Here is a 57,671-nt window from a genome sequence, read left to right as displayed (position 1 = left end):
AAAAGTCCTAACACTTCTACAGTTTCTGTAATATTAACGAAAGCATTCGGGTCGATTTCAGAAATTGTTAGTTTCATACTTGCTAATTCTTCACGAGAAACGACGGTCATAAGTACACGCTTTTTCTCGCTTGAATAAGCACCTTCGCCATCAAGTAACGTTATTCCACGTACAACAGTTGAAAGAAGTTGTTTTTTCATTTTTTCTGCTTCATTTGTTACAATCATAAGTGTAACTTTACGATGTTTTGTATGAACAGCATCAATTACTTTACCAGTTACATAAATTGAAAGTAAGCTTGTAAGTGCAACATCCCAGGTGAAGAAGAATCCTGCGATTATTACAACGACTGCATTTAAAATAATAAGGAATCCGCCAAGTTTAATGTCTCGCTTGCGGGATAAAAGCATACCGATAATATCAAATCCACCAGTGGATCCATTACAGTTAAAAACAAGACCAATACCAGCTCCGGCGATGACACCTCCGAAGATAGAAGATAACAATGGGTCTGTTGCTACGACTTTTACTGGAACGTAGTATAATGCAACAGATAATACAACTACAGAGACAACTGTGTTAAAAATTACTTTTTTTCCAAGACCTATGTACCCTAAAATAAGGATAGGTAAGTTTAATACAAAGTTAATAATGCCTGTGTTTACAGGGGTTACAATCCCTAAAATAATAGCAATTCCGCCAATTCCACTACTTAAAATTTTGTGGGGGATAAGGAAAAGATTAAAGGCAACCGCAATAATAATAGAACCGATAATAACACCAAGGAATCTGACCATTTCTTTCCCGTCCTTCACTGAAAAATTCATATTATTTCAAGATTATATATGATATTGAAAGTTTTGGGTAAAAACAGTTTATTTAGGTAAATTAGATTAATCAAAAGAATTTGAGTATTTTATCATTTGAAAGGGGATACAGTTGTGAAGATAAAAACATATCAACAGAAAAGCCCGTTGAAGCAAGAATGTGAGGATTCTTATTTTTGTAATAAAGAAAAAAAGATTTATGGTGTATGTGACGGTGCAACACCACTTGTCCCGTTTCGTGATGAAAAGGGACATAATGGAGCATACATCGCTTCGCATTTATTTGCAAGTTATTTTACTGCATTACGAGAGAATCATAGTTTACAATTTGCAGTTGAAAAAGCAAATGAAGCATTGCAAAGCAAAATGTTAGAATATGAAGTAGACACGAGAAAAAAAGAGCATTTGTGGTGCACATGTATCGCGGCAGTCCAAATAGTTGGTGAGAAAATTGAATATGCGCAGCTTGGGGACTGTATGATTGTCGCAACTTTTCAAAATGGAACGATGCAAGTATTAACGAAAGACACAGTTGAAGGAATTAGTAAAAGAGCAAAAAAGAAGAGGGAAGAAGATCGTAAAAAAGGGTTATCTGTACCAGAAGAATATGTTTTTCAAGATGTTCGAGAACAGTTAAAATACAATCGTTATCTTGCAAATATGCCAAATGGTTATTCAGTTGCAAATGGAATGAAAGAAGCGATACATTATTTACAACATGGTGAATTACATACAGATGAAGTGAGTGGGATTTTTATTTGTTCAGACGGGTTATTTCACCCAGATTGGTCATTAGAACAAACTGTTGCATATATAAGAAAGAATAGTATAAACGAATATATAGCAATTATTGAAGAGCTAGAAGCGGAAAAGAGAATAAGGCCAGATGATAAAACGATTATTATGATTGATTTTTAAGAGGAGGCAGTTCAAATGGAAATTAAACGTGTCAATCTAACATTTCAAGATGAATTAGTTTCTTTAGAAAAAGTAAACAAACTGATTATTCACCATACAGCTGAAGATGGATGGGACGTGTATAAAACGCATGAATTTCATCAAACTGTAAGGGGGTGGAGCGGAATTGGTTACAACTATTTTATCGAAAAGGATGGAACTGTAGTGGAAGGACGAGGTTTACATATTGGAGCGCACGCGAAAGACCATAACCGCCATACAATTGGAATATGTATGACGGGAAATTTCGATAAATACGATCCAACTCCTGCACAAGTGAATGCATTATATTCTTTATGTAAACTGTTTATGAAGCAATTTGCTATAAAGAAAGAAAATATACTCGGTCATAGAGAGTTAGAAGGAGTTACAAAAAGCTGTCCTGGTAATCGTTTTTCTATGGTAGAGTTAAGGAAGATACTATCTTAAATATAGAGGAGTAACAACGATGATGAATATAAAAATACCAAATGATAAAAAAGAAGAACTTGTAGCACAAATTCAGCAATTTTTTATGGAAGAAGATTTAGATGAAATTGGACGTTTCCAAGCAGAGCGTTTAATAGAAGAAATGATTAAATTAGTTGGACCGTTTGCATATAATCAAGCAATTGGAGATGCAAGAAAGCTTGTAAGTGAGAAATTAACGAATATGGAAGAAGATTTATACGTGCTAGAAAAGAATGAAGGAAAATAAAAAAAGAGCCGATGGGCTCTTTTTTTATTTTTCTTTCTTGTGTTCTTTATATTCATGTACTTTTTCTTTTACATTACCAACTGTATCTTTAGCAGTGCCTTTCACCTTATCCCATTTTCCTTCAGCTTGTAATTTCTTATTGTCAGTTACTTTCCCAACAACTTCTTTTACTTCACCTTTTACCTTATCAATGGCACCTTCTACTTTTTCTTTTAAACCATGATCATGTTTAGTCATACATTTCTCCTCCTTGTAGTTTGATTAGAATTCTCTTTTCATATTGCAAGTTGAATGATGTATCTAGTAATATCGTAACAAATCTAGTTTGAATATTCAAATGATTAATAGGATAGAAAAGGATTTGTCATAAAATGTTTAAAAATGTAACGGAAGGAGAAATAAAGTAAATTATATGTCTTTTGCGGTCCATATTGATTTTGTATAAGCAATTTTCATGTGGGCACGTTCCATGTTATTTTGACTGCCGCTACCGAACCTTGCTTGTCCAACTATTAAAGTACAATTTGATTCAATAGCTGTCTTAATTCGTTTTTGAATTAATGCAGTATGACAGCCTTTACGCTGAAATTCTGGCAAAGTAGCAGAAGCAGCTAATGATGCGACACCCTTATTTATATACAGGACACCAATACCAGCAGGGATATTTTGAACTTCAGCTATGAAAAAATGCCATCCTGGTTCATTGTAAAGAATTTCATTATTTTGGCGCACGCTATCTTTTGTAAAGGATGGCATATTAAATCCATGTACATAAATGTTTGCAAAAATATCAAACTCATTTTCTTTTAGTTTTCGTATTGTAATATTAGAAGGAAGAAGTGATGAACCCTCTCTCGGTATACTATACAAAGCAGTATGGAAGCTAGATTGATAAAACCCTTTTTGAGATAAGTATTGAAATAATTTAGTTGTACCTTGTGCTGGGGTAATTTCAAAACGACAAGGGATTTGTAGTGATTCATAATAAGAAATGATTGCATCAATCGCATCTGCATTTGTAATACCTTTTACCGTATTAAAAGCAGGACCAGCAATTATTTTTGATGAAAAGGCAGTGGCGCTACCGAATTTTTTCATTTGCACTTGCATTGGGTTTCCGCTTATTGTTTGTAGTCTCTCTAATCTAGAAGAGAGCATATCAATTTCTGCATTTTCAATTTCTGTTGCTATATCGAGTGTCATAACAGTAGTCATAAAATTCCTCCGTTAATAAATATATTTCATAGTACATATACGATTTTTGTTTTGAGATTCCTGTTGAAATGTGAGAGAATAAGAGGCTTTTTGGAAGGGAAATGGAAGTGAGCTGTCGAAGGGAGTGGAAACAGATTAAAGGTGGTGCTCTCATGAAACAAAAAACCGTGCAGACATGCTCTAATTGTGGTTCTCAAAACATAGGAGAAGGTGAGTTTGTCGGATATGCACAAATACGGAAAAAGGAAACGATGTTCACATCTTCACCAGTAGATGCTTATATTTGTACAGATTGCGGGAATGTCCTTTTATTAAAAGTACGACATTATGAAAAGTTTAAGCAGAAGCCGTTATGATTATTGAGTAGTGACTTTATTAGAAAAGTTAATAAGAGTAATATTTTACATATATATATATGAGTATGCCTCAGATAAAGAGATGAAAACATATACTGTACATAGTTCGTTATATGACACATAAAAATATATAGAAGAAATTGTGAGGCAGTAGGAGGAAGAAAAAACAGCTCCTCTTGGAATATTTCATATTTAAAACTCCATTAAATAAAGGAGTTTTTTGTTTTTTTTTATAACAATAATTACCTTTAATTGTTATAAATGGTTATTAGGAGAGGGTGGTTTATTAACGCCATAATCATAGAAGAATAATAGCTAAATCGTATACAAAACCACTATATAACACATTCGCAACCGTAAGTTGACAAAGTGCAACCGCGGGAAGATAGAGATAAAGGCAATGTTTACATACAATTTAGGTAAGAAAACAAAGGGGGACACACATATGGGATTTGGTGAAAAGCTTTTTAAATTAAGAAAGGAAAAGGGCCTTTCTCAAGAAGCATTAGCTGAAAAATTAAACACAACAAGGCAAGCGGTTAGTAAATGGGAAAACGGTCAAGGTTTTCCTGAAACTGAAAAGTTAATAATGATTGGAAATGTATTTGAAGTATCACTCGACTATTTATTAAAAGAAACTGCAGAGCAAAGTAATGAAAATGTGGATGGCTATTACGTAAGTCAGGAAATGGCAGAAGGGTATATAGTGTATGGGCAAAAGATTTCAAAATATATAGCGTTAGGGTTTAGCTTGCTTATTTTATCTACAATACCGTATTTACTATTTAAAGAAAATGCAACAATGTCGACATTCCTTGTCATTATCATTGCTGTTCTTGGAATTGGAGCAATGATGGTGCCTGCAACGATAGAAGAGAGTCGATACAATGTATTGAAAAAAGAAGAACTACTATTTGATCAAAACTTTCTAAAAGAATTGACAAAAAGATATGCGATTATTAAGAAGAAGTATGCCGCAGTGATGATTGTTGGATTTTGTTTTATTGCCGCAGGCGCAATACCGTTTTTGTTTGAGGAAAAGCATATCACTTCAGGAGAATTAGTGCAGTATTATCCGTACTGTGTTGTACTTATTGCTATTGGAGTTTATCTTTTTGTTCGTGTTATAGGAGTGTGGGAGATGTATCGAATTTTAGTAGAAAATAAAGAATATAGCAATCGTATTATTTTCAAACTAAAAAAGAAAGTGAGAGAAAAAGTGGATAATTTTTAATAGGAGCAAACATACTTTTATGAAAAGTTAAGATAGGAGTGAAATGATGTCAAACATTCTAGAAATTAAAAATTTAAGTAAATCATTTGGAAACAAAATTGTTTTAAAAGATGTTACATTCAATGTGCCATCAGGGTCAATAGTGGGATTCATTGGTGACAATGGGGCAGGTAAATCAACAACATTTAAAACAGTACTAGAATTAATTTCTAAAGATAGTGGTACAGTGAAAATATTTGGTGAAGAAAATATAAATAAAGATGCCAAGAATAAGGGGAAGATTGGAGTCGTATTTGATGCTATGAATCTCCCGGCTCATCTTACAATAAAACAACTAAATAAGGTTTTTGAAAAGATGTTTGAATCTTGGGACAGAGAAAATTTTTACCGATTAGTTCATTCTTTCTCTTTACCTACTAATCAAAAAGTAGGTAGATTTTCCCGTGGAATGTCGATGAAACTATCTATAGCTGTTGCATTGTCGCATAATGCCAAATTATTAATCCTAGATGAAGCGACGGGAGGTCTTGATCCTTCATCTAGGGAGGAGGTATTAGAGGAATTAAAAAGTTTTGTGAATAAAAGTAACGGTGGTATATTACTTTCTTCACATATTATGAGTGATGTAGAAAAAATAGCTAGTCACCTTATTGTGATAAAAGATGGAGAAATTTTATTGAATGAAGAAAAGGATAAAGTTTTGGACAATTATGCCATTGTAGATGTTGATGAGGAACAACTAACTTTAATTAACAAAGATATAGTTGTGGTGAAAAGGAATAATGGTTCTTATTTCAATGTACTTGTATCAGATGTGCATAAACTACCAAATGGGATTGCTCATAGAACCATTTCACTAGAAGAAATAAGTGTTTTATTAACAAGGGGTGAAAAATAAATGAAAGGTTTATTATTGACAAACTACTATCTAGTGTATCGAACTTTCTTTATGTTCATGGGAATGGCGATATTAGGATCAGGATTTGTTTTTTATTTTGGTAATGCTTCAATGTACCGTTTAATTGCTACATTCATTATCTTATTTGCTGCGATTCCTGCACTTGAAGTTATTAAGTATGAGAGTAAGTCGGGTTATGAAAAATATGTACTTACTTTACCGGTTACTAGAAATAACATTGTACAAAGTCACTACCTTTTCTATTTTTTAGTTGTAATTATTGGTACTTTATTATCGTATGGCATATTTTATGTACATGGTTTAGTTTCAGATACACCAATTGATGATGATATATTTAAGAGTGTTTCTTTAGGGATGTTCATCATTCTTAATGCCGGAGCAATAGCCTATCCACTTCTCTATGTTTTTGGAGCAGAAAAATCTGATGCTATTACAATTGGAGGCGCATGCGGGGGGCTTGTTACTTATTTTGGATTACAAAGTGTTATTGGTTATCTAATAGAACAATTTCCAATATCAAATTTAAATTCATCTGTATACGTTTCAATGCTATATACAATATTTGGTGTTATCATATATATCTTTTCTTTTGTTATTTCGGTATTTATATATCGTAAGAAATAATTCAGAAAATACAGAAAAATGTCGTAATCATTTGCGGAAGTCTGTTATAATAAACGAAAAAATGAAAACGCTTTAAAGGGGGATATAACCAATATGATGATGAATGTACCGCTAACAATTAGTTCTATGATGGAAAGAGCAGAAAAGTTATTCTCAAAGAAAGAAATTGTTTCTCGCACACATGATACCATTACGACATTAACGTATAAGCAGTTAGGGGAAAGGACGAGAAGACTTTCCAGTGCGTTGAAAAAGCTTGGAATTAAAGAAGGTGAACGTGCAGGAACGTTAGCGTGGAACCATCATCGACATGTGGAAGCGTATTTTGCTATTCCAGGTATTGCTTCTGTTTTGCACACAATTAACATTCGTTTATCTCCTCAACATATTTCATACATTATTCAGCACGCAGAAGACCGAATTCTACTTATAGATGAAGATCTCGTACCGCTTGTTGAAAATATTCAATCACAATTATCAACTGTACAAGCTTACATTATTATGACTGATAAAGATAAACTCCCAAATACGACGCTGAAGCCTGTATATCATTATGAAAAGCTATTAGAAGAAGGTGATCCAAATTTCCAATTTGTAAAAGATATTGATGAAAATACACCTGCTGGTATGTGTTATACGTCAGCGACTACAGGAAATCCAAAAGGTGTTGTATATACGCATCGTAGTACTGTATTACACTGTATGGCACTCGGTTTAGCGGATACAGCTGCTTTATCGGAAAGTGATGCAGCAATGGCAATCGTCCCGATGTTTCATGTGAACGCTTGGGGACTTCCTTTTGCGGCTACTTGGTTTGGATCAAAACAAGTTCTTCCTGGACCGATGTTTACTCCAAAAATTTTATTAGAGATGATTCAATCAGAAAAAGTGACGTTAGCTGCGGGTGTGCCGACAATTTGGCTCGGCGTATTACAAGAGTTAGAAAATAATAGTTACGATTTATCTAGTATGACGAGAATACTATGCGGAGGTGCAGCGGCGCCGAAAAGTGTTATTAAAGCATTTGAACAGAAACATAATGTTCCGTTCATACATGCATATGGTATGACTGAAACGAGTCCACTCGTAACACTTGCACGTTTAAAAAGTTATGAAACGGAATTATCGTATGAAGAGCAACTAGAAATTCGCTCTAAACAAGGATATCTTGTACCTGGTGTCGAGATGAAAGTAGTCGGTACAAATGGTGAAGTGAAGTGGGATGGTACTGAGATGGGAGAATTATGTTTACGAGCACCTTGGATCGCTGAAAGCTATTATAACGATGATCGTACTGTCGAAGGTTTTCGCGATGGATGGTTATATACTGGTGATGTTGTCACAGTGGATGAGGAAGGTTGCGTGAAAATTGTTGACCGTACGAAGGATGTTATTAAAAGCGGGGGAGAATGGATTTCTTCGGTCGATCTTGAAAATGCTTTAATGGCACATGATGCTATATTTGAAGCGGCTGTCGTTGCAGTTCCTCACCCTCAGTGGCAAGAGCGACCAATTGCCTGCGTTGTTCAAAAGAAAAATAGTACGGTTACAAAAGAAGAAATATATGAGTTTTTAAAACCACAGTTTGCGAAGTGGTGGTTGCCAGACGATATTGTCTTTATGGAAGAAATACCGAAAACATCTGTTGGGAAGTTTTTAAAACAGGCGCTACGGAAAGAACTGGAGCATTTGCATAGAGAGAAATAAGTGAACTTTTATTTGTAAACTCTAATACATTAACGGTTGACAAAAGAGGAGTGGAAAGATAATATAATTTTTGTGATATGTTATCTAAAAACAATTTTAAGTTTACAAATAGGAGAAGCAAATATGAATACAAAAAATTTAGTTTTCGTCGCTTTATTTAGTTCTATTATGGGAGTGTTAGGGTTAATACCTCCGATTGCTCTTTCTATTACACCAGTTCCAATTACATTGCAATCACTCGGTGTTATGCTTGCGGGTGGGTTGTTAGGATCACGTCTAGGTGCGTTAAGTCAGCTTATTTTCTTACTTATTGTAGGAGTTGGAGCACCATTGCTTGCTGGTGGACGCGGTGGCCTTGGTGTATTTGTTGGACCAAGTGCAGGATATTTACTTGGTTACATCATTGGGGCGTTTGTTATTGGTTATTTAATTGAGCGTTTACGTGAAGTTTCTATTATAAAAGTATTATGTATTAATATAATTGGTGGTATTTTCGTAGTTTATGTATTTGGTATTACTGTACAAGCGTTCTTAATGGAAGTTTCTGTATGGGAGACAATGAAAGTGAGTGCTGTGTTTTTACCAGGGGATTGTATAAAAGCAATTATTGCGGCAGTTCTCGTAACAAAATTACATCGTTCATTGAAACATATTATTACGCCCGCTTTAAAGAATGGAAAATATACAAATGCGGGATGATAAAGGGAAGAAACACGTTAATTGCGTGTTTCTTTTTATTATTATTGTAAAGAAAGGACGTCTCATATGAGGATTACAAAAGAATATAAAAAGCATGCCTCTTTACAACCAAATAAAATAGCGATAAAGGAAAATGATAGAGTTTTAACATATAAAGAGTGGTTTGAATCAGTTTGTAAAGTAGCAAGCTGGTTAAATGAAAAAAAATCGAAGAATAAAACGATAGCAATCCTATTAGAAAATCGTATAGAGTTTTTACAACTATTTTCTGGTGCCGCTATGGCCGGGTGGGTTTGTGTTCCGTTAGATATAAAGTGGAAACAAGATGAGCTCAGAGAAAGAATTGAAATTAGTAATCCGGATATGATTGTGACAGAACGATATAAGGTGAATGATCTATTGGATGAAGAAGGAAGAGTAATTGAAATTGATGAGTGGAAAAGAATGATAGAGAAATATCTTCCTACATATTCCACTGTAGAAAGTGTACAACATGCTCCTTTTTATATGGGATTTACATCAGGATCAACAGGAACAGCAAAAGCATTTTTACGTGCACAACAATCGTGGGTTCATAGTTTTGATTGTAATGTACATGATTTTCATATGAAAAGGGAGGATTCGATTTTAATAGCTGGGACGCTCGTTCATTCTCTTTTCTTATACGGGGCAATAAGTGCATTATATGTAGGACAAACAGTGCACATTATGAGAAAGTTCTTTCCAAATCAAGTATTAGATAAGTTAGAAACTGAAAATATATCAGTTATGTATACAGTTCCGACAATGCTTGAATCTTTATATAAAGAAAGTAGATTAATAGAAAATAAAGTGAAAATTATTTCGTCAGGAGCGAAATGGGAAGCTGAAGCGAAAGAAAAAATAAAGAATATATTTCCTTATGCGAAAAGATATGAATTTTATGGTGCATCAGAGTTAAGTTTTGTAACAGCACTAGTCGATGCAGAAAGCGAAAGAAGGCCAAATTCAGTAGGAAAACCTTGTCATAATGTGCAAGTTCGAATATGTAATGAAGCAGGCGAAGAAGTACAAAAAGGTGAAATAGGAACTGTTTATGTGAAAAGTGATCAGTTTTTTATGGGATACATAATAGATGGGGTTTTAACACGGGAGTTGAATGCAGAAGGTTGGATGACAGTGCGAGATGTAGGCTATGAAGATGAAGAAGGCTTTATATATATTGTTGGTAGAGAGAAGAATATGATTTTATTTGGAGGAATCAATATTTATCCAGAAGAAATAGAAAGTGTATTACATGAACACCCAGCTGTTGATGAAATAGTTGTAATTGGTGTGAAAGATAGTTACTGGGGTGAAAAGCCCGTCGCGATCGTAAAAGGAAGTGCTACGAAACAACAATTAAAGAGTTTTTGCTTACAGAGATTATCCTCTTTTAAAATACCGAAAGAATGGCATTTTGTAGATGGAATACCTTATACAAATAGTGGGAAAATCGCTCGTATGGAAGCAAAAAGTATGATTGAAAACCGGGAGAAAATATATGAATAGAGCAGTTATTGTAGAGGCGAAAAGAACACCTATTGGTAAGAAGAATGGGATGTTAAAAGAGTATGAAGTTCAGCAATTAACAACGCCGCTTCTTACGTTTTTAAGTAAAGGGATTGAGAGGGAAATAGATGATGTCATATTAGGTAATGTTGTTGGGCCAGGAGGGAATGTTGCGAGACTATCTGCTTTAGAGGTGGGACTTGGCTATCATATTCCTGGTGTAACGATTGATCGGCAATGTGGTTCTGGTTTAGAAGCAATTCGAACTGCGTGTCATCTCATTCAAGGCGGGGCAGGTAAGTGTTATATCGCCGGGGGAGTAGAGAGTACAAGTACGTCACCTTTTCAAAAAAGAGCAAGATTTTCACCTGAAACAATTGGTGATCCTGACATGGGAGTAGCGGCTGAATATGTTGCGGAGCGTTATAATATAACGAGAGAAATGCAAGACGAGTATGCTTGTCTTAGTTATAAGCGGACACTGCAAGCGTTAGAAAAAGGATATATACATGATGAAATATTTTCTTTTAATGGATTATTAGATGAATCTATAAAGCCAGAAATGAATTATGAACGAATCATTAAAAGAACAAAGCCCGCATTTTTACAAAATGGAACAGTAACGGCAGGTAATTCGTGCGGTGTAAATGATGGGGCATGTGCTGTTCTTGTAATGGAAGAGGGACAAGCCCGAAAGTTAGGATACAAGCCTGTACTTCGTTTCGTTCGTAGTGCTGTAGTGGGAGTGGATCCCAAGCTTCCAGGGACTGGTCCGATATTTGCGGTGAACAAATTATTAAACGAAATGAATGTAAAAGTAGAGGACATCGATTATTTTGAAATAAATGAAGCATTCGCCTCAAAAGTTGTTGCTTGCGCAAAAGAGTTACAAATTCCGTACGAAAAAGTAAATGTAAATGGTGGAGCAATTGCGCTCGGTCATCCGTACGGTGCATCTGGTGCTATGCTTGTAACACGTTTGTTTTATCAGGCACAAAGAGAGTCTATGAAATATGGAATTGCTACATTAGGAATTGGAGGCGGGATAGGGATTGCGCTATTATTTGAGAAAGTAGAAGACTAGCGAGGTAACTAGTTTTCTACTTTTTGAGGAACATAAATATTGCTACCAGGCTTCGCTTTCATTTCGTTCCAAGCAGCAATCGCATCAGCTTTTGCTTTCCCTTTATTATTTGGATCTTCGAAAAAGTCACGAGTAAAGCGATTGTATTCAAATTGTGTACCGATAGTTGTTTTGTATGTAGGGTCTTTTTTTCGTTCGTTTTCTTCATGCCAAAAAGCTATCGCGTCTTCATATGTTTTTCCAACATTCTCTTTGAAAAATTTTTGAAGAGCTACTGTAAAGCGGAAGTTTGTTCCGATTTTTTCTTTGAAAAAAGCACGAACATCTTCGCTACAGCGGTGATTGTTAGTAATAATCGTTTGAAGAGAAAGGTCTTTATAGGATAGGGAAGCTTTACTCACCTTTTGAACAGAGCTGTTTTTTAATATTTTACCAGTAGTTAAATAATGTGAGATACGCTCGGTTATTTCGATCTTAGAGCCACTAGCTGGCAACCCATTCTCACGACAAAATGTTTGGAGTTCTGCTTTTAACCAATAATAGTTTTGGAAATCTTCAAGTGATATAGACTTTGTTAAAGTTGGACGCATGAATGTAACAACTACTTTCTTCCATAATTTTCTTCAATTATAAAACGTATGTTCTTTTTATGGAAGGGTTAATTTGTAAATATAATGGGAAGAGGAGATTACATATGGAAAATGTAATGCAAGTTCGTGTTACGGGAATTTTAATTGAAGGTGAAAAATTATTGCTAGTAAAGCAAAAAGTTGCTAATAGGAATTGGTCTTTACCTGGAGGAAGAGTGGAGAATGGTGAAATGTTAGAAGAGGCGATGATTAGAGAAATGAGAGAAGAAACGGGATTAGAAGTTAAAATTAAGAAGCTACTCTATGTTTGTGATAAACCGGATGCCAGTCCATCTTTATTACATATTACATTTCTACTTGAAAAGCTTACAGGGGAAATTATGTTACCCTCTAATGAATTTGATCATAATCCAATTCATGATGTGCAAATGGTGCCGATTAAAGATTTACGTCATTATGGTTTTTCGGAAACTTTTATAACTCTTATAAGTGAAGGTTTTTCAAATGCAGGGAGTTACCAAGGATTGAAACAAAATATTGGCCTGTAACTATAGAGTAAGGATAGCTATTAGCTATCCTTACTAAAAATGCTTTACACCGCCGACTGTAAAGAAGAAACAAGCTGATTTAAAAATTCATCTCCGCTCATAATTGCTTTCCCGCCACCGCGAGCACTCTTCTTATTTCCGCCACCTTTTCCTTCGATTGTAGGAAGAGCGTCTTTTAAAAGAGCATTCATATCGAGTGATACTGATTTTCCGCAAGCGAGAATACATTGTAGTTTGTCATCATTTTCGATGACGAAATACGTAATTGCATGCTCTTGTTGTTCTGTAATAATAGCGGAAAGCTTTGCGATTTCTTGCATAGAACGATTTGTAAATACTTTAGAAATAAGTATGTCAGCATGAATTTTTATAGGCTGTAGAAGTAGTTCATTTGCCTCTGCAAATAATAATTTTTCATTCATTGTTTGTATTGCTTTTTCGTTTTCTTTTTGAGAAGTAAGCAGTTGCGCCACTTTTGCTGGAATATCAGTTTCGCTACTGTTTAATTGTTTAGAAACATCTTTCATAATTTGTTGCTGTTGTCCCATTAATTTAAGTGTACGCCAACCAGCGATAAACGTTAAGCGTATACCACCTTTATTGCGCTCCCATCCTAGTACTTGAATAGGACCAACTTCACCAGTTCGTTTCGGATGCGTTCCACCACAACCGTTGTAGTCAAAGTTTTCGATAATAACAACCCGTATATTTTCTGTCATAGTCGGTTCTTTACGAAGGGGCAACGTTTTCGCTTCTTCTAAGTTCATCCACTGGATGCGGATTGGATGGTTTTCAAAAACAATTTTGTTTGCAATTTGTATTGCTTTTTCAACCGTTTCTGCATGAAGATTTTCTGTTTCTAAATCAATTGTTACTGTTTCTTTACCAAGATGGAATCCAATTGTAGGCATGTTAAAATGGTCCCAAAAAGCAGCAGATAAAATGTGCTGAGCTGCATGTTGTTGCATATGATCAAAACGGCGCTCCCAATTGATTTTACCTTCTACGTCTTCTGTATGTAATTGTTCTGCAATGTAGTGACGAATTTCTCCGTTTATCTCTTCTACATTGATTACATTGATATCATTTAATGTACCAGTATCATATGGTTGTCCGCCACCTGTCGGATAAAATGCTGTTTCATTCAAAACAACGTATAAGTTACCGTCTTTATCATAATCTTGCTTTATAATTTTAGTAGTAAAGTCTTGCTTATAAGCGTCAGTGTAATATAATTTGTGCTCCAATTTTCTTTCTCCCCTCGCATTAACTAGTTTCATTGTAATGCAATTGAAATTAGTTTCCTAATATTTCAGAAGAAAGAAACTATTTTTAGAATTTTCTTGCTATAATAAGGGAAAGAAAATGCGGGGGTGGAATAAATATGTTATATGAAAACGGCGTAGATAAACTGCTTAGTTTAAGTAGAAATATTTCCGAATTATATCGAGAATTAAACGAAATGACCCGGATTTTAACGGATTGTAATCGAGAAAGTGTGAAGTTTGATCGATTATATGTAAAAGAGTTACTTTGGAAGAAAGAAGATGTAATAGAGAAATATGACCAGCTACTTGTACAACTTTGTATTAACGAATGCTTTGATCTAAAAAGTGTCATTACAGGGGAATATAAGTATACATATGAAGAAGTAGAAAACATAGTTTTACAATTTAATGAAAAGTATAATGTCGCAATCTTAATTAAAGATGTGTGTAAAGAATTACAGTTCACATATGGAATTGATATGGACATAACGAGAACAACTCGGGTATCAACAGCTCAAGTATAGAAAAAGGAAAAGAAAGCAGATCCTTTGCTTTCTTTTTTTGTGAAAATAGAGAGAGTAGGTTTAACGATGAAGGGGAAGTTACAGCATATTCATCCGCTTGGAATGAGTATTATTTTAGGGACATTGTTTGCTAGGTTTGCAACTTCAATGAGTATCCCTTTTTTAGCGATTTATTTAACGACTGTTAAAGGTGTATCAGCTGGAATGACTGGTGCTATTATCGGAACGAGTGCACTTGTTGGTGTTTTTGCTAGTTTTATCGGAGGGAATTTATCAGATCGATTTGGCCGGAAAACGATTATGCTCTGGTCCATGATCGTTTGGGTTTTTGTGTTTATAGGTTTTTCACTTGCGGATCATGTTTTAAGTTTCTTTTTATTAAACGCTTTAAATGGATTATGTAGGTCGTTTTTTGAGCCAACATCAAGAGCATTATTATCAGATTTAACAAAGCCTGAGTATCGGTTACTCGTCTATAACTTACGATACGGTGCAATAAATGTTGGAGTTGCAATTGGACCAATTGTTGGATTACAGATTGGAAGTGCAAAATCAACAATTCCTTTTTTAGTAGCAGCTGGGGTATATATTCTATATACAGCTATATTAGCGTTCCAATTTAAGAAGTATCCAATGGAAAAAAAGAAAGTGAGTACAGAAAAAACTGTTACAATGCTAAATGCAATACGTATATTGCGAAAAGATATAGTATTTTTAGTTGCTTTAGTCGGTATTATTTTGAGTAATTGCGGTTTTTCCCATTTAACGACGACAGTATCTCAATATTTTGCAAATGCACATATATTTGAGGATGGGGTGAAGCTATTCTCATATATGCTCGCTTTAAATGCAATTGTTGTAGTGATTATCCAATACCCTGTTATTCAAATGTGCAAAAAGTATACACCGTTAACATCAATTATGGTTGGGACTTTATTTGTGAGCGGGGGATTATTTGGCTTTGGAATAGTAGAATCTATGCTAGGTGCTGCCGTTTGTACAATTATTTTTACAATTGGAGAAGTCTTAATGTTTTCGATGACGGATGTATTTATTGATGATATTGCTGTTGCGCATCTAAAAGGAACATACTTCGGTGCGATGGGCTTTTCGGGAATTGGAGTAGTAATAGGTCCGTGGTTCGGAGGAGTACTTCTCGATTACTACGGGTACCAAAATGGGTTTGCGGTATTTTCAGCACTAGCTATATTTTCAACTGTGGCATTTCCTGTGCTTTTAGTTACAAAAGGTTTATCGAAAAAAAGATATGATAGAAATTCTAATATAGAAATGCATGCGAAATAACATAAGCCCCAGTAACCAACTGGGGCTTAGTTTGAATTATATTAACTCTTAATTTGAAAAAAGAACTTTTTTTTCATGCTTATCAGCAACTTCATTTTTGGAAATATGAATGGCTAAAAATCCGTTTTCTAAGCAGGCTAGCATCTTTTTATAAATGATAGTAGTAGGTAAAGGGATTGTTCGTTGTAAGGAAATGTTTTTATGAAGTATGCATATAGCTAGGCCTGTCTCTAACTTTTTAATGAGTACATTTTGTTCCGTGACATTTTGTACATCTGTTTCCAAAATATATTCTTCTTCGGTTTCGCAAAGATCGATGTGAATTTGATTTGGAAAGCTAAAGTTACTATAAGAATCGGAACAAAATTGATCCATCCATTCTTCGAAACCATCAACATGAAAAAGACACTTCTTCTTTTTCTTGCCCATGTAAGACACCCTCCGTAAAATATCAATTCATATCATGTTATGCATGAATGAAACAGAGGTGAAGAATAAATGATGAAATACAAACATTTTATGTTGAATGTGCACGGTATGTGAATGTTTTTATTACATATCATGATGTGAATGTTTTTTTTGGCGTGAATGGTTACGGTTTTTTACTTTATGAGATCCGCTTAATGGTTCAGGTTGTCCTTGTTTTTCTTTTGATTCACGGTTGTTTTTATCCATTGTATATGACACCTCCTCTTTCTTTTTAGAATGAGAGAAGTTGGCGATTTTATACGAGAATGTTTTTAGAAAAAAAGGTAAAGATAAAGGGGACTAACAATTATAGAAAGGGGATTATATAATGCCATATCATAAAGATAAGCAACAAGCCTTTCAAGCGGCACAGCAAGGAGTTACACAAGCAGAAAATGCATTTAATAATATTGTGAAAAATGACCCTAACTACGGTCATGATTTAAAAGAGTTACGCCAAGAGGTTCAGGAAGCATATGAACAAATTCAAAATGCACTAGAGGTAGCTTCAGAAACACAACGTCCACAACTTGAGCAATATGAAAATAATCTCCAAAATATAATGCGAAATGTAGATCAATTAGAAAAGTAAATGAGGTTGTTGTCTATTCGACAACCTTGCTGCTTTAGTAAACGTTATGCTAAAACAGAAAATTTTTCTATTAGTTTTTTCTTTGCTATGTGCAGTACATATATTTCAAGTGGAAAAAGTGGAAGCGAAAATGTTGCTCAGAAAAGAGTTAGAACCAACTGGTTATGTAACATGGGAAGTACCTAATAATGAAAAAATTATTGCAATTACATTTGATGATGGGCCAGATCCAACGTATACACCACAAGTTTTAGATTTATTACGTCAATATAAGGCGGAAGCGACATTTTTTATGATTGGATTTCGAGTTCAGCGTAATCCATATTTAGTGAAGCAAGTGTTAAAAGAGGGACATGAAATTGGAAATCATACGATGAATCATTTGTACGCAAGTAATTCGTCAGATGAAAAATTAGAAAATGATATTTTAGATGGAAAGAAATTTTTTGAAAAATGGGTGAAAGAACCTTTGCTATTCCGTCCTCCTGGCGGATATATTAACGATGCTGTATTTAAAACAGCGAAAGAGGCTGGCTATCAAACCGTTCTATGGTCGTGGCATCAAGACCCGCGTGATTGGGCAAATCCAGGGGTTGAATCCATTGTAAATCATGTAGTGAAAAATGCTAAAAGTGGCGATATTGTATTGTTACATGATGGAGGGAATGATCGTAGTCAAACGGTAGCAGCGCTAGCAAAAATTTTACCTGAGCTGAAAAAACAGGGCTATCGATTTGTAACGGTTTCGGAATTACTACGTTATAAACATTAGAAGAAATCCCAAAAGGAAAATAGACCTTTTGGGATTTTTCTTTACTGGTTCTTTTTACGTTTCTTATTATTTTGTCGCTCTGCTGGAGTTAAAGGCTCGTTTGCAAATTCTTCATTGTAACCAGTTCCTTGTCCTTGTGCAGATGCAGCATTCATTCCTGAAATAGTATGATTTGCTTTTCTTTTACCCATTTTATTTCACCCCTATAACATTTTTTGTATGTTGAATGATGAGCAGTTCATAGTATGTATGAACTGTAAGTAAACCGCTGATAGAGCACTTTACTTTATGATAATAGTATTCATAAGGAGCATGAAAGCTATTCAAATTTAGAAACATAAAGAAAACTTATGATAATCTATAAGTTTCTTATTATTTACTTATTTAGAAAGTTGTAATAAGATATTATCGTAAGGTATTGAAAAGTTTGTCTACATTTTATATTCAGACAACTTAGTCACGTTTAACAGGGGGGAAACATAATGGTCAAACATAATCCATTTCAATCACGTGCAACTTTTGAAGTAGATGGAAAAACGTATCATTATTATGATTTGAAAGCGCTTGAAAATGCAGGGGTTGGCAACGTATCTCAATTACCATATTCCGTGAAAGTTTTACTTGAATCAGTACTTCGTCAAGTAGACGGACGTGTAATCACAGAAGAGCATGTTACAAATTTAGCGAAATGGGGAACGAAAGATGTGCAAGATATCGATGTTCCATTTAAACCATCTCGTGTAATTTTACAAGATTTCACTGGTGTTCCAGCTGTTGTTGATTTGGCTTCGCTTCGTAAAGCAATGGCAGACATGGGTGGGGATCCTGACAAAATTAATCCTGAAATTACTGTAGACCTTGTAATTGACCACTCTGTACAGGTTGATAGAGCGGGTACGGCAGACGCGCTTGCATTCAACATGGACTTAGAGTTTAAACGTAATGAAGAACGTTATAAATTTTTAAGCTGGGCACAAAAATCATTTGATAACTACCGTGCAGTTCCACCAGCTACAGGCATTGTACACCAAGTAAACCTTGAATATTTAGCACCAGTTGTTCATGCTGTGAAAAATGCTGAAGGTGACTTAGTTGCATACCCAGATTCATTAGTTGGAACAGACTCGCATACAACAATGATTAACGGTATCGGCGTTCTTGGATGGGGCGTTGGTGGTATTGAAGCAGAAGCAGGAATGCTTGGACAGCCTTCATACTTCCCAGTACCTGAAGTAATCGGTGTGAAATTAACTGGCACACTTCCAAGTGGTACTACAGCAACAGACGTTGCATTAAAAGTAACACAAGTATTACGTCAAAAAGGTGTAGTTGGTAAATTTGTTGAGTTCTTCGGTAATGGACTAAAGAGCATGCCTTTAGCTGACCGTGCAACAATTTCAAATATGGCACCAGAATACGGCGCAACTTGTGGATTCTTCCCAATCGATGATATTTCATTAGAATACTTACGTTTAACAGGTAGAGATGAAGAGCAAATTCGTATTGTTGAAGAATACTGTAAAGCGAACGGTTTATTCTATACAGCAGACAGTAAAGATCCAATCTACACTGATCTTGTTGAAATTGATTTAAATACAATCGAATCTAACCTTTCTGGACCGAAACGCCCACAAGATTTAATTCCACTTTCAGATATGAAAGATGCGTTCCACAAAGCTGTATTAGCACCAGTTGGAACACAAGGACTTGGATTTAATGAGCAAGAGTTCGATAAAGAAGTGAAGGTTACATTAGAAGATAAAGAAGTAACGATGAAAACAGGTGCAATTGCAATCGCTGCAATTACAAGCTGTACAAATACATCAAACCCATACGTATTAATCGGGGCAGGTCTAGTTGCGAAGAAAGCAATTGAAAAAGGACTTGTAGTACCTGAGTACGTAAAAACATCATTAGCACCAGGATCTAAAGTTGTTACTGAGTACTTAGATAAATCAGGTTTAACAACATATTTAGACCAATTAGGTTTCCAAACAGTTGGTTACGGCTGTACGACTTGTATCGGTAACTCTGGTCCATTAGCGCCAGAATTAGAAGAATCAATCGCAGCAAACGACTTACTAGTAACATCTGTTTTATCTGGTAACCGTAACTTTGAAGGTCGTATTCATCCTCTTGTAAAAGCAAACTACTTAGCATCACCACCACTTGTTGTGGCATATGCACTTGCAGGTACTGTTGATATTGACCTGAAAAATGATGAAATCGGTAAAGATGCAAATGGCAATGCTGTTTACTTCAACGATATTTGGCCATCAGCTAAAGAAATTGAAGATGTAGTTCAAAGTGTTGTTACATCTGAACTGTTCAAGAAAGAATATGCACAAGTATTTAACAGCAATGAGCGTTGGAATGAAATCCAAACTTCAAACGAAGCTTTATATACTTGGGATAATGATTCAACATACATTCAAAACCCACCATTCTTTGAAGGTTTATCTAAAGAGCCAGGTGAAGTTGAAACGTTATCAGGTTTACGCATAGTTGGTAAATTTGGTGATTCTGTAACGACAGACCACATTTCACCAGCAGGTTCAATTGGTAAGCACACACCAGCTGGACGCTACTTATTAGAAAACGGCGTACAACCAGTTGACTTTAACTCTTACGGTTCTCGTCGTGGTAACCATGAAGTTATGATGCGTGGTACATTTGCAAACATCCGTATTAAAAACCAAATCGCACCAGGAACAGAAGGTGGATATACAACATATTGGCCAACTGGTGAAGTAACATCAATCTATGATGCTGCTATGAAATATAAAGAAGATGGAACAGGTCTTCTAGTTGTTGCTGGTAAAGATTACGGTATGGGAAGTTCTCGTGACTGGGCTGCGAAAGGTACTAACTTATTAGGTATTAAAGCAGTAATCGCAGAAAGCTTCGAACGTATTCACCGCAGTAACTTAGTATTAATGGGTGTATTACCACTTCAATTTAAAGATGGCGAAAGTGCTGAAACGTTAGGTCTTGTTGGTAACGAGTCATTTGAAATTCAAATTGACAAAACAGTTAGACCGCGCGATCTTGTAAAAGTAGTTGCAACTGATTTAGATGGCAACGAAAAACAATTTGAAGTAGTAGCTCGTTTCGATAGTGAAGTAGAAATTGACTACTACCGTCACGGTGGTATTCTGCAAATGGTTCTTCGTGAGAAAATCGAAGAATCAAAAGTGTCAAACTAAATAATTGAAATGAAAAATAAGGAAGCTAACAATAGTTAGCTTCCTTATTTTATGGAAAGGGATGAAACCATATGGTTTCATCCCTTTCTTTTTACTACGAAAAGTGGAGGGAACGTCATGAAAGAATATAAAAGAATATTGTGGCCGTTACGAAAAGAGAAAATATTAGTAATGGCAGCTGTATGTAGTGGGATAATTGCTGCTATTTTAAATTTATCACGCCCAATTTTCATGGGATTAATTGTAGACAATCTTATTCAAAGGGAGCTAAAAGGTGCGTATTTATATATAGCTTTGTTTGCGGGTATTCGCTTTTTAATGTGGACGAACAATCTTTTATTTGATTATATAAGCTCAAAAGCCAGTCAACGTATATTACAAACGAAACGTATAGAATTATTGCGTCACTATTTCTCATTACCGTTTGAAGAGAGTGAGAAGATTAAGCAAGGGGAGTTAGAAACTTTGGTCGTATCTGATATTCCGAACTGGGTCAGATTATATGGTTCTATATTAATAGAGTATATACACGCTATTGCCCAATTTATTGGAGCTTTCATAGCACTACAACATATAGATATACAGTTTATATTGTGGGTAACTCCGTTTTTATTTTTCAGTGCAATTGTTCCAATACTGATGGGAGAAAAGGTAAGGGATATTGCAAGCATTGCTCAAAAAAATCAATCGAGTGTTGTAGAGATGGTGTCACAGTTTGTAAAGGGTATACAAGATTTACGTAGTGTACAAAAAGAAAAATGGGCCATTCGCTTATTTAAAGGAGTAACGGCACAATCTTATAAATCGGAAGTAAAAAAGACGATGATGCAACATTGCATTGGAGTAGTTGGAACAGTGATTGAAACAGGAGCATATATCGTTGTTCTCATTGTAGGCGCACAAAAAATAATGAAAGGGGAAATGGAAGTTGGTTCACTTGTTGCAGTGTTAGCTACAATTGAAATGCTCTTTTTCCCAGTCCGTTACGTGGGCGATTTATTAATGATGACACAAGTTGCAGTCGCTTCGGCAAATAGAGTTTTTTCCTTTTTAGATAAAAGAGTGGCAGATAGTAATGTAGAAAGAGCGATGGGGATGATAATAACAAATGTTTCATGTCAGGAGAGTGAAGAAGAGAAATGTAGAATTAATAATATTGATTTGCAAATTAATCCTGGTGAATTCGTTATCATTGTCGGAGAAAGTGGTGCAGGAAAAACAACACTTTTAAAATTAATGACAGGTTTGTATAAACCATCTAACGGTAGTGTTGTTTATTATGGTCAAAAGGCTCGAATGACTACAGTGTGGCAAGAACCTCGTTTCTTTCGGACGACAGTAAAAGAGAATATGTATTTCCGGGAGGAGTATTTAGAAAACGAATTAGAAAAAAATATTGACCTTATAAATATGAAGCCGATAATTAGAGATTTACCTAAGGGGATTCAAACTGTACTACATAAAAGTGGAGAAGAGCTTTCGGGAGGAGGAAGAAAACGTCTTGCATTATTACGAGCGATTGGTTCAAATCCGAATCTTATTATTTTAGATGAACCGACTGCGGGGTTAGATCCGAGTAATCAAGAAACTGTTTGGAATATGATTGAAGGACTAGGAAGAGATGTAACGAGAATTGTGGCAACACATGATGTAGAGAAAGTGATACTAGCGGATCATGTTGTCATAATGAGAGAAGGAAGTATTGTTGCATGTGGAAGTCCTGAAAAATTAATAAATAGTCATTCATTTTGAAAGAGATGTGAATAAAGATAAGAGCAGTGCCCTTATCTTTATTCAATATCATTTATTTGATATTGGATAGATTCTGAATGATTTAGATCTACGTTAAAAGTAGCAGTCATAAGGAAAGTTGCAATTCCAAGGATTAAGAAAAGGACGAATGAGACTAGAGAGATGTAAAGACAAATACGCCCTACTTTCTTTTTTTCAAGATCGTTACTAAAGAGTGAAATGATCCATGTAATAATACCGATTGGGTATAAAAGAAAACTAAGAATATATAATGTTATTTTTTCGAATGAATTCATAAAAAATCCCCCTTTTGTTGAAGTTTATATAACTACGAAAGTAAAAAGGTGAATGGGCCCATAAGAAGATAAACAACACTTCATCTGTTTTTCTAATTATATGATAAAAAGGAAAAGATTACACTTCAAATGAGAATATTCTAATTATTTCGACTCTGAATATTTCCAAGCTTGTCCGTATAAGCTAAAATAAGGTATATAGTATTTGAGTAATTAAGTTATAAGAAGATAAATACGTTAGGGTGATATAACATGTGGCGGAAGCTTACGATTATTGTAGTGTTACTTTGTTTAGCGGGATATGCAGCTTATGAACAGTTTGGTAAAAAAGAGCAGATGGTACAAGGGGAGCAAGAACAAAGTGAAGCTGCTATGAAAGAGATGATTGCAAGTAATGGTATTGAAATAGGGAAGAGTGCGCCAGACTTCGAATTAACGAAGTTAGATGGAACGAATGTAAAGCTATCAGATTTAAAAGGAAAGAAAGTGATTTTAAACTTTTGGGCAACGTGGTGTGGACCTTGCCAACAAGAAATGCCGGATATGGAGGCTTTCTATAAAGAACATAAAGAAAACGTAGAAATTTTAGCAATCAACTATACGCCTTCAGAAAAAGGTGGGGGGGAAGAAAAGGTAAGCAATTTTGCTAAAGAAAAAGGAATTACTTTTCCTATTTTATTGGACAAGAACATTGATGTGACAACAGCGTATAAAGTAATTACGATTCCAACTTCGTATTTTATAGATACAAAAGGTGTCATTCAAGATAAGTTTATTGGGCCGATGACGCAAAAAGAGATGGAGAAAAGGGTTGCTAAATTAAAATAATGGTGAAAAGGTAGAGGTGGAGAGTTCCCATTTCTGCCTTTTCTTTTTCAAGTAGTAATAACTTCATGATATGATGTAAGAAATATAATCGTTTAGAGATAAAGGAGTGTATGGAGTGGGGAATGTATCCTTACCGTTAGATTATGTTGTAATTGATTTTGAAACAACAGGATTTAACCCTTATAATGATAAAATTATTCAAGTTGCAGCGGTGAAATATCGTAATCATGAACTGGTAGATCAATTTGTTTCATACGTGAATCCAGAGCGACCAATTCCGGACCGAATAACGAGTTTAACCGGTATTACCAATTATCGTGTTTCAGATGCACCGACGATTGAAGAGGTATTACCTTTATTTTTAGCATTTTTACATACAAATGTTATTGTGGCCCATAATGCTTCTTTTGATATGCGCTTTTTGAAAAGTAATGTAAATATGCTAGGGCTACCTGAACCTAAAAATAAAGTAATTGATACTGTATTTTTAGTGAAGAAATACATGAAGCATGCGCCTAATCATAAACTTGAAACGTTAAAGCGAATGCTTGGAATTCGTTTAAGCTCTCATAATGCATTTGACGATTGCATTACGTGTGCTGCTGTTTATCAAAAGTGTGCAGCTATTGAAGAAGAAGGACAGAGAAAAGTAAATAAGGTCTCACTTGATGAAATCGTAGTATACGAAGCGGTGAAAGAAATGCTTGCACGTAATAAACGTAATGTAGAATGGCTACGTTGTATGAACGTAGGAAGTTATTTAGATATAAAAGCTTTTTATCCAGTTATGAGATTAAAGGTAAAAGGGCGAAAGAAATATGTATTAACAGAGATATTAGAAGAAGATGTGAAAGAAATATGTACAAGTTTAAAATGTGAACCGGCGTTAAAAAGTGAAGTTGGTAATACGAGAATTATGCTTAATAGCTTAGAGGATGTTATGAAATTAGAAAGTTATATTTTAGAGCAGTATGATTTTGTATTACAGGCGCTTCATGATTATAAAGAAAATGAAATGAATGCAGATGAAAAGTTGAAAGAGTATTTAAATATTATGGTATGAAAAACTCCGTGTGCAATATATTGTACACGGAGTTTTTTTAGGAGTACCAAAACATAAAATTTTCTTACAAATCTGATTAAAGAGTTTTTCGTTTGCTCATACTATGTAATAAGAAAGTGAAGGAGAGAGGGTGAACAACATGAGAAGAAGTCGCCGTAAATCGTTTGAAGAACTTGTAAATGAAAATAAACAACAATTATTAAGCGATCGTGATGCAATTGATCGCATTGAAGAGCGCATCGAAAAACGTTATGAAATGAAACTTTTTAAGCAAGCTGAATAATTCTTAACGCTAGTACGATACTAGTGTTAAGGAGGCGATAGTAATGGGTAATCCGAAAAAAAATTCAAAAGACTTTGCACCAAATCATATTGGAACACAATCGAAAAAAGCTGGTGGAAATAAAGGAAAGCAAATGCAAGATCAAACAGGTAAACAACCGATTGTTGATAACGGTTAAAAAGGAGAATGTTATCATTCTTCTTTTTTGTGAGGAAATGAAAGATGAGTTTTTAGCAGTAATATGAAAAAAAGGGCTGACTTTTGTCAGCCTTTTTTCGTAATCGTAAAATTTTCAACGAGTAAACGCCAATTTTGCGGGAATGGTAAACCGATTTTCCAGTAACTAATACCGCCTATACCTTGTTCTTTCATTAAATTGAATTTACTTTGAACAGACCGTGAATCTTCAAACCAAACTTCGTGTTGCACGCCGTTTTCATCAAAGTAATTAAAATGAGGAGCTTGGGCTGTGAAATCATAACGAATAGGAACATTATATTTACGAGCTAGTGCAACAGCTGCGACAGAGCTAATTGCTTTTGCGGGTGGATTTCCTTGTTTAAATGGAAGCTTCCAATCAAACCCGTATAAATTTTGCCCCATCATAATTTTTTGTGGAGGCATTTGAGATTTTGCATATTGAAGTACTTCTTTCACTGGACCGATAGGAGAAATCGCCATCGGTGGACCGCCTTGCCATCCCCAGTCATATGTCATAATGACGACGAAATCAACAATTTGCCCTTGCGCTTTATAATCGTGAGCTTCGAAAAATTTTCCCTTTTGATTTGAACTTGTTTTCGGTACGAGAGTTGTGCTCAATGTGTACCCGCTAGGTAAGCGTGTTTTTACATTTCGTAAAAAGCGATTATACGCCTCGCGGTCTTCAGGTGCTACACTCTCGAAATCGAAATGAATGTCTCGCATGCCATATTTTTGAGCTGTTTGCAAAATGTTAGTAATGAATTTGTTTTGAATCGTTGCGTCGCGTAAAATAACTGATGTTAGATCGGCACTGAAATTACCATTTTCAATATTTGTAATAACGAGCATAGGGATTGTTTTACCTTGCGTTGCAATATTAGCAATTTTAGCTGTTTCAGTAGGTTCTTTTAATGTGCCATCTCTTTTTGCCTCAAAACTAAAATAGGCTAAGTATGTTAAAAATGGATTGATGGCGCGTGTCGCATTAACTAAACTCTCTTTAATCGGTATAGTTGAAGGTTGTAAATAAGCGATGGATTCTACAGCTCGTTTTGTGCCTTTTGGTACATATAATTGTTGTCCGACATGGAGAATAGATTTTAAAGATAAATTATTAACTTTAGCTAAACTAGCGAGGGGGACATTATATGTTTGAGAAATTCGATATAGGCTGTCACCAGGCTGTACATAATAATTATTTCCTTTCGTATTAACGATAAGTGCCTGACCAACAACGAGCGTTTCAGCTGGATTTAGTCCATTGTCTTTTACTATTTCGTCAGGTGTTGATCCATATTTTGATGCCAAGCTATATACGCTATCACCACTACGAACAGTTACAATTTGAATCATATGCTGGCTCCTTTCAGTAAAAGATTCACTGTTTTTATTTTATTTTTGATGTCACTGTATTATGATTAAATGTATGCAAGGTAGCAGAAGTGAAAGAAGGCGAATACATATGTTTGTAGCAGAACATGAAGTTGAAATCCGTTATGCGGAAACAGATCAAATGGGTGTTGTTTACCATTCAAACTACTTAGTGTGGCTTGAGTTAGGTCGCACGAAACTTATACAAGATTTAGGTTTTTCATATGTTGAAATGGAGAAAGAAGGAATTATTTCTCCTGTGTTAGATTTACAAATTTCATATCGTAAAGCGATGCGTTATGGAGAAAAGGCAATCGTAAAAACATGGGTAGATACTGTGAGCCCGCTTCGCGTTGTATATGGATATGAAATATATAATGGTGATGGTGATCTTTGTATTACTGCAAGTACGACGAATATTTGTGCGAAAAAAGAAGGATTCCGCCCTGTATCATTTAAAAAGTTATATCCTGAGTGGTATGCGAAATATGAGGAAATTAAGAAAAAATAAAAAAGCGTGGCAGAAGCCGCGCTTTTTTATTTTTCATAATTAAATTGTGGGAAGTCGTCACCTTCATTAAGTGTAACAGATAAATTATGTCCATCGAAGAACCATTCATCATCGCCTTCAATAAAGAAGTTAATACCTTCTTCTTGAATTTGAACAGCAGGGTGTGCAGGATCATCTTTACGAATACCTAAAGAAAGTCCTTTTTGCACAGTACTGCAACCACCGTATTGTACGAAAAAGCGTAGTGTTTCATTTGATTGTAAGTTTAATTCAGTTTTATACCATTGTGCTGCTTCTTTTGTTACGGAAAGATTCATGTATAGTTCCTCCAAGTTATGTTGCTTTTTCTTTAGTATAAAAAATAACGCAAAAAGACGCTATTAATATGCTTCACGTTTTCTTTTTGCGTTATGTGGGTTACGATCTTATTTTTGCTTTTTTGAAAAGTTTGCTTTTGGTTCAGTTTTATTTATAATTCGTCCGATATTTGCACGGTGTTTATAAATAACCATACCTGCTAATAAACACATCGCAATAATGAAGATTTTATCCCCGCTAACAATGGATGCAATAACAGCAACAACTGCTGTTACCATAGAAGAAAGTGATACGTATCTTGTTGTAAATAAAAGGGTGAAAAATACAACAGCCAATATTGCAAAAACAACTGGTGAATAGCATAATAGCACCCCAGCAGAAGTTGCAACTGCTTTACCACCACGGAATTTCGCGAAGATCGGGTAGACATGTCCAAGAACAGCCGCTAATCCGAACCATAGTGGGTGAATATCTAATCCGAAAATCATTGGTAGACTTGTTGCTAATGTCCCTTTTAAAATGTCAGCAATTGTAACGGTAAAACCTGCTTTTTTCCCTAATGTACGGAATGTGTTTGTTCCGCCTAGATTACCGCTCCCGTGCTCACGAATATCGATTCCGTAGCCAATTTTTCCAACAACTAGTGCAAATGGAATCGAGCCAAGTAAGTAGGCAACGATAAATAAAAGATATGTAGTAACCATAAGTTCAGTCTCCTTTATTCAAATGTGTTGATAAAGGGTAAAAAGAGTTTTTCCCGTATATTGTACCATACATTTGTAAAGAGCACATTTCTTTTTTGTAAATGAAAAATTCATTATTTCGTGAAAAAAATTTCACAGTAATGTTACATTTCTCGCAGAAACAGCAAGACTATATGTAGTAACATTTTAATCAAAAGACAACAACATATTGGTGGAGGGTTATAAATGTTACAAAATAATACACGTGGAGAAGAATTAATGAAAGTGTTCGAGACGATAGTCCACGGCAATGAACAAGATTTAATGCAAGAAAATGCAAATGTAGACGGCCGCTCTCCAATGGGTGTAATGGGAACGTTCGCATCTGAGAGTGCAAAATATTATGCTGTTGAGAATTTATTGTCAGATCAAGTGAAAAAAGCGATAAATGAAAATATATTATATCCACATGATTTAGATTTTTATGCGACAGGAACGACGACTTGTTCGCAAATTCCGTTAGCGCAAATGCTTGCTAACGGTTTTCATACTGGACATGGACATATGAGACAACCACAAGACATTAAAAGTGCATTGGCTCTTTCGTCTATTATTTTTCAAGCGAATCAAAATATGCAGCATGGCGGTCAATCGTTTGCACTCTTTGATATTGATTTAGCACCTTATGTACGAAAAACAATTGAGAGACATAAAAAACGATTACAATCATATCCGCTTACGAAAGAACAAATAGAAGAATTTGCATGGAAAGAAACGGAAAATGATACGTATCAAGCGTGTGAGGCTTTCGTTCATAATTCGAATAGTATGCATAGTAGGGGCGGAGGACAAGTACCGTTTATTTCTATTAATTACGGAACAGATACGTCAAAAGAAGGAAGAATGTTAATTAAACAACTATTAAAAGCGACACAAGCTGGACTTGGTAAAGGAGAGACACCAATTTTTCCGATTCAAATTTTCAAGATGAAAAAAGGTGTGAATTTTGAAGAAAGTGATCCGAATTACGATTTATTTGAATTAGCATTAGAGACAACTGCAGAGCGATTATTCCCTAACTTTTCATTTTTAGATGCTCCGTTTAATGCAGTGCATTATGATGGAAGACCAGAAAGTGAAGTATGTTACATGGGATGTCGTACCCGTGTTATGTCTAATATACATGGAGAAGAAACAGCGATTGGTAGAGGGAATTTATCATTTACGTCTATCAATTTAGTGAAATTAGCGTTAATTAGTGGTTCAAAAGAAGCATTTTTTGAAGCGCTAAACTACTATTTAGATTTAGGAATTAAGCAGTTATTAGAAAGATTTGCGTATCAATGTACGAAGCGAGCAAGAGATTTTCAGTTTTTATATTCACAAGGTGTATGGCGTGGTGGAGAAGCATTGCAGCCTGAAGACTCCGTAGCTTCGATTTTAAAACAAGGGACGTTAAGTGTTGGTTTTATCGGTCTTGCGGAATGTTTAGTAGCTTTAACAGGAAAGCATCATGGGGAAGATGAAGAATCATGGAAACTTGGGTATGAAATTATTTCCTTTATGAGAGATAGAATGGATAAAGCGACAGAAGAACATCAACTGAATTTCTCGATAATTGCAACTCCAGCAGAAGGATTATCAGGAAAGTTTGTGAAAAAAGATAGAGAAGAATTTGGCGTAATTAGCGGTATAACGAACCATAATTACTATACGAATTCATTCCATATTCCAGTTTATTATAACATTCAAGCGATAAATAAAATCCGTTTAGAAGGCCCGTTTCATGCTCTCTGTAATGGAGGACACATTACGTATATTGAACTAGACGGAGCAGCGATGCATAACAAAAAGGCATTAAAACAAATTGTACAAGCCATGGCAGAACATGGCGTTGGATACGGTTCAATTAATCATCCTGTTGACCGTTGTAAGTGCTGTAGTTATCACGGGGTTATTGGAAATGAATGTCCAAGTTGCGGGAATGAAGATGAGGCTAATATAGAAAGAATTCGCCGCATAACAGGCTATCTTGTAGGAGATATGTCGAAGTGGAATAGTGCGAAACGTAGTGAAGAGATAGATCGGGTGAAACATAAATGAAAGTGATGAATATTATTCATGATAGTGTAGTAGATGGAGAAGGATTGCGGACAGTCGTGTTTTTTGCGGGCTGTCCGCATCGTTGTGTCGGTTGCCATAATCCAAAATCGTGGAATATTTGCAACGGAACGGAAATGACAGTAGAAGAAATTGTGAAAGAGATTGCAAGTAATCCATTAACTGATGTAACATTTTCAGGTGGAGATCCATTTTTTCAAGCTGCTGAAGTGAAAAAGGTAGCAAAAATCGTGAAAGATTTGAAAAAAAACCTATGGATGTATACAGGTTATACGTTAGAAGAGATACAGAGTTCTCAAAATAATGATATGATAGAGTTGTTACATTATGGGGATGTTTTAGTCGATGGAAGGTTTGAAATTGAGAAAAAAGATTTAACACTTCCATTTCGCGGAAGCTCCAATCAACGTATTATTCGATTGAAAGAGTAAAAAGGCGGGATAGATTATATGAATAAAACAGTATTGCTTGTTGAAGATGAAAGAAGATTACGTGAAATTGTTAGTGATTATTTTCGTAATGAAGGCTTTGAAGTAATCGAAGCAGAAGATGGGAAAAAAGCGTTAGAGTTATTTGCAGAGCATGAAATTGATTTAATTATGTTAGATATTATGTTACCGGAAATAGATGGATGGTCTGTTTGTAGACGAATTAGAAAAGAATCAGCAGTACCAATTATTATGTTGACAGCGCGTTCGGATGAGGATGATACATTGCTAGGTTTCGAATTAGGTGCAGACGAGTATGTAACCAAACCATTTAGCCCGAAAGTGTTAGTAGCTCGTGCAAAGACGTTATTGAAACGTGCGGATGGTGCGGTAGGTGTAGCGGAAGAAAATGCTATGTCTTTAGCTGGAATTGAAGTGAATCGTCTATCTAGAACTGTTTTAGTAGATGGAGAAGAAATTATATTGACACATAAAGAATTTGAACTTCTTGTTTATTTAATGGAGAACAAAGGAATCGTTTTATCACGTCAACATTTATTAGACCAGTTATGGGGATATGACTATTACGGTGATGACCGAACGGTTGATACCCATATTAAAAAACTTCGAAATAAGTTAGGAGATAAAGCGAAGCATATCGGTACTGTTATTCGAGTTGGTTATAAATTTGAAGAATAATCTAGAACGATTTGTGTAATTTAGCCTAGGAAAATGGCGATTTTATACTCTCTTTTGAAGGTAGAATGTACAAAAAATACTTTTCTTGTCTACAATGTTAGATAGGAGTATTTTTTTAATTGGATTTCACGATGAGTTCACAAGAAGGACACAAAACGTGACTATACTGAAAATACGAATTCACCAGAGAGGGGAAATAAAACATGGGATATTACGACGGACCAAATTTAAATGAAGAGCATAGTGAAACGAGAGAAGTGAGAAAATCAGGTAGTAAAAAAGGCTATTTCTTCACAGGTTTAGTGGGAGCTGTAGTCGGAGCGGTTTCGATTAGTTTTGCAGCACCATATATGCCATGGGCTCAAAATAATGGAGCACCAGTATCATCATTTAGTTCGGATTCAAAAGTAGAAGGTACTGTAGTTCCTGTTGTAAATAAAGCGAAAAATGAAACTGATTTACCTGGTATGATTGAAGGAGCGAAAGACGTTGTTGTAGGTGTTATTAATATGCAGCAAAGTGTTGATCCATTTGCAATGCAACCGACAGGTCAAGAACAACAAGCTGGTTCAGGATCAGGTGTTATTTATAAAAAAGCAGGAAATAAAGCATATATTGTAACAAACAACCACGTAGTAGATGGTGCAAATAAACTTGCTGTAAAACTAAGTGATGGTAAAAAGGTAGATGCAAAGTTAGTAGGGAAAGATCCTTGGTTAGATTTAGCTGTTGTTGAAATTGACGGCTCTAATGTGAATAAAGTTGCAACTTTAGGTGACTCAAGTAAAATCCGTGCGGGTGAAAAAGCAATTGCAATCGGTAACCCACTAGGATTTGATGGAAGTGTAACGGAAGGCATTATTAGTAGTAAAGAACGTGAAATTCCAGTTGATATTGATGGCGATAAACGACCAGATTGGCAAGCACAAGTTATTCAAACAGATGCAGCGATTAACCCAGGTAATAGTGGTGGTGCATTATTTAACCAAAATGGTGAAATAATTGGAATTAATTCAAGTAAAATTGCACAGCAAGAAGTTGAAGGAATTGGATTTGCTATTCCAATTAATATCGCAAAGCCAGTTATTGAATCACTTGAAAAAGACGGAGTGGTAAAACGTCCAGCTCTTGGAGTAGGTGTCGTTTCGTTAGAAGATGTGCAAGCTTATGCAGTCAATCAATTGAAAGCACCGAAAGAAGTAACGAATGGTGTTGTATTAGGTAAAATTTACCCAATATCACCGGCAGAAAAAGCTGGTTTAGAGCAATATGATATTGTAGTAGCATTAGATGATCAAAAAGTAGAAAACTCACTTCAATTCCGTAAATATTTATATGAAAAGAAAAAAGTAGGCGAGAAAGTAGAAGTTACATTCTACCGTAACGGTCAAAAAATGACGAAATCGGCTACTTTAGCAGATAATTCAGCTACAAAGAATCAATAATCGAAATAAAAGAAAGTCTCTTTCATATTGAAAGAGACTTTCTTTATCGGCTATACTAAAGGAATAGGAGGGATTAATTATGACAATTGAAAACCCAACTCGTACGGAAATTGGTGAAGTGTTAAAGAAAAGCAAAACAATTGCGGTTGTTGGATTATCAGATAAGCCAGAACGTACATCGTATATGGTTTCAAAAGCAATGCAAGATGCTGGATACCGTATTATTCCAGTTAATCCAACAGTAGATGAGGTGCTTGGAGAAAAGGCAGTTTCTTCACTAAAGGATATTAAGGAACACGTTGACATAGTAAATGTATTTCGTCGCTCAGAGTTTTTAATGGGTGTTGCAAAAGAATTTGTAGAGATTGATGCAGATGTTTTTTGGGCACAATTAGGAGTACAAGATGAAGATACATATAAACTTTTAAAAGAAAAAGACTATACTGTAATAATGGATCGTTGTATTAAAGTAGAACATGCGATGACAAAATAGTATAGATTTAAAAGTAGAAAGATTGATTCAGCCCTCATTATAGATAAGTAGGGCCGATGAACGAGGTGTTCATCATGAGATTTTTTAAAGGCTGTTTTTGGGGATTGTTATTTGTAATCCCATTTTGGATCTTGATCATTTGGATCATAATAAAGGTTTGGAATGTGTAATCTTGGAATACATATCCATTTCTCGTTGACAAACGATTATTTTTCTGAAATAGTAGCCTAGAGGAATCCTTGTGAGAAAACAAGGATTTTTCTATTGAAGATGGTATATAAAAGAGATAAGATAACTTGCCAAAACTATAGTCGAGGCGTTATTCTATAATAGAAACATATGTTCTGATTTTGGATTAGGAAAGGGGCAAGGAGTTTGGCGAAGCATCAGTTCCAATATAATGAAGATGCGATTCAAGTGTTAGAAGGACTTGAAGCCGTTCGAAAACGCCCGGGTATGTATATCGGGAGTACGGATAGCCGTGGATTGCATCATTTAGTATATGAAATAGTAGATAACTCCGTTGACGAAGCGTTAGCGGGATTTGGCGACGAAATTTCAGTCGTAATACATAAAGATAATAGTATTAGCGTTATAGATAAAGGGCGAGGAATGCCTACGGGAATGCATAAACTTGGGAAACCTACACCTGAAGTTATTTTAACTGTACTTCATGCAGGTGGTAAGTTTGGTCAAGGTGGCTATAAAACGAGTGGTGGTTTACACGGTGTTGGGGCATCAGTTGTAAACGCTTTGTCAGAATGGTTAGTAGTAACAATTAAACGTGATGGTAACATTTATGAACAACGCTTTGAAAATGGTGGCGTTCCTGCAACGACGTTAGAGAAAATCGGGAAAACGAAAGAGTCTGGTACGACAATGCACTTCAAACCAGATACAACGATTTTCAGCACGACAAATTACAATTATGAAACATTATGCGAGAGATTACGTGAATCTGCATTCTTATTAAAAGGAATGAAAATCTCGATAAAAGACGAACGTAATGATTTAGAAGATATATTTCATTATGAAACAGGAATCGAAGCTTTCGTTTCATATTTAAACGAAGAAAAAGATTCAATTCACCCGGTTGTATATTTCACTGGTGAACAAAACGGGATTGAAGCAGAACTAGCATTCCAGTTTAATGATGGTTACTCAGAAAATATTCTTTCGTTTGTAAATAACGTACGTACAAAAGATGGTGGAACACACGAAGCTGGATTTAAAACAGCAATGACGCGTGTGTTCAATGAGTATGCTCGTAAAGTTTCATTATTAAAAGAAAAAGATAAAAATTTAGAAGGTACAGATATTCGTGAAGGTGTAGCGGCTATCGTTTCTGTACGTGTACCAGAAGAAGTACTTCAGTTTGAAGGACAAACGAAAGGGAAACTTGGTACAAGTGAAGCTCGTTCTTCTATTGATGCCATTGTCTCAGAGCATTTAGCTTACTTTTTAGAGGAAAACCCGGATGTAGCTACACTTCTTGTGAGAAAGGCAGTTAAAGCAGCGCAAGCACGTGAGGCTGCTCGTAAAGCGAGAGAAGAAGCACGTAGTGGTAAGAAGAAGAAAAAATCAGAAGGTACGTTAAGCGGGAAGTTAACACCTGCACAATCACGTAATCCTCAGAAAAACGAATTGTATTTAGTAGAGGGTGACTCTGCTGGTGGTTCAGCGAAACAAGGACGAGACCGTCGTTTCCAGGCCGTATTACCATTACGTGGTAAAGTAATTAATACAGAGAAAGCAAAGCTTGCTGATATCTTTAAAAATGAAGAGATTAATACAATCATTTATGCGATTGGCGGCGGTGTAGGAAATGAATTTGATGTTGAAGATATTAACTACGATAAAGTTGTAATTATGACCGATGCCGATACGGATGGAGCTCATATTCAAGTATTGTTATTAACGTTCTTCTACAGATATATGAAGCCACTTATCGAAGCGGGTAAAGTGTTTATCGCACTCCCTCCTTTATACAAAGTAAGTAAAGGAAAAGGTAAGAGTGAAGTAATTGAATACGCTTGGTCAGATGAGGAATTAGACGGTGTAACGAAAAAAGTTGGAAAAGGCTATATGTTACAACGTTATAAAGGGCTTGGTGAAATGAATGCGGATCAATTATGGGAAACAACAATGAATCCTGAAACGCGTACATTAATTCGCGTGAAAATTGATGATGCAGCAAGAGCAGAGCGTCGCGTTACAACATTAATGGGCGATAAAGTAGAACCGCGCCGTAAATGGATTGAACGCAATGTACAGTTTGGCATGCAAGAAGAAGGAAATATTTTAGAAAATGAAATGATTATGGAGACGGAGGTGGAATAACATGCAAGCAGAGAAGTTTCATGACCTCCCGCTTGAAGACGTGTTAGGTGATCGCTTTGCACGTTATAGTAAATATATTATTCAAGATCGTGCACTTCCAGATGCACGTGATGGCTTAAAGCCAGTACAAAGACGTATTTTATATTCTATGTATGTAGAAGGTAATGTACATGATAAAGCGTTTCGTAAATCAGCTAAAACAGTAGGTAACGTTATTGGTAATTATCATCCACATGGAGATTCCTCTGTATATGAGGCAATGGTACGCTTAAGCCAAACTTGGAAAGTACGTAATGTTTTAGTTGAAATGCATGGTAATAATGGTAGTGTAGATGGGGATCCAGCGGCAGCAATGCGTTATACGGAAGCTCGTTTATCACCAATCGCATCTGAATTATTACGTGATCTTGATAAAGAAACAGTTGAATTCGTGTCAAACTTTGATGATACGAGTGAAGAACCAGTTGTATTACCAGCAGCGTTCCCGAATTTATTAGTGAACGGATCTACAGGGATTTCCGCTGGTTATGCAACAGAAATTCCTCCGCATCATCTTGGAGAAGTTATTGATGCTACAATGATGCGTATTGATAAGCCAAATAGTACTGTTGATGATTTATTAACAGTTATGAAAGGGCCAGATTTCCCAACAGGCGGTATTATTCAAGGGATTGATGGTATTAAAAAGGCGTATGAAACAGGTAAAGGTAAAATTATTATTCGCGGAAAAGCAGAAGTTGAAACAGTGCGCGGTGGGAAACAACAAATTGTAATCACTGAAATTCCTTACGAAGTGAATAAGGCAAACCTTGTAAAGAAAATGGATGAATTACGTCTAGATAAAAAGTTAGATGGTATTGCTGAAGTGCGTGATGAGACAGATCGTACTGGTTTACGAATTGTTGTTGAATTAAAGAAAGAAGCAAACGCCGAAGGTATTTTAAATTATTTATATAAAAATACAGATTTGCAAATTCCATATAACTTTAATATGGTAGCGATTAATAATCGTCGTCCAACACTTATGACATTACCAAAAATTTTGGATGCTTATATTGGACATCAAAAAGAGGTTATTACGAGACGTTCGCAATATGAATTAAGAAAAGCAGAAAATCGTCAACATATTGTAGAAGGTTTAAAGAAAGCATTATCGATTTTAGATCAAGTAATCGAGACAATTCGAGCTTCAAAAGATAAACGTAATGCGAAAGATAATTTAAGTGCAAAATTTGGCTTTACAGAAGCACAGGCGGAAGCAATTGTTTCCTTGCAATTATATCGCTTAACGAATACAGACATTACGGCGTTACAAGAAGAAGCAGATGAGCTTAATAAGAAAATTCTAGAGCTACAGTCAATTTTACAAAGTGAAAAAAGATTACTTCAAGTCATTAAAACTGATTTGAAGAGAGTTAAGAAAACATATAGTGATGATCGCCGTGCTATTATTGAAGAACAAATTGAAGAAATTAAAATAGACGTAGAAGTGATGATTCCACAAGAAGATGTCATCGTTACTGTAACGAAAGAAGGATATGTGAAACGTACTGGATGGCGCTCACATAATGCATCAAACGGCAAAGACTTCGGTATGAAAGAGGGTGACATCTTACTTGAACGATTCGATACGAATACGACTGAAACAGTTCTTTTATTCACAAGTAAAGGGAACTATATATATCTTCCAGTATACGAAATGCCAGATATTCGTTGGAAAGATTTAGGTCAGCACGTTGCAAATATCGTTTCACTCGACCGAGATGAAACGATCATTTGGGCAACGGTTGTACCGAACTTTGAGGAAGAAAAACGATTTATCGTATTTGTAACACGAAATGGTATGATAAAGAAAACAGAATTAAATCAATATAAAGTTCAGCGTTATTCAAGGGCATTCGTTGCTGTAAACTTGAAAAAAGATGATGAAGTTGTCGATATATTTGCGACAGATGGAACGAGTGATATCGTTCTTGCTACACATGGTGCATATGCACTTATTTTCCATGAAGATGAAGTAAGTCCAGTCGGTGTAAGAGCTGCTGGTGTGAAAGCAATTAATTTAAAAGAAGATGACTATGTCGCTTCTGGTAAACCGTTAAATGGTGATAAAGATCAACTTATTCTCGTAACGCAGCGTGGTGCTGTAAAACGTCTAAAAGCATCAGAAATTGAAAAATCAACGAGGGCGAAGCGAGGTCTTGTTATTTTCAAAGAGTTAAAACGTAATCCGTACCGCATTGTCGGTATTGAAATTGTTCGGGACGATGAATTAGTTTACATGAAGACAGAGAAAAACATTGTAGAAGAGATTGATCCGAAAGCGTATCGAAATAAAGACCGGTATAGTAATGGTAGCCTAGTGCTAGATGTAAATGATACTGGTGAAGTAGTAGAAACGTGGACGAAAAAACGACCGGAGTAAAAAAAGCATCTTGCTATGAATAGTAGCAAGATGCTTTTTTCTAGGCAATTTATTATGTAAATAATAATAATCTTGTTATAATAACTGAATGAAATCGTTCTCATAAAGTGAAACTTTAATCAATGGGGATTTTCTTCATCCTCACTGATTATTAGTTGAACTAATCGGGCTTTAACAAGCAGTTGATTCCTCACCTAATTCCTTAGCTTTCACTGAATTTTGGGTTAGGAATCTTACTGCCCGTTAAAGCGGCACAAATGGAGGGGCAACATGAAAAAAATAGGTGTAGGGATTGTAGGATTTGGTTTTTCTAGTACGACATTTCATATCCCACTATTACAAACAATAGAAGAATATAATATTCGAGCTGTATTATCCTCAAAAGAAGAGGTAGTAAAAGAAACATTACCAAACGCTAATGTTGTTAGTACAATTGATGAATTGGTGAAGCGAGCTGATGTTGACTTAGTTGTTATTACATCACCTAATACAACTCATTTTCCATATTTAAAAGAAGCAATTTTAAACGGTAAGCATGTTGTTGTAGAAAAACCATTTGTTGTTTCAATTGAAGAAGGGGAAGAGCTTATTACATTAGCAGAGCAGCATAATGTAATGTTAAGCGTATATCATAATCGTCGTTTTGATAATGATTTCTTAACAATTAAGAAATTGTTAGGAGAAAACAGAGTAGGGAATGTATACGCATATGAATCAAATTTTGATCGTTTCCGTCCACATGTACGTGATCGATGGAGAGAAAAAAATCTACCAGGTTCCGGTATATTATACGATTTAGGATCGCATTTAATTGACCAAGCGTTATCAATATTCGGGAAACCAGATGCGATAAGTGCAGATGTAATAAAACAACGACCAGGTGCAGAGGTGGATGATTATTTCCACATAGTACTGCATTACGGAGTTAAACGTGTCATTTTACGTAGCAGCAGTTATGTGAAAAAAGCTGGACCGCATTTTATAGTGCATGGAGAGAAAGGTTCTATCGTGAAGTACGGTATGGATTCGCAGGAAGAGCAATTAAAAAATGGAATGAAGCCAGGCAATAACGGTTATGGGGTAGACGATGAAGAGAATTTTGCTACTTTAGAAACAGAAGAAAGCTTAGAGCGTATTCCAACAGAAGTCGGTTGTTATGACAATTATTATAAAGGTGTACGAGATAGTATATTAAATGGTGAGGAACTACCTGTAACAGCAAAAGAAGGTTTAGATGTTATTAAACTGATTCAATTAGCGATTGAAAGCAGTGAAAAGGGTAGAGTCATTTCTATAAAATAAAAAGACACGAATTTCGTGTCTTTTTTATTAGGAATATGTGAATATGATTAATTAATTAGTTTAGTCGTTTATCATACATTAATTGGATTTGTATGCCATAAGGATCTTCAATAATACCATATGCTTCACTAAATATATTTTTTTCTAGCTGAGAGATTATTTTCACATGCTTATCGGAAATTAAATTATTATAAAACCTTTGTATTTCTTCTAAATTAGCGCTTTGAATGCAAAGTGACATGTTATTTCCAACGTTATAACGTTCATTAGTATTCATTGTATCTTCTGCTATCATTAGCTTTGTATTCCCAATTTGTAAAACAGAGTGAGCAATATGATCTTTATTTTCACTTGTAATTTTAAAAGAACTATCTCTTTTCGCCAGTTCTTCATACGTAACAATCATTAACTTTTTGGCTTCTAAATTACGTATATAAAAATTAATCGCCTCCTTTGCTTGCCCATTCATTGAAAGAAAAATAGCTATTTCTAATGTCATAAATATATAACTCCTTTATTAGTTGATAATTATAATATAGATTAAAAGGGTTTCAATACATGACACCTTTTTGGGAGGGAAATATGAAAAAAACGGAACGAATAAATGATATGCTTATTTTCTTAAAGAATAAAAGATATTTTAATTTAAAAGATTTAATGACTAGATATGATATTTCTAAAAGTACCGCGTTGCGAGATATTCAATCATTGGAAGAAATAGGTGTACCCATATATTCTGAACTGGGTAGAAATGGAAGTTATAAAATTATAGAAAATAATGTGTTATCACCAATTTATTTTAGTGTGGATGAAATGTATGCGTTATACTTTTCAATTCTTACGCTAAATGGATACAAGACAAAACCATTTAATGTAGAAAGTATTGCGCTTGAAAATAAATTTAAACATGTATTACCTGATAATGTGAGTAAAAATATTTCAATCATGGAACTAACGCTTTCCCTTGAAGTAACAAATCATAGTAATTTTAGTCCGTTCTTAAAAGAAATTTTACAGGGGATTTTTGCTGAGCGAGTTTATCATTTAACATATTTAAAAAAAGGTGAGGAGAAAGCATTGGTTGCCCAATTTATTCGAATAGAATCTAAATTTGGCCAGTGGTATGCTAAAATCTTTAATTTTGAGACAAATCATGTTCAAATAATTAGATGTGATAAAATTCTTTCTATTGTGGAAACAAGCAATGTTCATCCGAAAAATCTTGAAGAATTATTAAGTTATCTTACTACTTTTCACAGGAAGCCTGATGCAATTGATTTTAGCGTCATTGTTAATCAAAAAGGAAAAGACATTTTTGATAAAGAGAATTACCCTTCCATGAGGTTGCAAAAGGAAAATGAAAATTACATTATAACAGGCTATTTTAACAAGCAAGAATCTGATTTTATTTCAAATTATTTTCTGAATTTCGGTGAAACGATTATTTCGATTCAGCCTGTTATGCTAAAAGAGTTAATCTATAATAAGGTGTTATCTATAAAGCAGCATTTAACTTCTTTAAGATAAAGTTAGTTTTAGCTATTTATTTGATATGAGAAAGCCCTTGAGATTTAAATATCCAAAGGGCTTTTTGGTGATTGTATTTGTTTTTTAGAAACAATTATTTTTCTGGGACGGACAGTCCATAAAAGAACATCGTGACGATATCTTGTATATGTTTTTCGCGATTTCCTTCAAGAAGTTGTGCCCCAAAATCATCACCTAATTTAGTAAACATTTGAATGTAAAGTAACATCATTTCTTTAGTAAGGTGTGGATTAATTTCGTTTTTGCGCTGAGCTTGTTCTAATATTTCTAAATACCAGGGCAGGATTTTTTCATTTTGATAACTATAAATAAACTTACGGAGTTCTTCATCCCTTTGCATCATTTGCAGTAACATATCAGGTTGAAATAACCCGCCAGTATTCATTTTTCTTACAATCATTTTTTGCATCATATCATGAAAAGGTAATTTTTCTTCTGCAAGCTCTTTATAATATTGAAATTCAGATATGATAAATTCTTGTATAAGCTCCCTAAATAACGCATCTTTACTTCCGAAATGATTATAAATTGTAACTTGAGAAACGTTTGCTTCTTTTGCGATATGTTCTATTTTCACTTCATTAAATCCACGTTCTGAAAATAATACGAATGCTGCTTCTTTAATGGCACGCTTTTTCTTTTCTTTTACTCTTTCAAAGCCGTTCAATGCAATCACCTCACTTAAAATATACAAGAAAAAATAATGGAAAACAATAATTTTGAAATATGGACTAATAAATATTTCAAAAAGTTGTTGCGAATATGGAAGATGAGGAGTACAATAATTTTGAAATATCACATATTCAATATTTCAAAAAATGAGGTGGAATTATGATTTCAGTTCAAGATGTCACAAAACAGTTTTCGAATGGAAAAGGTTTGTTTCATATTACATTTGATGTAAAAGAGGGAGAAGTATTTGGTTATTTAGGACCGAATGGTGCCGGAAAATCAACGACGATTCGTAATTTAATGGGATTTATAAAACCGACAGCTGGTAAAGCGACAATTTTTGGATTAGATTGTTGGAATGAAGCAGCGAAAATTCAAAGGGAAGTTGGTTATCTACCGGGTGAAATTTCTTTTATTGAAGGAATGAACGGATTAGAGTTTTTAAAATTAATGCAGGGAATGCGTGGATTAAAGGATACGAAAAGACGAGATGAACTGATAGAGCGTCTGCAATTTGATGTGAAAACACCGATTCGCAAAATGTCTAAAGGAATGAAGCAAAAAGTAGGGATAGTCGCTGCATTTATGCACGATCCAGAGGTGTTAATTTTAGATGAACCAACATCTGGACTTGATCCACTTATGCAGCAAGTGTTTATAGATTTAATATTAGAGGAAAAGCAAAGAGGAAAAACAATCCTAATGTCATCACACATTTTTACTGAAATTGAGAGAACTTGTGACAGAGTAGCTATTATTAAAGATGGTCGACTCGTAACGGTTGAAAATATTCACGATTTACAAGGAATGAGAAGACAGGTGATAGATGTAACAGTATCATCACAAGAAGAGATTGAGTCCCTTACAAAGTGTAATTTGCAATTTGAAGCGGTAAAAGGCAGAGAGGCATCTATCATTGTACAAGGAAACTATCAAACTGTTTTACAAACACTTTCAAACTATAATGTAACGGCACTTCAAACGAGAGCGATGGATTTAGAACATTTATTTATGCATTATTACGATAAGAAAGAAGGGGTAACGCATGAATAAGCAATTGTTTTTAGCTAGTTTGAAAGAAACACAAAAAAGTATTTTGAGTTATGCGTGTGGTGCGGCTTTATATTTGTGGTTATTAATTTGGATATTCCCGTCAATGGTATCAGCGAAAGGGCTAAATGAATTAATAGCTGCCATGCCTGATAGTGTGAAAAAAATCGTTGGTATGGAAAGTCCGATTCAAAACGTAATGGATTTTCTAGCGGGCGAATACTATAGTCTATTGTTTATTATAATTTTAACAATTTTTTGCGTAACAGTTGCGACACATTTAATTGCTCGTCATGTAGATAAAGGAGCAATGGCATACTTGCTAGCAACACCTGTATCTAGAGTGCAAATTGCTATTACACAAGCTACTGTTCTCATATTGGAACTTCTGATTATTGTATCTGTTACGTATGTAGCTGGGTTAGTAGGTGCAGAATGGTTTTTACAAGATAATAACTTAAATAAAGAATTATTTTTGAAGATAAATATAGTCGGAGGGCTCATATTTTTAGTCGTTAGTGCGTATTCATTTTTCTTTTCTTGCATATGTAATGACGAAAGAAAAGCACTAAGTTATTCAGCGAGTTTAACTATCCTATTTTTCGTATTGGATATGGTAGGGAAGTTAAGTGATAAGTTAGAATGGATGAAAAACCTATCATTATTCACGCTGTTTCGTCCGAAAGAAATTGCTGAAGGATCATATAATATATGGCCGGTAAGTATAGGTTTAACTGCTGGAGCGCTTTGTATTTTCATCGTAGCAATTGTAGTGTTTAAGAAGAGGGATTTACCGTTATAAAGTAGAAAGTCCACTGAGAAAGTGGGCTTTTTTTATTTGTAAATTTAAACTAGTATTGTTTATCGCATAACACTTATAAAGGGTATTTATCTTTTGGATTACAAAAATATTCAAAAAATTGAACCTTTTTCTAGGTTCATACGTCTAATACATGTAAAGTTAAATTGGAAGTGATGAAGTGAGGATGAAACAGGAGGAGCAATTGTGAAAGTAATCCCTTTATATAAAATAATTATAAAAGAAGAAACGGATGTTGCTTTAGCGAAAAAAGGTGATCATGAAGCCTTTATAGCGCTTATACATACAGAAAAAGTGAAGATGTATCGGATTGGAAAGGCTATGTTACGTGATGAGACAAATATAGAGGATGCGATACAGACAACAATTTTAAAGGCCTATGAAAATATAAAAAAATTAAAAAAAGAAGAATTTTTTCAAACTTGGTTAATTCGAATACTAATAAATGAGTGTAACAATATTATTAGAGCGTATAAAAATGTAATTGTGACAGAAGAGAATGATTACAATATGAGTGCGTGTGATCAGTATGAAGATATAGATTTGTGTAATGCGATTCAATCGTTACATGAAGAATTAAGAGCTGTTACGGTGCTTTATTATTATGAAGATATGAATCAAGAGAGTATAGCAAAGCTGTTAGAAATACCGAAAGGAACAGTGAAATCAAGATTGTCACGCGCGAGGGAACAACTACAAAAACGATTAAAGATGGAATAGGGGGTGTAAAGGATGGATAATGAAAAATTATTTGATGAGAAATTAAAAAAGAGAATAAAAGATGAAAATGTTATAGTACCTCCAGAGTTAAATGAAAAAATTAATGGCACGCTACATAATCTTAAGGTAAAAAAGAAGAGTTACAAAATTTATATGATGATAATTAGTGCAGCGGTTTGTATACTTTCAGTGGTATCTATGTCTGAGTTTTCTATACAAAGTTTTGCGCAAAATGGTGGAGTATTTGAATATGTAAAGAAAAAAGCGTTTTCTGATTTTGAAAATGAAGAAGAAATAAAATCGAATGTACATTATCCAGATAAAGAAAAGATTCATCAAAAAATGCTAGATTCTATTGATTATTTTAAAAATATTTCAGGACAATTTGAGGAATATTCTAGCTCATCAAGAATTGCTACAACATATAAGTATGCGATTGATACGGAAAAACAAAGAGGTATCTCTTCGAAAGAAGATAAACTAGCGAAAAAACGAACAATTATATATAACGAGGGCAAGAAAAAAGAGTTTGATGATGAGAAGTATACCTATAAAGAGACAAAATGGAACCCGAAAGAAAGAAACAATGAACTATTAAAATTAAATCCTACGGAAAGGTTATTGAAAAAAGCAGGTGAAAAAAAGCGATATGATGATGAATATATAGGGCTAGCTAAATATAGTATTCAATCAGAATTCGCAGATTTGTTAATTCGATATAAAGATTGGAATTATAAAGAAACGAAATATCTTGGATTAGATTGTTACAAAATTGAAGGAGTCATCAACATAGAGATGCCTGTTAGCACCTCTGAAGATTTAAGAGGGAAATTCGAAATGGTTGTGGAGAAAAATACAGGGATTATGTTGAAATTTCTTAGTTTTCAAGAAGGCTTGATTCAATATTCAGTTACGACTGAATGGATACAAATAGATAAGGGATTGAAAGAAAGTATGTTTCAAAAGGATAGCGCTAAATATGAAAGAATGAAAAACATATTGGATGAATAGAAACAGGAGGAGAGTAAATGGAGAATCATTCATCTTTAAGAGAAGAGAAAAATAAGCAAAAATATAAAAAGAAAACGATAATAAGTTTACTACTGGCGGTATTACTATTTGGTGGAATTGGCTATGGAGCCTATGTATATATGAAAACTTCTAGTCTCGTACAAAAATCTAATTTGAATTTAGCACGAGGTGAAAAATCCAATTTACGTGAGAAATCTGTAAAGCCAATTGCAAATCATGTTTCACTTTTAATTATGGGAATTGATGAAAATCAAGAACGACAAAAGGAATATAATGGTGCATTTCATACAGATGCATTATTGTTAGCGACTTTTAATAAAGACGATAAAACAGTGAAATTAACGAGCATACCGCGTGATACATATACATATGTTCCAGTTGAAAAGAAAAAAGATAAAATAACCCATGCATATGGAAGTGGTTTCGTTAAAAATGGTACAGATGGAGGACCGCAAGCTTCTGTGGAAGCGGTAGAAAAATTGTTACAGGTGCCCGTTGATTATTTTGTGAAATTTAATTTTGGTTCCTTTACTAAAATTGTTGATGGGTTAGATGGTATTGAAGTGGATGTCCCGGTTGAATTTACGGAGCAAAATAGTAAAGATGAACCTGATGCGATTCATTTGAAAAAAGGATTACAAAAATTAAATGGCGAAGAAGCACTTGCACTAGCAAGAACGCGCCACATTGATAGTGATGCAATGAGAGGACAGCGCCAACAACTTGTTATTGAAGCGATTTTAAGTAAATTAAAAAGTGTAGGATCGATTACGAAGCTAGAAAAAATAGTTGAGGCGGTTGATAGTGATTTTAAAACAAATTTAGTAATGGATGATATTTTATCTTTTTATAAATACGGTTTAAACGGTTCAGTTGAAAAAATACAATTAGCTGGTGATGATTTATACTTACCTAATGGCCCAAACGGGCAACGTGTATATTATTATAATCCTAATAAAAAAGATCTACAGAGTTTGAGTAATACTCTTAGAACACATCTAGGGTTAAGTGAAAAGCAAATTGAGGAGAATTAAAGCAGACGAAATGTCTGCTTTTTTATTTTTGTAGAAAAGAGGTTTGTTACAATATACATTATTTATTAACAATAATTTACAAGTTATTTTATAGTGAAGGGATATAAAGACTATTAAATCAATACATAGAATTCCATGAGGTATAGTGTTTCGAAAGGTTAAGTAATTTTTATGAATATTACTGTAAAAAAATAATTTTTTAAAAATTTTCAATAATAACACTTTACAAAACTCAAAAAATTAGTAGAATAATAGTTAATAAGAATCTTCTGATAAATATATAAAGAAAAACAGAATTATCAGAAAATTCTTAAATGAGAGCGTTAAGAATTAGGGAGGGTACAGAAAGTGAAAAAGAAAAAAATGAAAAAACTAACAGCGGTTGTAGTACCAGTTTTAGCAATGAGTATGGCATTAACAGCATGTTCTACATCAGGTGGAGATAAGAAGACAAGCACAAATTCTAGCTCTGGTGGAGATAGTAAATCAGAAGGAAAATTAGCAGCAAAACAAGTACTAAATCGTACTGAAACAAATGAGATTCCAACAATGGATACTTCTAAAAATACAGATACATTAGGTTCTCAAATTTTAGGGAACACAATGGAAGGTTTATATCGATTAGATAAAGATAACAAACCAATCCCAGCTGCTGCAGAATCAAGCACGAAGAGTGAGGATGGTAAAAAATATACATTTAAACTACGTAAAGATGCAAAATGGTCAAATGGTGATCCTGTAACAGCGAAAGATTTTGCATATGCATGGCAACGCTTATTAGATCCAAAAACAGCTGCTGAGTATGCATTTATTGCATTTCCAATTAAAAATGCGGAAGCGGTGAATAAAGGTGAAAAACCTGTAGCAGAGCTAGGAGTAAAAGCGGTAGATGACTATACGCTTGAAGTTGAGTTAGAACAAGCAGTACCATACTTCTTAAACTTAGTAGCGTTCCCATCGTACTATCCATTAAATGAGAAGTTCGTGAAGGAAAAAGGAGATAAATATGGTTTAGAGTCTGATACAACAGTATATAACGGACCGTTCGTTCTTACTGATTGGAAGCATGAGCAAGGTTGGAAATTAAAGAAAAACGACCAATATTGGGATAAAAAGACTGTAAAACTAGATGAAATTAACTATAGTGTAGTAAAAGAAGTAGCTACAAGAGTAAATTTATATGATACAAATGCAATTGATTTTGCACTTCTATCAGGTGAATTCGTTGATAAGTATAGAAATAATAAAGAAGAGTTTGGCACATATTCACAAGTAAGCACATACTTCTTACGTCTGAACCAAAAACGTGGCGGACAAGATACACCGTTAAAGAGCCAAAAATTACGTGAAGCAATCGCGCTTTCTATTGATAAGAAAAATCTATCAAATGTAATTTTAAATGATGGATCTAAACCTGCGGACTTCTTAGTACCAAAAGGATTAGCAACCGGACCTGATGGTAAAGATTTCCAAGAAACATTTAAAAATGGTATTAAGCCAGATGCGAAAAAAGCAGCAGCTGCATGGAATGAAGCGAAAAAAGAACTTGGAAAAGACCAAGTTACAATTGAGCTATTAAACTATGATACTGGTAATGCGAAAAAAGTTGGAGAATATGTAAAAGACCAGATCGAGAAAAACTTAAAAGGTGTAACAGTTAATATTAAACTTCAGCCATTCAAACAAAAGTTAAAATTAGAAACAGAGCAAGATTATGATTTATCATTTGCTGGTTGGGGACCTGACTACGCTGACCCAATGACATTCTTAGATATGTTCCAGTCTAATCATTCTCATAACCAAATGAGCTTCGCTGATTCTAAGTATGATGATATGATTAAAAAAGCTGGTGGAGAATTAATGGGTGACGCGAAGAAACGTTGGGAAGAGCTAGGAAAAGCTGAGAAATTACTTCTTGAGAAAGATGTAGCACTTGTACCTTTATACCAACGTGGTGATGCATATGTTCAAAAACCAAATGCAAAAGGCATCGTTCACCATAACATTAGCCCAGAGTATAGCTTCAAGTGGGCATATATGACTGAAAAAGATGGAAAATAATTTTTAAACAGTAATGTTATCTTTAAGTGGATGTATACAAGTTTCTTAGCTTATTTTGTAGTGAGAATCTCGTACAATAGAAAGATAAATGATAGAGCATTCCAAAAGTAGACTATTTACTTTTGGAATGCTCTATTTATTATGAGATTACATGTAAATAAATCGATAGATGTAAGGAAGAATTTGTATCATGACAATTGTAAAAAATACGTTTTACTATAGTAAAAAAATAATTTTTAGAATATTTTAAAAATAACTTTACAAAAGCGGAAAAATTAGTAGAATATTAATTAATAAGAATTTTCTGATAACTAGTTATTAGAAAGTCTATCAAAAATGGTTTCGTACATATAATTGGGGAGGGTACAAAAATGAAGAAAAAGATGAAAAAGTTCACGGCGGTTGTAGCGCCAGTTTTAGCAATGAGTATGGCGTTGACAGCGTGTTCTGGATCTGGTGGGGAGAAGAAATCAACTACGACGTCTAGTGGTGGTGGGGAAGAGAAAAAAGCTGAAATTAAATATGCAGCGAAACAAGTATTAAATCGTACAGAAAATCAAGAAATTCCGACGATGGATGTTTCAAAATCTACTGATACATTAGGTTCTCAAATTTTAGGGAACACAATGGAAGGTTTATATCGATTAGATAAAGATAATAAGCCAATCCCAGCTGTGGCAGAATCTAGTACGAAAAGCGAGGATGGCAAAAAATATACATTTAAACTACGAAAAGATGCAAAATGGTCAAACGGTGATCCTGTAACAGCGAAAGATTTCGTATACGGATGGCAGCGCTTACTCGATAAAAATACAGCTGCAGAATATGCGTTTATCGCTTTCTATATTAAAAATGCAGAAGCAATTAATAAAGGTGAAAAACCTCTAACAGATTTAGGAGCAAAAGCGGTAGATGATTATACGCTAGAAGTAGAATTAGAAAAGCCAGTACCGTATTTCTTGAATTTAATGGCATTCCCATCGTACTATCCTTTAAATGAAAAGTTCGTAAAAGAAAAAGGAGATAAGTTCGGTTTAGAAGCAGATACAACGTTGTATAACGGACCGTTCGTTATGGCGTCATGGAAACATGAACAAGGATGGCAATTAAAGAGAAATGATCAGTATTGGGATAAAAAGACTGTGAAATTAGAAGAAATTAACTATAGTGTAGTAAAAGAAGTTGCGACGAAAGTAAACTTATATGATACAGGATCAATTGATTTTACACTATTATCAGGAGAATTCGTTGATAAATATAAATCGAACAAAGAGGAGTACGGTGAGTATTCAGAAGCAAGTACATTCTTCTTACGTTTAAATCAAAAGCGTAACGGACAAGATACACCGTTAAAGAGCAAAAAACTACGTGAAGCAATCGCATTATCAATTGATAAAAAAGGTTTAGCGAACGTTATTTTAAATAACGGTTCAAAAGCAACAGATCAATTAGTACCAAAAGGGCTTGCGACAGGGCCTGATGGTAAAGATTACCAAGATACATTTAAAAATGGTCTAAAATATGATCCGAAAAAAGGTGCAGCAGCTTGGGAAGCAGCGAAAAAAGAACTTGGAAAAGATCAAGTGACAATTGAACTACTAAGCTATGATGATGGAACTGCGAAAAAAATTGCTGACTATTTTAAAGATCAAATTGAGAAAAACTTAAAAGGTGTAACGGTTAACACGAAAATTCAGCCGTTCAAACAAAAACTGAAATTAGAGTCAGCGCAAGATTATGAAGTTTCATTTGCAGGTTGGAGCCCAGATTATTCGGATCCAATGACGTTTATTGATATGTTTGAATCGAAGAGCCCATATAACCAAATGAGTTATTCGAATCCAAAATATGATGAAATGGTAGCGAAAGCAGGTAATGAATTATTGTCTGATCCCAAGAAGCGTTGGGAAACGTTAGGAAAAGCAGAGAAATTGTTCCTTGAAGAAGATGCAGGATTAATTCCTTTATATCAAACAGGTAGAGCGTATGTAATGAAACCGAATGTTAAAGGAATTGTGAAACATAACATCAGTCCAGAATATAGCTTTAAGTGGGCTTATGTAACGGAAGGGAAATAATAAATAAGAGCGTTTTAAAGGTAGATAATGACTTTTAGAACGCTCTTTTACTATTAAATTAAATAGAGAAGAATAAGAAAAGTGGTACTTACATATAGTAGATGTGGGAGAATTCGTATAGTAGTAATAGATTGTTATTGAAGTAAATAAATTAATTATTATGAATATTTTTAAAAATACTTTACAATTCGAGAAAAATTAGTAGAATAATAATTAGTAATAATTTTCTGATAATTTAAATTGGAAATCTCTCAAAGTTAGTTTCGTACATATAATTGGGGAGGGTACAAAAATGAAGAAAAAGATGAAAAAGTTTACGGCGGTTGTAGCGCCAGTATTAGCAATGAGTGTGGCGTTAACAGCATGTTCTGGATCTTCTGGTGGGGAGAAGAAAACGACTACGACATCTAATAGTGGCGGGGAAGAGAAAAAATCCGATATTAAATATGCGGCAAAGCAAGTAATGAATCGTACAGAAACGAATGAAATTCCGACGATGGATACTTCTAAAAATACAGATACGTTAGGTTCTCAAATTTTAGGAAACACGATGGAAGGGTTATATCGTCTAGATAAAGATAACAAGCCAATTCCAGCGGCGGCAGAATCTAGTACGAAAAGCGAGGATGGCAAAAAATATACATTCAAATTACGAAAAGATGCAAAATGGTCAAACGGTGATCCTGTAACAGCGAAAGATTTCGTATTTGCATGGCAACGTCTAGTAGATCCAAAAACAGCTGCTGAGTATGCGTTTATTGCTTACTATCTTAAAAATGCAGAGGCAATAAATCAAGGGAAAGCAGAAGTTTCTACATTAGGTGTAAAAGCGGTAGATGATTATACGCTGGAAGTTGAACTAGAGAGACCAGTACCATATTTCTTAAATTTAATGGCATTCGCGTCATACTATCCATTAAATGAAAAGTTCGTAAAAGAAAAAGGAGATAAATACGGTTTAGAGTCTGATACGACAGTTTATAATGGACCGTTTGTACTTACTGATTGGAAGCATGAACAAGGTTGGAAATTAAAGAAAAATGATCAGTATTGGGATAAAAAGACTGTAAAACTAGAAGAAATCAACTATAGTGTAGTAAAAGAACCAGCTACAAGAGTAAATTTATATGATACAGGTGCGATTGATTTTACACTTTTATCAGGTGAATTTGTTGATAAGTATAGAAATAATAAAGAAGAGTTTGGTGCATATTCAGAAACAAGTACGTTTTACTTGCGTCTAAATCAAAAACGTGGTGGGCAAGATACACCGTTAAAGAGTAAAAAATTACGTGAAGCAATTGCATTATCAATCGATAAGAAAGCTTTAACGAATGTCATTTTAAATGATGGTTCAAAACCAGTGGATTATTTAGTACCAAAAGGTTTAGCAGCTGGACCAGACGGTAAAGATTTCGCAGAAACGTTTAAAAATGGTTTTAAACAAGACTCTAAAAAGGCAGCAGCAGCCTGGGAAGCTGCGAAAAAAGAACTTGGAAAAGATCAAGTGACAATAGAGCTATTAAATTATGATACTGGTAATGCGAAAAAGGTTGGGGAGTATGTAAAAGATCAAATTGAAAAGAATTTAAAGGGTGTAACAGTAAATATTAAACTTCAGCCATTTAAGCAAAAACTAAAATTAGAATCAGACCAAGATTATGATTTCTCATATGGTGGCTGGAATCCAGATTATGCGGATCCAATGACATATCTTGATATGTTTGAAACGAAAAATTCACAGAATCAGATGAGCTATTCAAATTCAAAATATGATGACATTATTAATAAAAGTAAGACGGAATGGATGGCTGATGCAAAAAAACGTTGGACAGAGCTAGGGAAAGCAGAAAAATTGTTACTTGAAGAAGATGTAGCGCTCGTACCTTTATATCAAAGTGGTAGATCGTATGTTATGAAACCAAATGTAAAGGGAATTGTAAAACATAATATTAGTCCGGAATATAGTTTCAAATGGGCGTATGTAGAAGAGAAATAGTAAAAGAAAAAAGCGTTTTCAAGTTGCAACATTGCACTTGAAAATGCTTTTTTTTCTGTGCACTATTTTTTTGAGGATGAATATATGTATTATAGAAAACTTGAAGGAGAGTCCTATGAAGCGAAACACATACATCGATTTCCTAGCTTATTACGGAATAGGAAGTGCTCATCCTGGTGGTTTTACGTTAACAAAACAATTGTTAGCACAACTGCCTTTTAAATATGGAGCGAATGTCCTTGAAATAGGTTGCGGTACGGGAAAAACAGCGGCATATATGACAAGGGAATTTGGTTATAAAGTAACAACTGTTGAAAAGAATGAAATTATGATTCAAAAGGCAAAAGATAGATGGTTGTTTGAAGGGTTAGATATACAATTAATTGAAGGAAGTGTAGAGCAATTACCTTGTTTGAATAACTCATTTGAGTTCGTACTTGGAGAATCAATCATCGCTTTTACAGAGAAAGAAAGGGTTATCTCGGAGTGTTATCGTGTATTACAGCAGGATGGTAAGCTTGTTGTCATTGAAATGATTATTGATAGGCACATTGATAAGGGTGAGGAAGAAAAAATCGCCCAATTATATGGCATGAAAGAACTATTAACTGAGAATGAGTGGGTACAATTATTTCAGAAAGCAAATTTTAAAAGAATCACAATTGCTGGCGGTGGCACGATTGCAGAAACAATCTCTGGCTATGTAGAAGAGCCAGAATGGAATGTATCCTCACATATTCCGAATGAGTTATATGAGGCGTGGGTACAGCATGAAAATGTACGGCTTATGTACCAACACATTTTAGGGCATCGTATTTTTATATGTGAAAAATAAAGAAAAAGAGTTGGCTAAAGGTAGCCAACTCTTTACTATGTTAAATGAAAAATAATGCAGCTAATGTGATTCCGAAGATGAAACCAAATCCGAGTTCAACACCCCAGCCGCCGCCACCACAACTACCGCAACCACGGCCACCACATCCGCAGCTGCTAAATCCACCACCGCATCCAAATCCGCAACTATCACATCTGCTAAGGCCTCCACAAAGGTCACAACCACCGTTTGCATAAGCGTCATAGTAGCCGAATCCTGAATCAAAAGATGAGCGCTGTTGCACCGGTTCAATCCATACAGAGCTTTGTGTCACATCGATTATTTTCCCTAAATGTATACGGCCATCACGGTCTTCAATCCGAACAACTTTTCCGAAGTAACGTCGGCATGTATCATAACATTTTTGTCTATGCATGTTCTTTCCTCCTTCCGCATTACAGTAATACGATATGTAAGGGGGACAAGTGCGGCTTGTACGAATGCCCTATCTATCATAATTGTTGTAGGAAAGGGGAAATATAAGAAGAGGATATATAAGGAGGAAAAGGCATGAAATCTACAGATCAGTTTCAGACATACGAAGTACCGTGGGAAGAATTTATTGAAGCGTTGCGAGAGGAAATGAAGAAGCAAGTAGGGGCAGATATTATTGATACAGTAGTTTGCAATTTAGAAGATGGTTTTGAAGTGTATACATATGTGCAGGGAGATTTAGATTTTGAATATAAGGAAGCGCTTGAGAGAAAATACGGAAGTGATGCGAAGACACCTAATGTGTTAACGATAATGTTATTAGCTAGTATTTATCATACAAGTGAAGAGAATATACGCTTGCATGCGGATAATAAAGAGAATCCGATTGTTGAAGTGTATGTAAAGCAATGAAACACGCTGTGAAAGGCGTGTTTTTTAATTGTATGATAAAATGTTAGAAAATTAAGAAAGAAGGTGATGAGTTGGGAATTAAACATCTTAATTTAACAGTTGCAGATGTAGTAGCTGCAAGAGAGTTTTTAGAAAAGTATTTTGGCTTAACTTGTAGTGGAACAAGGGGGAATGCCTTTGCAGTTATGCGTGATAATGATGGATTTATACTAACTTTAATGAAAGGAAAAGAAGTTCAGTATCCAAAAACATTTCATGTAGGATTTCCACAAGAAAGTGAAGAACAAGTAGATAAGATAAATCAAAGATTGAAGGAAGATGGATTTTTGGTCGAGCCTCCTAAGCAAGCCCATGCGTATACGTTTTACGTTGAAGCACCCGGTGGATTTAAAATAGAAGTGATGTGTTAAGTTAAAAATCAAACTTTTTGTTATGTGTTTTTAAAATAAAAAGTAGGAAAAGTCTGTTTTAAGCGTGGAGCTTAAACAGGCTTTTTTACTTATATAATTGGATAGAGAATGCTAGAAGGAATATTACCAAGTGTATAATCTGTTTACATAATAAAGTTATGGTGGGTTAGTTGTCCTAAAATACAAGTCATATATCTTGTTTCCTCTCATAAATTTAAACATAGGAATTTGTCTACAAAGGTGGCGAAGCCTCATCATGAAAATCCGAATTTGTGCCACGTTCATGTTGTTTCTATTTATATGTTTACCTTTATCAGCTTTTGCAAAAGGAGAGGAGGCAAAGGAAAGGGTCGTTTCACTTGTATATGACGATTCGGGCAGCATGAGAAATAACGATCGCTGGAAATATGCCAATTATGCTTTGCAAAGTTTAGTTGCGCTATTAGATGAAAAAGATAAATTTTCTTACGTTCCAATGAGTAAGCCGAATGATCCATTAAACATTTCGTTAACGAAGGATAAAAGGCAAACAGAAATTGAGGGAATTGGAGCGTGGAAAACGTATTTAAATACTCCATTTAGCGCGGTAGAAACGGCGATGCAATCTATAAAAAAGGAAGCAGATATAGATGGAAAACGTGAATTTTGGCTTATTGTATTAACTGACGGGGCATTTAATGATTTAGAGAAAGATAAGGTTGGCGGAAAAGAACAAATTTTGCAGAAATTAGCCCAGTTTAAGAAAGAAATGGATGCAAAAAAGATATCGTTACACCCAGTCTTAATTACGATGGAAGAAGATTTAGGACAACAAGAAAAAGAACAATTAAACACGTTTAAAGAAATATGGAAGAAAGAGATAAATGGTGTTACGATGCCGTCAAGCGGAGAAGATGGCATTGTAAAAAGTGTAAATCAAGTGGCAGCATTAGTTGCAAATCGTGATCCATTCTCCTCTGTTGAATCGATTGTAAAAACGAAAGTAGTGGGGAAAAGAGTAGAGATTACAACACCGTTTCCATTAAAGCGTATGACGCTTGTACGACAATCGCCTTCTCTGCCCGATTATCAGGTCACACAAATTTCTAAACCGTTACAATTACAATCTTCTTTTTCCATACATGCACCAGGAGAAGCAAAATTGTTCGGAAATATAGTTCATATAAGTACGGAAAATCAGGAAGTTATTAAACCAGGAACTTATACGATAGAAGTAGACCAGGACATTGAGAAAGAAGGACTACAAGTACTAGTTGAACCAGCGCTTAATTATACGGTTTCTACTTATGACAAAGATGATAGTAGTCAAAAAAATGTAGAGGAAATGCACGAAGGGGTTACTGCTGTTATTGAAGCGAAGCCTACGGAGTTGCCAGTTCAGTCTTCTTACTTTCAGGCAGAAGTAGAAATAGACGGAAAACAATATCCGATGAAGTGGGACGATAAAAGGCATGTGTTTTATTATGAAACTAAGCTTGGTAAAGGGTTAGTACGCGGGAAAGTTCATATGAATATAAAGGGGTTTTATAGACAGACGAAAGAATTTAAAATTGAAACAGCTGAGAAACCGAAATTATCACTTCAAACTGTTACAAAAGATTATGAAGAAAAAGTGACAAATTTAGAGAATAGTAAACCATTTGTTTTGCAGCCACAGTTAGATGGTAAGCCGATGACAGAAGAAGCTGTAAAAAAACTATTAAAATCTACTGGTGTCACATCTAAACAATCAATCAATTATGAAATAAAGCAACATGGAAATCAGATTTATGTTTATCCTCGTCCCTATTACTCCGACACATTTAATTTTACAGATACCGGCACCGTAGAAGCTACCATCGTAATGCAGGATTCAAAATTACAAGAAGTAAAGAAAAACATAACATTCCATATTCAAGATGCTCCGTTTTATGAAAAATATGCGCTTATTTTTAAGTTTGTCATTCCTATCACTTTATTACTGCTAGTAGTAGGAATCATTGTTTTAGGATGGATTGTTCGGCCGAGATTTCACCGGAAGGCACTACTGTATTATGAATGGGATCAAGAGGTAGCGAAAGATTGGCTATATCAATCTGAGCCAGAATTACTTCGAAATAAATGGTGGAACCATTATTTTGGTATCCCATTTAGAGCAGAAAGAAAAACAGTGCAATCCGTTACGTTTATAGCGAAGAAAGGTTCGAAATCTGTCTTTGTAGCGAAAGAATCACAAGTAGTTGGAATGATTATTGATGGGATGTTTATAACAAAAGATGAAGTAGGAATGGAACATAAGACACTATATCCAAATGAACTTTTACTAATTGATAGAGGATATGGTAAGGAGATTTACAAGTATGAATGTGAATAGTAGATAGGGATAAGACGGGGATGGAGTATTGATTCTCTTTCCCTTTTTTCAAACAAGCAAGAATAGGAAGGTGGTTCACATGACATTACAAGTTCCAACAATATTAATTGGTTTAGGTGGAATCGGTAGTACTGTGACGCATCAAATATATGAAAAATTGCCTGAAGAGCGCCGGAAAAAGGTAGCAATGCACGTATTTGATACAGATGTGAATACATTAAGTAAATTTGATCATATTCGAAAGTTTAAGACACAAACAAGTTCTAGTAAAACGCCTAGGGAGTATATTGCGGGAGATCCAACGATCCCAGAGTGGTTTCCGATGGATCCGACTATACTTGATAAGCCATTAACAGAAGGAGCAGGACAGTTACGCGTCATTTCACGTTTAGCGTTACGTGCTGCGATGAAAGAAGATAAATTGACGTCTTTTTGGCAAGAAATCGAGAAAATTTTTCCGGTTACAAGTGATCAAACGGAATATGGTGTG

General features: G+C 34.8%; 60 protein-coding genes (2 of these 60 cut by a window edge). 45 read left to right on the top strand and 15 right to left on the bottom strand.

Annotated features, from left to right (window positions below; genetic code table 11):
* Positions 1-797 carry the 5' portion of a YitT family protein gene (locus AC1Q8L_RS24535; protein WP_000251344.1) on the bottom strand. Its footprint begins 13 nt before the window's first position, so the window shows 797 of its 810 coding nt (coding positions 1-797); it begins with the start codon at positions 795-797; its stop codon lies beyond the left edge, outside the window.
* Between the two features lie 126 nt (positions 798-923).
* Between AC1Q8L_RS24535 and AC1Q8L_RS24530 the strand changes: the two genes are divergently transcribed.
* From AC1Q8L_RS24530 to AC1Q8L_RS24520, 3 genes are read left to right on the top strand one after another with little or no spacing between them, the layout of a single operon-like run.
* Positions 924-1,745, top strand: coding sequence for a protein phosphatase 2C domain-containing protein (locus tag AC1Q8L_RS24530; RefSeq protein WP_142317997.1), 822 nt, complete (start codon positions 924-926; stop codon positions 1,743-1,745).
* A gap of 15 nt (positions 1,746-1,760) precedes the next feature.
* On the top strand, positions 1,761-2,213 hold the full coding sequence (locus AC1Q8L_RS24525; RefSeq protein ID WP_000404003.1) for a peptidoglycan recognition protein family protein: 453 nt from the start codon (positions 1,761-1,763) through the stop codon (positions 2,211-2,213).
* Between the two features lie 19 nt (positions 2,214-2,232).
* The gene (locus tag AC1Q8L_RS24520; protein WP_000981066.1) at positions 2,233-2,481 is read left to right on the top strand and encodes a DUF2164 domain-containing protein; all 249 of its coding nucleotides are present in this window, start codon (positions 2,233-2,235) and stop codon (positions 2,479-2,481) included.
* 24 nt (positions 2,482-2,505) lie between these two features.
* Here the strand turns inward: AC1Q8L_RS24520 and AC1Q8L_RS24515 are convergent, their stop codons facing one another.
* Positions 2,506-2,718: a CsbD family protein gene (locus AC1Q8L_RS24515; RefSeq protein WP_000160410.1), complete on the bottom strand. Its 213-nt coding sequence runs from the start codon at positions 2,716-2,718 to the stop codon at positions 2,506-2,508.
* Positions 2,719-2,889: 171 nt separating this feature from the next.
* On the bottom strand, positions 2,890-3,696 hold the full coding sequence (locus tag AC1Q8L_RS24510; RefSeq protein WP_000214344.1) for a GNAT family N-acetyltransferase: 807 nt from the start codon (positions 3,694-3,696) through the stop codon (positions 2,890-2,892).
* Positions 3,697-3,848: 152 nt separating this feature from the next.
* Between AC1Q8L_RS24510 and AC1Q8L_RS24505 the strand changes: the two genes are divergently transcribed.
* The 8 genes from AC1Q8L_RS24505 (at position 3,849) to AC1Q8L_RS24470 (ending at position 11,849) form a co-directional block, all read left to right on the top strand.
* Entirely contained in the window at positions 3,849-4,052 is a 204-nt protein-coding gene (locus AC1Q8L_RS24505; RefSeq protein ID WP_000810949.1) for a hypothetical protein, read from the top strand.
* Positions 4,053-4,497: 445 nt separating this feature from the next.
* The gene (locus AC1Q8L_RS24500) at positions 4,498-5,286 is read left to right on the top strand and encodes a helix-turn-helix domain-containing protein (RefSeq protein WP_000505616.1); all 789 of its coding nucleotides are present in this window, start codon (positions 4,498-4,500) and stop codon (positions 5,284-5,286) included.
* Positions 5,287-5,332: 46 nt separating this feature from the next.
* Positions 5,333-6,184, top strand: coding sequence for an ABC transporter ATP-binding protein (locus tag AC1Q8L_RS24495; protein ID WP_000065398.1), 852 nt, complete (start codon positions 5,333-5,335; stop codon positions 6,182-6,184).
* Positions 6,185-6,829 (top strand): ABC-2 transporter permease, encoded by a 645-nt coding sequence (locus tag AC1Q8L_RS24490; RefSeq protein ID WP_098312073.1) that lies wholly within the window; start codon positions 6,185-6,187, stop codon positions 6,827-6,829.
* A gap of 93 nt (positions 6,830-6,922) precedes the next feature.
* The gene (locus AC1Q8L_RS24485; RefSeq protein ID WP_000980168.1) at positions 6,923-8,536 is read left to right on the top strand and encodes a long-chain fatty acid--CoA ligase; all 1,614 of its coding nucleotides are present in this window, start codon (positions 6,923-6,925) and stop codon (positions 8,534-8,536) included.
* A gap of 123 nt (positions 8,537-8,659) precedes the next feature.
* Positions 8,660-9,235 carry a biotin transporter BioY gene (locus AC1Q8L_RS24480; RefSeq protein WP_001093335.1) on the top strand — a complete coding sequence of 192 codons (576 nt, stop codon included), beginning with the start codon at positions 8,660-8,662 and terminating at the stop codon, positions 9,233-9,235.
* Between the two features lie 66 nt (positions 9,236-9,301).
* Positions 9,302-10,765, top strand: a complete 1,464-nt coding sequence (locus tag AC1Q8L_RS24475; RefSeq protein ID WP_098312072.1) for an acyl-CoA synthetase — start codon at positions 9,302-9,304, stop codon at positions 10,763-10,765.
* Positions 10,758-11,849, top strand: coding sequence for an acetyl-CoA C-acyltransferase (locus tag AC1Q8L_RS24470; RefSeq protein ID WP_001078010.1), 1,092 nt, complete (start codon positions 10,758-10,760; stop codon positions 11,847-11,849). The genes AC1Q8L_RS24475 and AC1Q8L_RS24470 overlap by 8 nt, the downstream gene beginning before the upstream one ends.
* A gap of 8 nt (positions 11,850-11,857) precedes the next feature.
* Here the strand turns inward: AC1Q8L_RS24470 and AC1Q8L_RS24465 are convergent, their stop codons facing one another.
* Complete coding sequence (locus AC1Q8L_RS24465) at positions 11,858-12,439, bottom strand: DUF6434 domain-containing protein (protein WP_001247912.1); 582 nt, start codon at positions 12,437-12,439, stop codon at positions 11,858-11,860.
* A gap of 104 nt (positions 12,440-12,543) precedes the next feature.
* On the opposite strand from AC1Q8L_RS24465, the gene AC1Q8L_RS24460 reads away from it, so the two are divergent.
* Entirely contained in the window at positions 12,544-12,987 is a 444-nt protein-coding gene (locus tag AC1Q8L_RS24460; protein ID WP_025117995.1) for an NUDIX hydrolase, read from the top strand.
* Between the two features lie 44 nt (positions 12,988-13,031).
* On the opposite strand, the gene AC1Q8L_RS24455 is transcribed toward AC1Q8L_RS24460, so the two are convergent.
* A complete protein-coding gene (locus AC1Q8L_RS24455; RefSeq protein WP_000400374.1) occupies positions 13,032-14,234 on the bottom strand; it encodes a serine-tRNA(Ala) deacylase AlaX in 1,203 nt (400 codons plus the stop codon).
* Positions 14,235-14,371: 137 nt separating this feature from the next.
* On the opposite strand from AC1Q8L_RS24455, the gene AC1Q8L_RS24450 reads away from it, so the two are divergent.
* Both AC1Q8L_RS24450 and AC1Q8L_RS24445 read left to right on the top strand, forming a co-directional pair.
* The gene (locus tag AC1Q8L_RS24450; protein ID WP_000965149.1) at positions 14,372-14,779 is read left to right on the top strand and encodes a hypothetical protein; all 408 of its coding nucleotides are present in this window, start codon (positions 14,372-14,374) and stop codon (positions 14,777-14,779) included.
* Between the two features lie 66 nt (positions 14,780-14,845).
* Positions 14,846-16,084 carry an MDR family MFS transporter gene (locus tag AC1Q8L_RS24445; RefSeq protein WP_000676814.1) on the top strand — a complete coding sequence of 413 codons (1,239 nt, stop codon included), beginning with the start codon at positions 14,846-14,848 and terminating at the stop codon, positions 16,082-16,084.
* Between the two features lie 48 nt (positions 16,085-16,132).
* Here the strand turns inward: AC1Q8L_RS24445 and AC1Q8L_RS24440 are convergent, their stop codons facing one another.
* A complete protein-coding gene (locus AC1Q8L_RS24440; RefSeq protein ID WP_000516755.1) occupies positions 16,133-16,513 on the bottom strand; it encodes an Hsp20/alpha crystallin family protein in 381 nt (126 codons plus the stop codon).
* A gap of 123 nt (positions 16,514-16,636) precedes the next feature.
* Positions 16,637-16,759, bottom strand: coding sequence for a small acid-soluble spore protein P (locus AC1Q8L_RS24435; RefSeq protein WP_000360249.1), 123 nt, complete (start codon positions 16,757-16,759; stop codon positions 16,637-16,639).
* Positions 16,760-16,880: 121 nt separating this feature from the next.
* Here AC1Q8L_RS24435 and AC1Q8L_RS24430 point away from each other — a divergent pair, with 121 nt between their 5' ends.
* Together AC1Q8L_RS24430 and pdaB are read left to right on the top strand one after the other, a co-directional pair.
* On the top strand, positions 16,881-17,144 hold the full coding sequence (locus AC1Q8L_RS24430; RefSeq protein ID WP_001146295.1) for a hypothetical protein: 264 nt from the start codon (positions 16,881-16,883) through the stop codon (positions 17,142-17,144).
* A gap of 46 nt (positions 17,145-17,190) precedes the next feature.
* On the top strand, positions 17,191-17,916 hold the full coding sequence (gene pdaB / locus AC1Q8L_RS24425; protein WP_061665781.1) for a polysaccharide deacetylase family sporulation protein PdaB: 726 nt from the start codon (positions 17,191-17,193) through the stop codon (positions 17,914-17,916).
* Positions 17,917-17,957: 41 nt separating this feature from the next.
* Here pdaB and sspO read toward each other — a convergent pair whose 3' ends face one another.
* Positions 17,958-18,107 carry a small acid-soluble spore protein SspO gene (gene sspO / locus AC1Q8L_RS24420; protein ID WP_000518057.1) on the bottom strand — a complete coding sequence of 50 codons (150 nt, stop codon included), beginning with the start codon at positions 18,105-18,107 and terminating at the stop codon, positions 17,958-17,960.
* Between the two features lie 291 nt (positions 18,108-18,398).
* Here sspO and acnA point away from each other — a divergent pair, with 291 nt between their 5' ends.
* Both acnA and AC1Q8L_RS24410 read left to right on the top strand, forming a co-directional pair.
* Entirely contained in the window at positions 18,399-21,122 is a 2,724-nt protein-coding gene (acnA, locus tag AC1Q8L_RS24415) for an aconitate hydratase AcnA (RefSeq protein WP_000238552.1), read from the top strand.
* Between the two features lie 117 nt (positions 21,123-21,239).
* Positions 21,240-22,874 carry an ABC transporter ATP-binding protein gene (locus AC1Q8L_RS24410; RefSeq protein ID WP_098312071.1) on the top strand — a complete coding sequence of 545 codons (1,635 nt, stop codon included), beginning with the start codon at positions 21,240-21,242 and terminating at the stop codon, positions 22,872-22,874.
* A 38-nt stretch (positions 22,875-22,912) separates the two neighbouring features.
* Here AC1Q8L_RS24410 and AC1Q8L_RS24405 read toward each other — a convergent pair whose 3' ends face one another.
* Complete coding sequence (locus tag AC1Q8L_RS24405; RefSeq protein WP_001083875.1) at positions 22,913-23,170, bottom strand: hypothetical protein; 258 nt, start codon at positions 23,168-23,170, stop codon at positions 22,913-22,915.
* A 252-nt stretch (positions 23,171-23,422) separates the two neighbouring features.
* On the opposite strand from AC1Q8L_RS24405, the gene AC1Q8L_RS24400 reads away from it, so the two are divergent.
* The 4 genes from AC1Q8L_RS24400 (at position 23,423) to sspN (ending at position 25,522) form a co-directional block, all read left to right on the top strand.
* Positions 23,423-23,998: a TlpA family protein disulfide reductase gene (locus tag AC1Q8L_RS24400; RefSeq protein WP_000269064.1), complete on the top strand. Its 576-nt coding sequence runs from the start codon at positions 23,423-23,425 to the stop codon at positions 23,996-23,998.
* Between the two features lie 115 nt (positions 23,999-24,113).
* Positions 24,114-25,061, top strand: coding sequence for a 3'-5' exonuclease (locus tag AC1Q8L_RS24395; protein ID WP_000528766.1), 948 nt, complete (start codon positions 24,114-24,116; stop codon positions 25,059-25,061).
* A gap of 139 nt (positions 25,062-25,200) precedes the next feature.
* Positions 25,201-25,344: an FbpB family small basic protein gene (locus AC1Q8L_RS24390; RefSeq protein ID WP_001254699.1), complete on the top strand. Its 144-nt coding sequence runs from the start codon at positions 25,201-25,203 to the stop codon at positions 25,342-25,344.
* A 43-nt stretch (positions 25,345-25,387) separates the two neighbouring features.
* Positions 25,388-25,522 carry an acid-soluble spore protein SspN gene (gene sspN / locus AC1Q8L_RS24385; RefSeq protein WP_000527987.1) on the top strand — a complete coding sequence of 45 codons (135 nt, stop codon included), beginning with the start codon at positions 25,388-25,390 and terminating at the stop codon, positions 25,520-25,522.
* 86 nt (positions 25,523-25,608) lie between these two features.
* On the opposite strand, the gene AC1Q8L_RS24380 is transcribed toward sspN, so the two are convergent.
* A complete protein-coding gene (locus AC1Q8L_RS24380; RefSeq protein WP_000614858.1) occupies positions 25,609-26,901 on the bottom strand; it encodes a glycoside hydrolase family 18 protein in 1,293 nt (430 codons plus the stop codon).
* Positions 26,902-27,010: 109 nt separating this feature from the next.
* On the opposite strand from AC1Q8L_RS24380, the gene AC1Q8L_RS24375 reads away from it, so the two are divergent.
* Positions 27,011-27,430: an acyl-CoA thioesterase gene (locus AC1Q8L_RS24375; RefSeq protein WP_000495808.1), complete on the top strand. Its 420-nt coding sequence runs from the start codon at positions 27,011-27,013 to the stop codon at positions 27,428-27,430.
* Between the two features lie 26 nt (positions 27,431-27,456).
* Here the strand turns inward: AC1Q8L_RS24375 and AC1Q8L_RS24370 are convergent, their stop codons facing one another.
* Complete coding sequence (locus tag AC1Q8L_RS24370) at positions 27,457-27,747, bottom strand: HesB/YadR/YfhF family protein (RefSeq protein WP_001054455.1); 291 nt, start codon at positions 27,745-27,747, stop codon at positions 27,457-27,459.
* A gap of 108 nt (positions 27,748-27,855) precedes the next feature.
* Positions 27,856-28,452: a glycerol-3-phosphate 1-O-acyltransferase PlsY gene (plsY, locus tag AC1Q8L_RS24365; RefSeq protein ID WP_000258974.1), complete on the bottom strand. Its 597-nt coding sequence runs from the start codon at positions 28,450-28,452 to the stop codon at positions 27,856-27,858.
* A 225-nt stretch (positions 28,453-28,677) separates the two neighbouring features.
* Between plsY and AC1Q8L_RS24360 the strand changes: the two genes are divergently transcribed.
* The 8 genes from AC1Q8L_RS24360 to AC1Q8L_RS24325 all read left to right on the top strand — a co-directional run bounded on the left by AC1Q8L_RS24360 (position 28,678) and on the right by AC1Q8L_RS24325 (position 39,684).
* Positions 28,678-30,534, top strand: a complete 1,857-nt coding sequence (locus AC1Q8L_RS24360; RefSeq protein WP_000940082.1) for an anaerobic ribonucleoside triphosphate reductase — start codon at positions 28,678-28,680, stop codon at positions 30,532-30,534.
* The gene (gene nrdG, locus AC1Q8L_RS24355) at positions 30,531-30,983 is read left to right on the top strand and encodes an anaerobic ribonucleoside-triphosphate reductase activating protein (RefSeq protein ID WP_000867078.1); all 453 of its coding nucleotides are present in this window, start codon (positions 30,531-30,533) and stop codon (positions 30,981-30,983) included. The genes AC1Q8L_RS24360 and nrdG overlap by 4 nt, the downstream gene beginning before the upstream one ends.
* An 18-nt stretch (positions 30,984-31,001) precedes the next feature.
* Positions 31,002-31,679 (top strand): response regulator transcription factor, encoded by a 678-nt coding sequence (locus tag AC1Q8L_RS24350; RefSeq protein WP_001044679.1) that lies wholly within the window; start codon positions 31,002-31,004, stop codon positions 31,677-31,679.
* Between the two features lie 203 nt (positions 31,680-31,882).
* The gene (locus AC1Q8L_RS24345; RefSeq protein WP_061660260.1) at positions 31,883-33,124 is read left to right on the top strand and encodes a S1C family serine protease; all 1,242 of its coding nucleotides are present in this window, start codon (positions 31,883-31,885) and stop codon (positions 33,122-33,124) included.
* Between the two features lie 79 nt (positions 33,125-33,203).
* Complete coding sequence (locus AC1Q8L_RS24340) at positions 33,204-33,617, top strand: CoA-binding protein (protein ID WP_000151392.1); 414 nt, start codon at positions 33,204-33,206, stop codon at positions 33,615-33,617.
* Between the two features lie 375 nt (positions 33,618-33,992).
* Positions 33,993-35,957 carry a DNA topoisomerase IV subunit B gene (parE, locus tag AC1Q8L_RS24335; protein WP_001062197.1) on the top strand — a complete coding sequence of 655 codons (1,965 nt, stop codon included), beginning with the start codon at positions 33,993-33,995 and terminating at the stop codon, positions 35,955-35,957.
* A gap of 1 nt (position 35,958) precedes the next feature.
* Positions 35,959-38,382 (top strand): DNA topoisomerase IV subunit A, encoded by a 2,424-nt coding sequence (parC, locus tag AC1Q8L_RS24330; protein ID WP_001147467.1) that lies wholly within the window; start codon positions 35,959-35,961, stop codon positions 38,380-38,382.
* A 270-nt stretch (positions 38,383-38,652) separates the two neighbouring features.
* Complete coding sequence (locus tag AC1Q8L_RS24325) at positions 38,653-39,684, top strand: oxidoreductase (RefSeq protein ID WP_098312070.1); 1,032 nt, start codon at positions 38,653-38,655, stop codon at positions 39,682-39,684.
* Positions 39,685-39,739: 55 nt separating this feature from the next.
* On the opposite strand, the gene AC1Q8L_RS24320 is transcribed toward AC1Q8L_RS24325, so the two are convergent.
* Entirely contained in the window at positions 39,740-40,183 is a 444-nt protein-coding gene (locus AC1Q8L_RS24320) for a VOC family protein (RefSeq protein ID WP_000171338.1), read from the bottom strand.
* 59 nt (positions 40,184-40,242) lie between these two features.
* Between AC1Q8L_RS24320 and AC1Q8L_RS24315 the strand changes: the two genes are divergently transcribed.
* The gene (locus AC1Q8L_RS24315; RefSeq protein WP_097853760.1) at positions 40,243-41,211 is read left to right on the top strand and encodes a helix-turn-helix transcriptional regulator; all 969 of its coding nucleotides are present in this window, start codon (positions 40,243-40,245) and stop codon (positions 41,209-41,211) included.
* A gap of 94 nt (positions 41,212-41,305) precedes the next feature.
* On the opposite strand, the gene AC1Q8L_RS24310 is transcribed toward AC1Q8L_RS24315, so the two are convergent.
* Positions 41,306-41,908 (bottom strand): TetR/AcrR family transcriptional regulator, encoded by a 603-nt coding sequence (locus AC1Q8L_RS24310; protein ID WP_120460340.1) that lies wholly within the window; start codon positions 41,906-41,908, stop codon positions 41,306-41,308.
* A gap of 155 nt (positions 41,909-42,063) precedes the next feature.
* On the opposite strand from AC1Q8L_RS24310, the gene AC1Q8L_RS24305 reads away from it, so the two are divergent.
* The 9 genes from AC1Q8L_RS24305 (at position 42,064) to AC1Q8L_RS24265 (ending at position 53,533) form a co-directional block, all read left to right on the top strand.
* Positions 42,064-42,957 carry an ABC transporter ATP-binding protein gene (locus AC1Q8L_RS24305; protein WP_025118000.1) on the top strand — a complete coding sequence of 298 codons (894 nt, stop codon included), beginning with the start codon at positions 42,064-42,066 and terminating at the stop codon, positions 42,955-42,957.
* Entirely contained in the window at positions 42,950-43,756 is an 807-nt protein-coding gene (locus AC1Q8L_RS24300; protein WP_001041424.1) for a DUF2705 family protein, read from the top strand. The genes AC1Q8L_RS24305 and AC1Q8L_RS24300 overlap by 8 nt, the downstream gene beginning before the upstream one ends.
* A 204-nt stretch (positions 43,757-43,960) precedes the next feature.
* On the top strand, positions 43,961-44,494 hold the full coding sequence (locus tag AC1Q8L_RS24295) for an RNA polymerase sigma factor (RefSeq protein ID WP_000864713.1): 534 nt from the start codon (positions 43,961-43,963) through the stop codon (positions 44,492-44,494).
* A gap of 12 nt (positions 44,495-44,506) precedes the next feature.
* Complete coding sequence (locus AC1Q8L_RS24290) at positions 44,507-45,505, top strand: anti-sigma factor (protein ID WP_098312068.1); 999 nt, start codon at positions 44,507-44,509, stop codon at positions 45,503-45,505.
* Positions 45,506-45,522: 17 nt separating this feature from the next.
* On the top strand, positions 45,523-46,560 hold the full coding sequence (locus AC1Q8L_RS24285) for an LCP family protein (protein ID WP_000427599.1): 1,038 nt from the start codon (positions 45,523-45,525) through the stop codon (positions 46,558-46,560).
* Between the two features lie 348 nt (positions 46,561-46,908).
* A complete protein-coding gene (locus AC1Q8L_RS24280; RefSeq protein WP_000727534.1) occupies positions 46,909-48,621 on the top strand; it encodes a peptide ABC transporter substrate-binding protein in 1,713 nt (570 codons plus the stop codon).
* A gap of 371 nt (positions 48,622-48,992) precedes the next feature.
* Positions 48,993-50,699, top strand: a complete 1,707-nt coding sequence (locus AC1Q8L_RS24275; RefSeq protein ID WP_000728443.1) for a peptide ABC transporter substrate-binding protein — start codon at positions 48,993-48,995, stop codon at positions 50,697-50,699.
* A gap of 292 nt (positions 50,700-50,991) precedes the next feature.
* Positions 50,992-52,698 (top strand): peptide ABC transporter substrate-binding protein, encoded by a 1,707-nt coding sequence (locus AC1Q8L_RS24270; RefSeq protein WP_000728481.1) that lies wholly within the window; start codon positions 50,992-50,994, stop codon positions 52,696-52,698.
* Between the two features lie 115 nt (positions 52,699-52,813).
* Positions 52,814-53,533, top strand: a complete 720-nt coding sequence (locus AC1Q8L_RS24265; protein ID WP_000828255.1) for a class I SAM-dependent methyltransferase — start codon at positions 52,814-52,816, stop codon at positions 53,531-53,533.
* 40 nt (positions 53,534-53,573) lie between these two features.
* Here the strand turns inward: AC1Q8L_RS24265 and AC1Q8L_RS24260 are convergent, their stop codons facing one another.
* The gene (locus AC1Q8L_RS24260) at positions 53,574-53,948 is read right to left on the bottom strand and encodes a hypothetical protein (RefSeq protein WP_492339514.1); all 375 of its coding nucleotides are present in this window, start codon (positions 53,946-53,948) and stop codon (positions 53,574-53,576) included.
* A 134-nt stretch (positions 53,949-54,082) separates the two neighbouring features.
* Here AC1Q8L_RS24260 and AC1Q8L_RS24255 point away from each other — a divergent pair, with 134 nt between their 5' ends.
* The 4 genes from AC1Q8L_RS24255 to AC1Q8L_RS24240 all read left to right on the top strand — a co-directional run.
* Positions 54,083-54,418, top strand: coding sequence for a hypothetical protein (locus AC1Q8L_RS24255; protein WP_000842898.1), 336 nt, complete (start codon positions 54,083-54,085; stop codon positions 54,416-54,418).
* 71 nt (positions 54,419-54,489) lie between these two features.
* The gene (locus tag AC1Q8L_RS24250) at positions 54,490-54,828 is read left to right on the top strand and encodes a VOC family protein (RefSeq protein ID WP_000511516.1); all 339 of its coding nucleotides are present in this window, start codon (positions 54,490-54,492) and stop codon (positions 54,826-54,828) included.
* Between the two features lie 256 nt (positions 54,829-55,084).
* Positions 55,085-57,181: a vWA domain-containing protein gene (locus AC1Q8L_RS24245; RefSeq protein ID WP_061660597.1), complete on the top strand. Its 2,097-nt coding sequence runs from the start codon at positions 55,085-55,087 to the stop codon at positions 57,179-57,181.
* 79 nt (positions 57,182-57,260) lie between these two features.
* On the top strand, positions 57,261-57,671 hold the 5' end (the start) of the coding sequence (locus AC1Q8L_RS24240) for a tubulin-like doman-containing protein (RefSeq protein WP_000175110.1). 2,952 nt of this gene lie beyond the right edge of the window; only the first 411 of its 3,363 coding nucleotides appear in the window; its start codon is at positions 57,261-57,263; its stop codon lies beyond the right edge, outside the window.

Source organism: Bacillus sp. GW823-FHT06A11 (assembly GCF_058795355.1).
Note: the sequence above shows the minus strand (reverse complement) of the source record. Positions and strands in the feature narration are given on the sequence as shown.

What these genes read in the sequence shown, in the direction of transcription:
- AC1Q8L_RS24525 (WP_000404003.1), top strand. Translation starts at nt 1,761, where the DNA reads ATGGAAATTAAACGTGTCAATCTAACATTTCAAGATGAATTAGTTTCT.
- AC1Q8L_RS24520 (WP_000981066.1), top strand. Translation starts at nt 2,233, where the DNA reads ATGATGAATATAAAAATACCAAATGATAAAAAAGAAGAACTTGTAGCA.
- AC1Q8L_RS24515 (WP_000160410.1), bottom strand. Translation starts at nt 2,718, where the DNA reads ATGACTAAACATGATCATGGTTTAAAAGAAAAAGTAGAAGGTGCCATT.
- AC1Q8L_RS24510 (WP_000214344.1), bottom strand. Translation starts at nt 3,696, where the DNA reads ATGACTACTGTTATGACACTCGATATAGCAACAGAAATTGAAAATGCA.
- AC1Q8L_RS24505 (WP_000810949.1), top strand. Translation starts at nt 3,849, where the DNA reads ATGAAACAAAAAACCGTGCAGACATGCTCTAATTGTGGTTCTCAAAAC.
- AC1Q8L_RS24500 (WP_000505616.1), top strand. Translation starts at nt 4,498, where the DNA reads ATGGGATTTGGTGAAAAGCTTTTTAAATTAAGAAAGGAAAAGGGCCTT.
- AC1Q8L_RS24495 (WP_000065398.1), top strand. Translation starts at nt 5,333, where the DNA reads ATGTCAAACATTCTAGAAATTAAAAATTTAAGTAAATCATTTGGAAAC.
- AC1Q8L_RS24490 (WP_098312073.1), top strand. Translation starts at nt 6,185, where the DNA reads ATGAAAGGTTTATTATTGACAAACTACTATCTAGTGTATCGAACTTTC.
- AC1Q8L_RS24485 (WP_000980168.1), top strand. Translation starts at nt 6,923, where the DNA reads ATGATGATGAATGTACCGCTAACAATTAGTTCTATGATGGAAAGAGCA.
- AC1Q8L_RS24480 (WP_001093335.1), top strand. Translation starts at nt 8,660, where the DNA reads ATGAATACAAAAAATTTAGTTTTCGTCGCTTTATTTAGTTCTATTATG.
- AC1Q8L_RS24475 (WP_098312072.1), top strand. Translation starts at nt 9,302, where the DNA reads ATGAGGATTACAAAAGAATATAAAAAGCATGCCTCTTTACAACCAAAT.
- AC1Q8L_RS24470 (WP_001078010.1), top strand. Translation starts at nt 10,758, where the DNA reads ATGAATAGAGCAGTTATTGTAGAGGCGAAAAGAACACCTATTGGTAAG.
- AC1Q8L_RS24465 (WP_001247912.1), bottom strand. Translation starts at nt 12,439, where the DNA reads ATGCGTCCAACTTTAACAAAGTCTATATCACTTGAAGATTTCCAAAAC.
- AC1Q8L_RS24460 (WP_025117995.1), top strand. Translation starts at nt 12,544, where the DNA reads ATGGAAAATGTAATGCAAGTTCGTGTTACGGGAATTTTAATTGAAGGT.
- AC1Q8L_RS24450 (WP_000965149.1), top strand. Translation starts at nt 14,372, where the DNA reads ATGTTATATGAAAACGGCGTAGATAAACTGCTTAGTTTAAGTAGAAAT.
- AC1Q8L_RS24445 (WP_000676814.1), top strand. Translation starts at nt 14,846, where the DNA reads ATGAAGGGGAAGTTACAGCATATTCATCCGCTTGGAATGAGTATTATT.
- AC1Q8L_RS24440 (WP_000516755.1), bottom strand. Translation starts at nt 16,513, where the DNA reads ATGGGCAAGAAAAAGAAGAAGTGTCTTTTTCATGTTGATGGTTTCGAA.
- AC1Q8L_RS24435 (WP_000360249.1), bottom strand. Translation starts at nt 16,759, where the DNA reads ATGGATAAAAACAACCGTGAATCAAAAGAAAAACAAGGACAACCTGAA.
- AC1Q8L_RS24430 (WP_001146295.1), top strand. Translation starts at nt 16,881, where the DNA reads ATGCCATATCATAAAGATAAGCAACAAGCCTTTCAAGCGGCACAGCAA.
- pdaB (WP_061665781.1), top strand. Translation starts at nt 17,191, where the DNA reads ATGCTAAAACAGAAAATTTTTCTATTAGTTTTTTCTTTGCTATGTGCA.
- sspO (WP_000518057.1), bottom strand. Translation starts at nt 18,107, where the DNA reads ATGGGTAAAAGAAAAGCAAATCATACTATTTCAGGAATGAATGCTGCA.
- acnA (WP_000238552.1), top strand. Translation starts at nt 18,399, where the DNA reads ATGGTCAAACATAATCCATTTCAATCACGTGCAACTTTTGAAGTAGAT.
- AC1Q8L_RS24410 (WP_098312071.1), top strand. Translation starts at nt 21,240, where the DNA reads ATGAAAGAATATAAAAGAATATTGTGGCCGTTACGAAAAGAGAAAATA.
- AC1Q8L_RS24405 (WP_001083875.1), bottom strand. Translation starts at nt 23,170, where the DNA reads ATGAATTCATTCGAAAAAATAACATTATATATTCTTAGTTTTCTTTTA.
- AC1Q8L_RS24400 (WP_000269064.1), top strand. Translation starts at nt 23,423, where the DNA reads ATGTGGCGGAAGCTTACGATTATTGTAGTGTTACTTTGTTTAGCGGGA.
- AC1Q8L_RS24390 (WP_001254699.1), top strand. Translation starts at nt 25,201, where the DNA reads ATGAGAAGAAGTCGCCGTAAATCGTTTGAAGAACTTGTAAATGAAAAT.
- sspN (WP_000527987.1), top strand. Translation starts at nt 25,388, where the DNA reads ATGGGTAATCCGAAAAAAAATTCAAAAGACTTTGCACCAAATCATATT.
- AC1Q8L_RS24380 (WP_000614858.1), bottom strand. Translation starts at nt 26,901, where the DNA reads ATGATTCAAATTGTAACTGTTCGTAGTGGTGATAGCGTATATAGCTTG.
- AC1Q8L_RS24375 (WP_000495808.1), top strand. Translation starts at nt 27,011, where the DNA reads ATGTTTGTAGCAGAACATGAAGTTGAAATCCGTTATGCGGAAACAGAT.
- AC1Q8L_RS24370 (WP_001054455.1), bottom strand. Translation starts at nt 27,747, where the DNA reads ATGAATCTTTCCGTAACAAAAGAAGCAGCACAATGGTATAAAACTGAA.
- plsY (WP_000258974.1), bottom strand. Translation starts at nt 28,452, where the DNA reads ATGGTTACTACATATCTTTTATTTATCGTTGCCTACTTACTTGGCTCG.
- AC1Q8L_RS24360 (WP_000940082.1), top strand. Translation starts at nt 28,678, where the DNA reads ATGTTACAAAATAATACACGTGGAGAAGAATTAATGAAAGTGTTCGAG.
- nrdG (WP_000867078.1), top strand. Translation starts at nt 30,531, where the DNA reads ATGAAAGTGATGAATATTATTCATGATAGTGTAGTAGATGGAGAAGGA.
- AC1Q8L_RS24350 (WP_001044679.1), top strand. Translation starts at nt 31,002, where the DNA reads ATGAATAAAACAGTATTGCTTGTTGAAGATGAAAGAAGATTACGTGAA.
- AC1Q8L_RS24345 (WP_061660260.1), top strand. Translation starts at nt 31,883, where the DNA reads ATGGGATATTACGACGGACCAAATTTAAATGAAGAGCATAGTGAAACG.
- AC1Q8L_RS24340 (WP_000151392.1), top strand. Translation starts at nt 33,204, where the DNA reads ATGACAATTGAAAACCCAACTCGTACGGAAATTGGTGAAGTGTTAAAG.
- parC (WP_001147467.1), top strand. Translation starts at nt 35,959, where the DNA reads ATGCAAGCAGAGAAGTTTCATGACCTCCCGCTTGAAGACGTGTTAGGT.
- AC1Q8L_RS24325 (WP_098312070.1), top strand. Translation starts at nt 38,653, where the DNA reads ATGAAAAAAATAGGTGTAGGGATTGTAGGATTTGGTTTTTCTAGTACG.
- AC1Q8L_RS24320 (WP_000171338.1), bottom strand. Translation starts at nt 40,183, where the DNA reads ATGACATTAGAAATAGCTATTTTTCTTTCAATGAATGGGCAAGCAAAG.
- AC1Q8L_RS24315 (WP_097853760.1), top strand. Translation starts at nt 40,243, where the DNA reads ATGACACCTTTTTGGGAGGGAAATATGAAAAAAACGGAACGAATAAAT.
- AC1Q8L_RS24305 (WP_025118000.1), top strand. Translation starts at nt 42,064, where the DNA reads ATGATTTCAGTTCAAGATGTCACAAAACAGTTTTCGAATGGAAAAGGT.
- AC1Q8L_RS24300 (WP_001041424.1), top strand. Translation starts at nt 42,950, where the DNA reads ATGAATAAGCAATTGTTTTTAGCTAGTTTGAAAGAAACACAAAAAAGT.
- AC1Q8L_RS24290 (WP_098312068.1), top strand. Translation starts at nt 44,507, where the DNA reads ATGGATAATGAAAAATTATTTGATGAGAAATTAAAAAAGAGAATAAAA.
- AC1Q8L_RS24285 (WP_000427599.1), top strand. Translation starts at nt 45,523, where the DNA reads ATGGAGAATCATTCATCTTTAAGAGAAGAGAAAAATAAGCAAAAATAT.
- AC1Q8L_RS24275 (WP_000728443.1), top strand. Translation starts at nt 48,993, where the DNA reads ATGAAGAAAAAGATGAAAAAGTTCACGGCGGTTGTAGCGCCAGTTTTA.
- AC1Q8L_RS24270 (WP_000728481.1), top strand. Translation starts at nt 50,992, where the DNA reads ATGAAGAAAAAGATGAAAAAGTTTACGGCGGTTGTAGCGCCAGTATTA.
- AC1Q8L_RS24265 (WP_000828255.1), top strand. Translation starts at nt 52,814, where the DNA reads ATGAAGCGAAACACATACATCGATTTCCTAGCTTATTACGGAATAGGA.
- AC1Q8L_RS24260 (WP_492339514.1), bottom strand. Translation starts at nt 53,948, where the DNA reads ATGCATAGACAAAAATGTTATGATACATGCCGACGTTACTTCGGAAAA.
- AC1Q8L_RS24255 (WP_000842898.1), top strand. Translation starts at nt 54,083, where the DNA reads ATGAAATCTACAGATCAGTTTCAGACATACGAAGTACCGTGGGAAGAA.
- AC1Q8L_RS24245 (WP_061660597.1), top strand. Translation starts at nt 55,085, where the DNA reads ATGAAAATCCGAATTTGTGCCACGTTCATGTTGTTTCTATTTATATGT.